The organism is Jatrophihabitans sp., from assembly GCF_036388195.1.
GTDB lineage: Bacteria > Actinomycetota > Actinomycetes > Mycobacteriales > Jatrophihabitantaceae > Jatrophihabitans_A.
In genome coordinates this window covers 1-48,676 of sequence record NZ_DASVSG010000065.1, presented here as the reverse complement: position 1 = coordinate 48,676, position 48,676 = coordinate 1, and the positions used below count along the sequence as shown (strand labels likewise).

At 72.4% G+C, this 48,676-nt stretch carries 29 protein-coding genes and 1 pseudogene; 9 read left to right on the top strand and 21 right to left on the bottom strand.

Features of this window, described 5'->3' with window-relative positions; genetic code table 11:
- Positions 1-372: pseudogene (locus VF612_RS06825) on the bottom strand (hypothetical protein); the annotation flags it as partial.
- A gap of 274 nt (positions 373-646) precedes the next feature.
- On the opposite strand from VF612_RS06825, the gene VF612_RS06820 reads away from it, so the two are divergent.
- Together VF612_RS06820 and VF612_RS06815 are read left to right on the top strand one after the other, a co-directional pair.
- On the top strand, positions 647-1,879 hold the full coding sequence (locus tag VF612_RS06820) for a hypothetical protein (protein WP_408659099.1): 1,233 nt from the start codon (positions 647-649) through the stop codon (positions 1,877-1,879).
- Positions 1,876-3,246 carry a hypothetical protein gene (locus tag VF612_RS06815; protein WP_408659098.1) on the top strand — a complete coding sequence of 457 codons (1,371 nt, stop codon included), beginning with the start codon at positions 1,876-1,878 and terminating at the stop codon, positions 3,244-3,246. The genes VF612_RS06820 and VF612_RS06815 overlap by 4 nt, the downstream gene beginning before the upstream one ends.
- A gap of 15 nt (positions 3,247-3,261) precedes the next feature.
- On the opposite strand, the gene VF612_RS06810 is transcribed toward VF612_RS06815, so the two are convergent.
- The 10 genes from VF612_RS06810 to VF612_RS06765 form a co-directional block, all read right to left on the bottom strand.
- Positions 3,262-6,531, bottom strand: a complete 3,270-nt coding sequence (locus tag VF612_RS06810) for an amino acid adenylation domain-containing protein (protein WP_408659097.1) — start codon at positions 6,529-6,531, stop codon at positions 3,262-3,264.
- A gap of 8 nt (positions 6,532-6,539) precedes the next feature.
- Positions 6,540-9,773 carry a non-ribosomal peptide synthetase gene (locus tag VF612_RS06805; RefSeq protein ID WP_408659096.1) on the bottom strand — a complete coding sequence of 1,078 codons (3,234 nt, stop codon included), beginning with the start codon at positions 9,771-9,773 and terminating at the stop codon, positions 6,540-6,542.
- 2 nt (positions 9,774-9,775) lie between these two features.
- The gene (locus VF612_RS06800) at positions 9,776-15,604 is read right to left on the bottom strand and encodes an amino acid adenylation domain-containing protein (protein WP_408659095.1); all 5,829 of its coding nucleotides are present in this window, start codon (positions 15,602-15,604) and stop codon (positions 9,776-9,778) included.
- A 57-nt stretch (positions 15,605-15,661) separates the two neighbouring features.
- Positions 15,662-15,886 (bottom strand): MbtH family protein, encoded by a 225-nt coding sequence (locus VF612_RS06795; protein WP_408659094.1) that lies wholly within the window; start codon positions 15,884-15,886, stop codon positions 15,662-15,664.
- A gap of 139 nt (positions 15,887-16,025) precedes the next feature.
- Positions 16,026-17,672 (bottom strand): class I adenylate-forming enzyme family protein, encoded by a 1,647-nt coding sequence (locus VF612_RS06790; RefSeq protein ID WP_408659093.1) that lies wholly within the window; start codon positions 17,670-17,672, stop codon positions 16,026-16,028.
- 4 nt (positions 17,673-17,676) lie between these two features.
- Complete coding sequence (locus VF612_RS06785) at positions 17,677-18,441, bottom strand: ABC transporter permease (protein ID WP_408659092.1); 765 nt, start codon at positions 18,439-18,441, stop codon at positions 17,677-17,679.
- A gap of 70 nt (positions 18,442-18,511) precedes the next feature.
- Positions 18,512-19,492, bottom strand: coding sequence for an ATP-binding cassette domain-containing protein (locus VF612_RS06780; RefSeq protein ID WP_408659091.1), 981 nt, complete (start codon positions 19,490-19,492; stop codon positions 18,512-18,514).
- Between the two features lie 187 nt (positions 19,493-19,679).
- Positions 19,680-20,558, bottom strand: coding sequence for an alpha/beta fold hydrolase (locus VF612_RS06775; protein WP_408659090.1), 879 nt, complete (start codon positions 20,556-20,558; stop codon positions 19,680-19,682).
- 76 nt (positions 20,559-20,634) lie between these two features.
- Positions 20,635-21,327 carry a polysaccharide deacetylase family protein gene (locus tag VF612_RS06770; protein ID WP_408659089.1) on the bottom strand — a complete coding sequence of 231 codons (693 nt, stop codon included), beginning with the start codon at positions 21,325-21,327 and terminating at the stop codon, positions 20,635-20,637.
- A gap of 24 nt (positions 21,328-21,351) precedes the next feature.
- Positions 21,352-22,503 (bottom strand): glycosyltransferase, encoded by a 1,152-nt coding sequence (locus tag VF612_RS06765; RefSeq protein ID WP_408659088.1) that lies wholly within the window; start codon positions 22,501-22,503, stop codon positions 21,352-21,354.
- A gap of 17 nt (positions 22,504-22,520) precedes the next feature.
- Between VF612_RS06765 and VF612_RS06760 the strand changes: the two genes are divergently transcribed.
- The 3 genes from VF612_RS06760 to VF612_RS06750 are packed head-to-tail and all read left to right on the top strand — an operon-like array spanning position 22,521 to position 24,674.
- Positions 22,521-23,474, top strand: coding sequence for a 3-oxoacyl-[acyl-carrier-protein] synthase III C-terminal domain-containing protein (locus VF612_RS06760; protein WP_408659087.1), 954 nt, complete (start codon positions 22,521-22,523; stop codon positions 23,472-23,474).
- Between the two features lie 36 nt (positions 23,475-23,510).
- Positions 23,511-23,792 carry a phosphopantetheine-binding protein gene (locus VF612_RS06755; protein WP_408659086.1) on the top strand — a complete coding sequence of 94 codons (282 nt, stop codon included), beginning with the start codon at positions 23,511-23,513 and terminating at the stop codon, positions 23,790-23,792.
- A 6-nt stretch (positions 23,793-23,798) separates the two neighbouring features.
- Positions 23,799-24,674 carry a 2-hydroxy-acid oxidase gene (locus VF612_RS06750; RefSeq protein ID WP_408659085.1) on the top strand — a complete coding sequence of 292 codons (876 nt, stop codon included), beginning with the start codon at positions 23,799-23,801 and terminating at the stop codon, positions 24,672-24,674.
- A gap of 79 nt (positions 24,675-24,753) precedes the next feature.
- On the opposite strand, the gene VF612_RS06745 is transcribed toward VF612_RS06750, so the two are convergent.
- Positions 24,754-25,776 (bottom strand): methyltransferase, encoded by a 1,023-nt coding sequence (locus VF612_RS06745; protein WP_408659084.1) that lies wholly within the window; start codon positions 25,774-25,776, stop codon positions 24,754-24,756.
- A gap of 171 nt (positions 25,777-25,947) precedes the next feature.
- Between VF612_RS06745 and VF612_RS06740 the strand changes: the two genes are divergently transcribed.
- Complete coding sequence (locus tag VF612_RS06740) at positions 25,948-26,811, top strand: TauD/TfdA dioxygenase family protein (protein WP_408659083.1); 864 nt, start codon at positions 25,948-25,950, stop codon at positions 26,809-26,811.
- 217 nt (positions 26,812-27,028) lie between these two features.
- On the opposite strand, the gene VF612_RS06735 is transcribed toward VF612_RS06740, so the two are convergent.
- The 9 genes from VF612_RS06735 to VF612_RS06695 form a co-directional block, all read right to left on the bottom strand.
- Positions 27,029-28,204 (bottom strand): cytochrome P450, encoded by a 1,176-nt coding sequence (locus VF612_RS06735; RefSeq protein ID WP_408659082.1) that lies wholly within the window; start codon positions 28,202-28,204, stop codon positions 27,029-27,031.
- Between the two features lie 106 nt (positions 28,205-28,310).
- Entirely contained in the window at positions 28,311-29,687 is a 1,377-nt protein-coding gene (locus tag VF612_RS06730; RefSeq protein ID WP_408659081.1) for a condensation domain-containing protein, read from the bottom strand.
- Positions 29,688-29,746: 59 nt separating this feature from the next.
- Positions 29,747-31,138 carry a condensation domain-containing protein gene (locus VF612_RS06725; protein ID WP_408659080.1) on the bottom strand — a complete coding sequence of 464 codons (1,392 nt, stop codon included), beginning with the start codon at positions 31,136-31,138 and terminating at the stop codon, positions 29,747-29,749.
- A gap of 68 nt (positions 31,139-31,206) precedes the next feature.
- Positions 31,207-32,178, bottom strand: coding sequence for an alpha-ketoacid dehydrogenase subunit beta (locus VF612_RS06720; protein ID WP_408659079.1), 972 nt, complete (start codon positions 32,176-32,178; stop codon positions 31,207-31,209).
- The gene (locus tag VF612_RS06715; RefSeq protein WP_408659078.1) at positions 32,178-33,143 is read right to left on the bottom strand and encodes a thiamine pyrophosphate-dependent dehydrogenase E1 component subunit alpha; all 966 of its coding nucleotides are present in this window, start codon (positions 33,141-33,143) and stop codon (positions 32,178-32,180) included. The genes VF612_RS06720 and VF612_RS06715 overlap by 1 nt, the downstream gene beginning before the upstream one ends.
- Positions 33,143-34,396, bottom strand: coding sequence for a beta-ketoacyl-[acyl-carrier-protein] synthase family protein (locus VF612_RS06710; protein ID WP_408659100.1), 1,254 nt, complete (start codon positions 34,394-34,396; stop codon positions 33,143-33,145). The genes VF612_RS06715 and VF612_RS06710 overlap by 1 nt, the downstream gene beginning before the upstream one ends.
- Before the next feature lie 75 nt (positions 34,397-34,471).
- The gene (locus VF612_RS06705) at positions 34,472-34,732 is read right to left on the bottom strand and encodes an acyl carrier protein (protein WP_408659077.1); all 261 of its coding nucleotides are present in this window, start codon (positions 34,730-34,732) and stop codon (positions 34,472-34,474) included.
- Between the two features lie 144 nt (positions 34,733-34,876).
- Entirely contained in the window at positions 34,877-35,803 is a 927-nt protein-coding gene (locus VF612_RS06700) for a glycosyltransferase (protein ID WP_408659076.1), read from the bottom strand.
- The gene (locus VF612_RS06695; RefSeq protein ID WP_408659075.1) at positions 35,800-36,729 is read right to left on the bottom strand and encodes a sulfotransferase family protein; all 930 of its coding nucleotides are present in this window, start codon (positions 36,727-36,729) and stop codon (positions 35,800-35,802) included. Before VF612_RS06695 ends, VF612_RS06700 begins: the two co-directional genes overlap by 4 nt.
- 555 nt (positions 36,730-37,284) lie before the next feature.
- Here VF612_RS06695 and VF612_RS06690 point away from each other — a divergent pair.
- The 3 genes from VF612_RS06690 to VF612_RS06680 all read left to right on the top strand — a co-directional run.
- Positions 37,285-37,521, top strand: coding sequence for an MbtH family protein (locus tag VF612_RS06690; RefSeq protein WP_408659074.1), 237 nt, complete (start codon positions 37,285-37,287; stop codon positions 37,519-37,521).
- Positions 37,508-46,627, top strand: coding sequence for an amino acid adenylation domain-containing protein (locus VF612_RS06685; RefSeq protein WP_408659073.1), 9,120 nt, complete (start codon positions 37,508-37,510; stop codon positions 46,625-46,627). The genes VF612_RS06690 and VF612_RS06685 overlap by 14 nt, the downstream gene beginning before the upstream one ends.
- Positions 46,624-48,676: condensation domain-containing protein (locus tag VF612_RS06680; RefSeq protein WP_408659072.1), on the top strand; the 2,053-nt coding region annotated here is incomplete at its 3' end. The genes VF612_RS06685 and VF612_RS06680, both read left to right, overlap by 4 nt.

The window sequence follows — 48,676 nt, the reverse complement described above, 5'->3', positions numbered from 1 at the left end:
CCCGAGTGCTTCCATCAAGGCGAAGTTGGTCGAGTAGCCGGAAGTGAAAGTAGCCGCTGTGCCGGCGCCGAAGTGGTACGCGCCCAGAGCGGCTTCCAGATCGTAGGTCTGCTGGGTCTGGATCACCGCCTCGCTTCCCGGGATCGCACAGTCGTGCGAGGCCAGGCTGTCGGCCAGGATCGCCTTGACAGCGGGCTCGGAACCGAGCGCCAGGTAGTCCAGGCCTGCGAGGTCGAGCGCCTCGCCGTGGCTCAGCGCGAGCGTGCCGCCGCTGAACGGCCCGGTGCTGCGGTGCCGCGGAGTGAAGATCGGGATCTCTGCCGCTGCCGCCAGGAACGCTGCGCCCTCAGCCTTGAGGGTGTCGAGTGCCATTAGCGCACATTACCAGATTCATTCTATTTATGCTTCAATACGGCATAAGTGACTAACAACTTTTCGCGCCTCTCTATCTGGAAGGGTTGCCGTGTCAACCTCGCTGAACGCTCCACTGGCAACCTCGCTGACTGAGGCGATGCGCGGCAACGGAATGGCGAATCTGCTGGATACCTCGTTCGCTGACCTGGTGCCGATGGACGAGGTACGCGCCGATGCCGCCGACTTCGAACGGGGGTTGGTCCGGTCAGGAGTCCTGTACGACACCCGGGCCATGCCGTTCGACCCGCGTCCGCTGCTGATCGGCTCGTCGACCTACGACGTTATCGTCGACCGCTTCGAGCGGCTGTTCCCGCTGCTCGAACGCTCGATCGATCTGTACCTGGCCGAGGCGGAGGTGCGCCGGTTCTTCAACCTGGCGCCCCGCCACGACGAGCTCATACGGATCGAAGCCGCCTCAGGACACCAGATCGGGGTCTGCCGCTACGACTTCACGGTGAGCGCATCAGGTATCCCGCAGATCTATGAGTTGAACACCCACTGCCCCTCGTCAGCGACCACTGCCGTATATTTCGGGGAGTTGGCGGCTGGCAGCCGGGTCCAGGCACGCCTGGATGCCCTCGGATTGCGCCGCCGGGCGCTCCCCCTGGAGCGTCGGAATTCCTTTGCCACTGCGGTGCGTGCCGCGGCGGCGGCCGCCGGGCACCCGGTGTCCGGCGTGGGTGTCCTGAACAGCCGTTACCTCACTATGACCAATGAGCTCGACAATATCGTCAAACAGTTCCGGGAGATCGGCCTGCCGGTCGCTCGTGGCTATGTCGAGGATCTGAGCTACCGCAACGGCCAGCTGGTGCTCGCAGGCCTGCCGGTAGACCTCACCTACAACAAGTTCGACGATTCGTCAGGACCGGATGCGTTCGAGTGCGCCTTCAGCCGGACCACGGCGGAAGTGGATGCCTACCTTCAGGCATACCGGGACGGTGCGGTGCACGCGATCAACAGCTTCGGGGCCATGTACCTGACCGAGCAAAAGAGCGCGCTCGCCTTTCTGCACAGCGACCTGTTCGCCCAGCACAGCACCGAGGCCGAACGGGCGCTGGTCGCCGAGATCGTGCCGTACACGGTGGTGATCCGCCGGGCCGACGCCAGGATGCTCGATCAGCTGGCCACCCAGCGGGAGCGGTTCGTACTGAAGAAATCACTGAGTACTCGAGGCCGAGACATGATGATCGGCCGGTCGGTGACGGACCAGGACTGGCACCGGGCGCTGGCAGAGGCGCGAGCTGCCGAAGCAAGTGAGGACTGGGTGGCGCAACGGCTGGCGCCAGGCCTGGAGTCGACGCTGAACCCGATCGACGGTGGCGATCCGGTACCGGTGTTCACCAATCTGGCCTGCTTTCTGTTCGCCGGCCAGGCCGTGGGCCTGTTCATCCGAACCTCCGTGGAGGAAACCACCAATATTGGCCGGCTCGGCTTCATGCAGCCGCCGACAGTCCTCGCCGAATGACCTTCGCCGATCCCGAGATCCGCCCACTGCCGACCCGGGCAGGTGGTGGACCTGCTGAGGTTCTGCAGCAATTCCGCCGCCTCCAGGCCAAACTCGCTTGGGCCGATCAGACTCCGGCAACCCTGTTCGCCCCGGTCTACACGCCGTGGGCGTCTGCCGAGCGGTTCGCCGAGGCGATGCGGCAGCTCTACCTGGCACACGTGCGCCTGCTCAGGGCGCTGCACGACCGGGGCCCGCTGACCCCGGCCGGCCGCAGGTATGCCGAGATCGCCGAAATGGTGCGACAGTACTACCTGGACTGGCCGGTGCTAGTTGACGAGCCGCAGCGTGGCGGCCCGGACGATGCGGAGCCGCTGCGGTTCCTGTTCGGCCGACCCGATGTGGTGCTGACCGACGACGGGCCGAAAGTGGTCGAGACGAATTTCGACACCTACGCGGCCGGGCAGGAACGTCCCGACGACATGTGGGACATCGCCAGCGAGCTGTTCGAGGTCGAGCAGGAGTACCGGGATTTCGGCCGGCCGTTGCAGGGCATGACCGATTACTTCCTGGAGCTCGCCGGTGAGCAGCCGAGCGACTTTCACTGGATCATGCCTGACACCCCCGCGACCCGCCGGGAGCTTGCGCCGCTGATCGACTACCTGAATCGCGGGCCGGCCACCGCACGGCACCTGCTGCACTTCGCCGGTGACACCGGGTTCGGCAACGACCCGGCCGAAGCTACCGGTCGGATCGGGTACCTGCACCGCTCCTGCTCGATCTTCACCGTCAACAGGGACCGCGAGCGGTTCGCCGCCATGTTGGCGGAGCTCGCTCCGCTGACCCCCACGTGCACCGTGCCGCTCGGCTTCTCGGTCCTGGCCTCCAAGCTATTCCTGGCATGGTTGAGTGATCCAGCCGCCCGGCCGGCCGGCCTCACCATCACCGAGCAAGACGCGATCGACGCCCTGCTGCCCTGGACCCGGATACTCGGGCTGCTCGCAGAACCGACCGTTAACCGGGTTATCTGCTTGAAAGATAAGTACATTCTCAAGAAGGCCGATTCACACCAAGGGGCGGACGTCCATTTCGGGTGCAACATCGACCCCGAGACGTGGCGGTCTCTCGTCATGGCATGCCGAGCCGACCACGTGCCGTGGATCGTGCAAGAGCGCGTCCATCCCACCCAATTCTCGCTGCCTGAGTACACCGATGACGGGGTGCGGACCCGGCAGGTCGGCCTGTCGTGCTGCCCCTACCTGATGGGTGGTCGGCTGCGGGGGCTGGAGACCTGGATCACGCCGGCCACGCCGGTGCTCTCGATGCTCACCCGCATGCAGTTCGTGCCGCACTTCATCCAGGGTGCTCGGCCATCGAGCGGGGGCTAGCAGAACGTCCGGCGGCTAGGAGTCCGCTTCGCCCGGACCTGCCCGGCGGCGGTTGCGCTGGGCCAGCGCCGCTCGCAACAACTGGTCCAGCTCGTCGTCGCTGAGCGCGTCCAGCTCGGACTCCTGCGCCGAGTCCGCCCGGCCGAAGTCCGGATCGGCGGCCACGATCTCGGCCAGCTCGCCGATGGTCGGATGGGCGAAGATCTGGTGCACCGGCAGGTTCACCCCGTAGCTGTCGGCGACCCGGGCGACGAACCTGGTCGCGGTCAGCGAATGCCCGCCCAGGGCGAACAGGTTGTCGGTCATGCCGATCACCGTGGGGGTGGCCAGCAGCTCGGCCCAGATCCGGGCCAGGGTCTCCTCGACCGGATTGCGCGGCGGGACCCGGTCAGCCGCCGGCCGCAGCTCCCACTCCGGAGCCGGCAGCGCGGCCCGGTCGACCTTGGCGTTCGGGGTCAACGGCAGCGCCGGCAGCGCCACGATCAACGCCGGCGCCATGTAGTCCGGCAGCGCGGCCCGCAGGTGCGCCCGGAACAGCTCGAGCAGGTCCGCCTCGGGATCGGCGGCGGCGCTGCCCCGGCGCGGCACGATGTAGGCCACCAGCACCGGCTCGTCCCCCCGGGCCGCCGCCACCACCGCCGCCTGCCGGACGTCGCGGTGGGACCGCAGCACGGCCTCGATCTCCCCGCACTCGATCCGGAAGCCCCGGATCTTCACCTGGTGGTCGGTGCGTCCGATCAGCTCCAGGCCACCGTCCTCCCGCCACCGTCCCAGGTCGCCGGTGCGGTACATCCGCGCGCCGGGCTCCTCGCTCCACGGGTCCGGCCGGAACGACCGGGCGGTCAGCCGGGGCCGTTCGTGGTACCCGCGCGCCACCCCCCGCCCGGCCAGGTATACCTCGCCGACCACGCCGACCGGCACCGGCGCGAGCCGGTCGTCCAGCAGGTACACCCGGGTGTGCTCGATCGGCTCGCCGACCACGACCGGGCCGGGCCCCTCGGCCACGACGCCGGCGGCTGACCACACGGTCGTCTCGGTCGGGCCGTAGACGTTCCACAGCACCGCCTGCGGGGCTCGAAGCTGGTCGGCCAGGTCCCGGGGCAGCGCCTCCCCGCCGCACAGCCGCAGCCGCAGCGACTCGGGCACCCCACCGGCGGCCAGCAGCAGCCGCCAGGTCTGCGGGGTGGCCTGCATCGCGGTGGCGCCGCTGCCGGCGATGAGCGCGCGCAGCCGGTCGGGCTCGCGGGTCTGCTCCCCGGTCGCGATCACCAGGTCCGCCCCGCAGATCGGCGGCAACAGCAGCTCCAGCAGGGCGATGTCGAACGACAGCGTGGTGACCGCCACGAACCGGTCGCCCGGGCCCAGGTCCAGCGAGCGCCGGAACGACGCCAGCAGGTTCGCCACCGCCCGGTGCTCGATGCCGATGCCCTTGGGCTGGCCGGTGGAGCCGGAGGTGAAGATCAGATAGGCCAGCGCGTCCGGTGGCAGTGGCCTGGCCGGCAGCGGCTGCGCGGCGGCGACCGCCTCGTTCTCGACGTCCAGCACCTCGACGCCGTCCGCGATCGAGCCCGCCAGCTCGCGGTGGGCGCCGTCGGAGACGATGATCCGCACCCCGGCGCCGCCGGCCATCGCGGCCAGCCGGCCCCGGGGGAAGTCCGGGTCCAGCGGCACGTACGCGCCACCGGCCCACCACACCCCGAGCAGCGCGGTCAGCATCGGCACGCCGCGTCCGAGGCACAGCCCGACCGGCGTCTCGGGGCCCACGCCACGCTCGGCGAGCACCCGGGCCAGCCGCGCGGCCCCCTCGCACACCTCGGCCATCGGAGTCGAGCCGGCCGCATCGATCACCTGCGAGGTGGCGGCCTGCAGCAGCGCCCGGACGTCGATCGGCTGCTCCGCCGCGGGCGGCTCGGGCAGGCTGCGCCGGTTGCGGTCGGCGACCAGCTGCCGGCTCTGGGCCGGGGTCAGCATCGGCAGGTCCAGCACCGGCGTCTGCGGATCAGCGGCGGCGTGCTCCAGCAGCAGGGCCAGGCAGCCCAGGAACCGCTCTGCCCACGGCGCGTCGAACAGGTCGGCGTTGTACTCCAGCGCCAGCGTGGCGTGCTGCCCGTCCGAGGTGTCGGCGTACAGGGTCAGGTCGAGCTTCGCCGTTCCGGTGAACAGCGCCCGGCTGCTGGCCTTGACCCCGGGCAGGTCCAGCGTCGGCGGGGTCAGCGACTGGTAGATGAACAGCACCTGCATCAGCGGCGCGTGCGCCAGCGAGCGCTCCGGGGCGAACTCCTCGACAAGCTTCTCGAACGGCAACTCCTGGTGGGACAGCGCCTCCACGGTGGTGTCGCGGACCCGGCCGACCAGCTCGGCGAAGGTCGGGTCCCCGGCCAGCGACGTCCGCAGCGCGACGGTGTTGGTGAACAGGCCGATGATGGGGTCCAGCTCCCCATGGGTGCGCCCGCTCACCGGAGTGCCGACCAGCAGTTCGCTCTGCCGGGCGTAGCGCGACAGCGCCGCCACGAACCCGGTCAGGAAGACCATGAACATGGTGGCGTTGCAGCCGGCCGCGAGCTCCGCCAGCCGGCTGGTGGTCGCGTCACCCAGCGAGACGGTGGCGACCCCGCCCCGGGAGGACTGGTGCGCCGGCCGGGAACGGTCGGTGGGCAGCGTGAGGATGGTCGGCGCCCCGCGCAGCTGCTCGCGCCAGTACCGCAGCTGGCGGTCCAGCTCCTCCCCGCGCAGCCGGTCCTGCTGCCAGACGGCGTAGTCGCCGTACTCCATCCACAACCGCGGCAGCGACACCGGCGCCCCGGTCGTCTCAGCCCGGTACATCGCCGACAGCTCGCCGATCAGGATCTGCAGCGAGAGGCCGTCGCTGATGATGTGGTGCATCACCAGGCTGAGCAGCCAGCGGTCCCCGCCGGCGTCGATCAGGGCCGCCCGCAGCAGCGGTCCGCGCGCCAGATCGAAGGGTCGGACGGCACGTTCGGCCGCGACCTCGCCCGCCAGCCGGCGAGCGTCGGCGTCGGACGGGGTGGCCGGCAGGCTGATGCGTTCGATCGGCACCGTGCCGGAGTCGGCGACGACCTGCTCGGGGGCGCCGTCGATGGCGACGATGCTGGTCCGCAGCACCGAGTGCCGGGCGACCAGCGCATCCATCGCGCGCTGGAACGCCTCGACGTCCAGTGGCCCCTCCAGCCACATCGCGTACGGCATGTGGAACGTCGGCTCACCCGGCGTCAGCTGCTCCAGGAACCACAGCCGCCGTTGGGAGAACGACACCGGAAAGCGCATCGCCGGTCCTACCTCCGCTCGTCCGGGATCAGCGTCCGCAGCAGGTCCTCGGTCTCGGCGTCGGTGAGCTCGACCACCGGCCGCCGCCCGCTCGGCTGGGTCCGGGCCGCCTCGACCGCCGCCGCCAGGCCCGCCACCGTCGGATCGGTGAACAGCACCCGGACCGGCAGCTCGACGCCGTAGTCGATCCGGACCTGGGTCATCAGCCGGGTCGCGGTCAGCGAGTGCCCGCCGAGGGAGAAGAAGTTGTCCAGCACGCCGACCGGGGCCGGCAGCCCGAGCAGCTCGGCGAAGAGCGCGGCGAGCTCGGACTCCAACGGCGTCCGGGGCGCGACCGTCACCTCGGCGGCAGCGGTGGCCCATTCGGGTTCGGGCAGCGCGCGATGGTCGATCTTGCCGCTGCCGGTCAGGGGCAGCCGGTCCAGCACCACGAACGCCGCCGGCACCATGTACTCCGGCAGCACCGTCCGCAGCCGCTCGCGCAGGTCCCCGGGCGGCTCGGCCGAGCCGGCGCGGGTCACCAGGTAGCCGACCAGCCGGACGTCGTGGCCGACGCCGCGGACCGACACCACCGCTTCGGCGATGTCGGGCTGGGCCCGCAGCACCGCCTCGATCTCGCCGCTCTCCACCCGGTAGCCGCGGATCTTCAGCTGCCGGTCGGCCCGGCCGGCGAGCTCGATCCGGCCCGAGGGCCGCCACCGTCCGACGTCGCCGGTGCGGTACAGCCGGGCGCCGGGACGGCCGCTGAACTCATCCGGCAGGAACCGGCCGGCGGTCATCCCCGGCAGGCCGAAGTAGCCCTCGCCGACTCCGGCACCGCCGATGTAGACCTCGCCCAGCACCCCGGGCGGGACCGGCCGCAGCCGCTCGTCCAGCACGTACAGCCGGGTGCCGCCGATGACCGAGCCGATCTCGATCGGGGCCGGCGACGGCTCGACGGCCGCGCCGCCGGAATAGATGGTGGTCTCGGTCGGGCCGTACAGGTTCCACAGGTGCGTGCTGCCGTCGTTTCCGGCAGCGTCGCCGCCGATCGCGTCGGCCAGGTCCCGCGACAGCGGCTCGCCCGCCGTCATCCGCAGCCGCACCCCGGCCGGGACGCCACCGGAGTCGACCAGCATCCGCCAGCCGGCCGGCGTGGACTGCATCGCGGTGGCGCCGGACTCGACCAGCAGGCTGCGCAGCAGCGCCGCGTCCAGGGTGTGCTCGGCGTCGGCGATCACCACGCAGCCGCCGGCCAGCACCGGCGCCAGCAGCTCGACCTGGGCGATGTCGAAGGCGAACGTCGAGACCGCGACGAACCGGTCGGCCGGCCCGAGCGCCAGCATCGGCCGCAGGGCGTCGAGCACCGCGGCCATCCCGCCCTGGGTGACGGTGACCGCCTTGGGACGGCCGGTCGATCCGGAGGTGAACATCGTGTACGCGCCGGCGGCCGGCGTCGACTCGGGCGCGCTTGTCAGGTCCAGCGGGGCTCCCAGCCCAGTCAGGTCGACGACGGGGATCCCTTCCGAACCCGGCGGCGGAACCGGCGCGTCGTCGGCGCCGCTGTCCACCACGATCGCCCGGACGCCGGCGTCGGCGAGCATGGCGGCCAGCCGCTGGTCGGGATAGATCGGATCCAGCGGCACGTAGCAGGCGCCGACCGACCAGACGCCCAGGATCGCCGGCAGCAGCCGGACGCCTCGGCGCAGCAGGATGGCCACCCGGTCGGAGGCGCCGATGCCGTGCTCGCCCAGGGCGGCGGCGATCCGCAGCGCCCGGTCCCGGAGCTGGTCGCCGGTCAGCGTGCCGTCGCTGCCCCGGGCCAGCACCGATTCGCCGGCGCTCGCCTGCCACAGCCGGGCGACCGCGGTCGCATCCGGATCGGCCACCGGGCCGCCGTCCGGCCAGATCCGGGTGACCAGCTGATAGGCCTGCGGCGACATGATCTCGGTGTCGGCGACGGGCTGGTCGGGGTTGTCGGCGAAGGCGCGCAGCACGCGTCCGAAGCCGTCGGCCACCAGCCGGCCGGTGTCGGCGTCGAACAGGTCGCGGTTGTAGTTCAGCCGCACCCGCGACCCGTCGGAGGCGCCGGTCACGGTCAGCTCGATCTCGAACTTCGCGGTGCCGTTCTCCACCAGCTCCGGCTGCCAGCGCAGGCCGCCGCGGTCCGGGACCGCCCAGGACTCCTCCATCGCGAACATCACCTGCGCCAGCGGCAGCCGCGCCGGGTCGCGTTCGGGCCGCAGCAGCTCCACGATCCGGGCGAAGGGCAGGTCCTGGTGTGCCAGCGCCCGGGCGGTCGCCGCGTGCACCGACCGCGCCAGCTCACCGAGGCTCGCGGCGGGATCCACCGAGATCCGGATCGGCACGGTGTTCATGAACAGCCCGATCACCGACTCGGTCTCCGGCCGGGTGCGGGCGGCCATCGGCACTGCCACCAGCAGGTCGTTCTCGCCGGTGAGCCGGGCCAGCACGGTGGCGTAGCCGGCCAGCAGGACGGCGAACACGGTGGTCTGGCTGCGGGCGGCGACCTGGCGCAGCTCGGCGGCCAGGGACTCGTCGAGCACGGTGTCCACGCCGCCGGCCACGAAGGTCTGGGCCGCCGGGTAGGGCCGGTCGGTGGGCAACGGCAGGCTGCCCGGGGCGCCGGCCAGCTCCGCCCGCCAGAACCGCTCCGCCGCGGCGTACTCGCCGCCCTCGAAGTGCTCGAGCTGCCAGAGCGCGTAGTCGGCGTACTGGATCTCGGGCTCCTCCACGGCCGGCCCGCCGCCGTCGCGGATCGACTGGTAGTCGGCCGACAGCTCCTCGAACAGGATCCGGAACGACCAGCCGTCGGCGACGATGTGGTGCATCACCACCGCCAGCACGTGCCGGTCCGCCGACAGCCGCACCAGCCGTACCCGCAGCAGCGGGCCGACTCCCGGCCGGATCGGGGTCCGGGCCAGCTCGCCGATCAGCGCCCGGGCGGCCTGCTCCCGCTCTCCGGACGGCAGCTGCTCGACGGAGCTGACCTCGAGCGGCTCGAGCGCCGGATCGTCGGAGATCACCTGCACCGGCATGCCCGCCTCGTCGCGGAAGGCAGTGCGCAGCACCTCGTGCCGCGCCACGGTGGCCTGCCACGCGCCCTGCAGCGCGTCGAGGTCCAGCGGGCCGTCCAGCCACAGCGCCCAGGCGATGTTGTAGGTGGGCTCGTCCGGGTCCAGCTGGGCCAGCAGCCACATCCGGCGCTGCCCGAAGGACGCCGGGAACTCGTAGACCGCCATGCTCAGCCTCTCTGCTTCTGGGTCGGCGACTTCTGGGTCGGCGACTTCTGGTCGGCGACCACCACGCGCAGCTCCGCGCTGTAGCGCCGGCCCTGCGCGTCGGCCAGCCAGGCCTGGTCCGGGGTGGGCAGCATCTCCACGACCGTAAGGGTGGCCTCGGGGCCGGCGTCGCGGCGGGACCGGCGCAGCGCGCGCGAGATCAGGTCGATCGAGGCCAGGCTGGTGAGGTCGGCATAGACCGGCTTGCGCTCGCCGGTGGTCCGCAGGAACACGTGCCGGGGCAGGCCATGACCGGTTGCCCAGGCGCGGGCCTGGGCGTAGCGCACCTGTTCATTGGCGGTGTCGGCGAACGGCGGCTCGGTCGCCGGGAAAGTCCAGCTCTCGCGGCCGATCACCAGGTCGTCGATGGCGATCCGGGGCGAGTGCGCGCCGCGGGGCACCGGATGGAACGTCTGCACCAGCACCGCGGTGAGCAGGTCGCCGACCACCTCCAGCAGGCCCAGCTCGATCGAGCCGTCCCGGCGGCGGACCCGCAGCCCGGACGGCGAGTCGATCACCTCGCAGTCGCCGAGGGTCAGGATGGCACGCGGGTCGTAGCCGCACGAGTCGTGCGCGAAGACCAGCCGCAGATCGCCCTCGGAGGCCAGGATGTTGGACAGCCGGGAGCTGACCCCGCCCTCCTCGGCGGTCTCGGCGATGAACACCGCCCTGCCGCCCAGGTCGTGGCGCATCGCCGCCCGGATGGCGTCGGGGTCGGAGTGGAACTCCAGCCAGGTGGCATAGCGGGTGGTGACGATGCTCGGGTGGATCTCGCCGAGCACCCAGCTGAACCGGCCGCCCGCGGCCGCGTCCGGGCCGGCGATCATCAGGTCGGGACTGTGGTGGACGGCCATCGGCCAGACCCGGGGCTGGGGCGGGAACGCAGCCGCCACCGCCGCGCGCAGGTCCGCCGAGTGCCGCTGGACCCGGCGCTGGCCCGCAGACTCGTCAACCGGTAACTGCAGGATCGTCGCCCAGCGCTGTTGCAACCCGCGCACCGCCGGCTCGATCAGCTGCAACGGCTGCTCGAACAGCGCGTCGTTGGCCAGCAGCCAGAAGTCGGCGAACCCCACGGAGGCGGTACCCAGGGCGGCCGACCGCTCGTGGAAGATCTCGGAGAACCTACGGGCGTACAGGGCGCCACAGACCGCGGTGAACCACCGGGCGCTGTCGAGCACCAGCCCCAGCGCGTCCCGCGCCCCGTCGAGGACGTCCGCGCCGAACCGGACGGTGTCGGCGCGCAGGCACTCCTCGTAGACCAGGGTCCGCCCGGCGTACAGGGCGCCGGCCCGGCGGGTCGGCGCGACCTTGGCGAACCGGGTGAAGGTGGTCTCCAACTCGGCCATCGCGGTCACCACCCGTTCCGGGTCGCCGGCGGCCGCGGCGAGGGCGTCCCGGCTGGCGGTCAGCGCATCCAGCGCGGCCTCGGCCGGGGCCCGGACGCTCGGGTCGGTCACCCGGGCCAGCACCGCGCGCATCGAGCGCTCGGGCCGGATGTCCTGCGGCGCCACGTCGACCTGCCAGACCACCCGGTGGCTCTCGGCCAGCCGGGCCAGCACCGTGAACACGTCGGCGACCTCGTCGAGCCCGGCCGCGGGGTCGGCGAGCACCACGTCCGCGACCTCGTTCGCGGTACGGATCCCGTCGCAGGCGTGCAGCACCGCCGCCTCGGCCGGGGACAGCGGCACCGGCGGCGCCAGCGGCAGCCGCAGCAGGCTGCCCTCGACCGCCAGGAAGGGCATCCGGCGCGGCACCAGCCAGGGCCGCAGCGCCTCGGCGTGCTCGGCCATGATGGCGCGGACGGACCAGCCCTCCAGGTAGGTGATCCGCTCGCGCACCAGGCCGGCCGAGGGATCGTGCTCGATCCTGATCCCGGCGCCGTCGTCGAACTCGGACAGGCCCACCGGCCCGAAGAACCCGATGGTGTCGTTCTTGGCGCAGTAGCGCTGCAGGTAGCTGGCCACCAGCGCCTCGTGCTGCCGGTGCTTGGTATTGCGGATGGCGGGCTCCGGACCGCGCCGGACCAGCGCGTCGATGCCGGTCGACAGGGCGTGCCGGTTCTGCCAGGCCACCGCCTCGCGCAGCGCGGGCAGGCTGGCCGCCTCGTGCAGCGCGATCCCGAGCCGCCGGACGGCCGCGGAGAACTCGGCGGTGTAGGCCGCCTCCGCCCGCTCCAGCTCGGCGGCGTCGGTCTGGGCCCCGGTCCTGGCTGCTATGGCGGCGTCGGCCGCGTCGGCGAGCGCCGGGTCACCCAGCGCGCTCAGCAGGTCGAGCGGAAAGCCCGCCGCACGCAGGCACAGGTTGCGCCACAGCGCCCAGTCCTCGGTCATCGGCACCAGATGCGGCGCCAGCCCGGCGGGGCGGCCGGCGTCGGACGGCGGCGCCTCACGCCGGAACGCGCTCCGGTCCCGGCGGGCGATTCCGCTGGTCGCGGGGGCAGCGGCCGGTGGCGCGGGGGCCGTGGTCGCAGTCGCCGTGGTCGCAGTGGTCGTGGTCGCAGTGCCCGCCCCGTTCGAGGCATCCACCGGGCCGGCAGCTGCCTCGTCCCGCACCCGGAATTCGGCCCGGGACCGCCGGCCGATGGCGCCCGGCGCAGCCGCCGGCCGGACGGCGGCCACGGCGTCCCCGGCAGGCCGGTCCGGAGCGTCGCCGCCGACGGCCACCTCCCGGACGGCGGCATCGATGGCGGTGGCGCACGCCGACAGCGACGGCGCTGCGTAGAAGGAGCCCATCGGCAGCTCCGCGCCGAACACCTCCCTGATCCGGAACATCAGCCGGGCCGCGGACAGCGAATTGCCGCCGAGGGCGAAGAAGTTGTCGTCGCGGCCGATGTCCTGGACCTCCAGCAGCAGCTGCCAGACCTCGGCCAGCCGACGCTCGGTCTCGCTCCGGGCCGGGCTCGCCGGCCTGCCCGACTCCCGTTCCGGCGCGGGCAGCGCCGCCCGGTCGACCTTGCCGTTGGCATTCAGCGGAAAGCGTTCGAGCACCGCGAAGCCGGCCGGCACCAGGTACTCCGGCAGCCGGTAGGCCAGGAAGTCCCGCAGCAGCGCCGGTCGCAGGGTGCTGGGGTCCACGCCGTCGGCCGGGGTCACGTACCCGGCCAGGTGCCGCCCGGCGCCGTCGCCCCGGGTGACCACGACCGCCTCGCGGACCCCGGGGAAGGAGCGCAGCACCGCCTCGACCTCGCCGGGCTCCACCCGGAAGCCGCGCACCTTGACCTGGTCATCGACCCGCCCGAGGAACTCCAGCACCCCGTCGGCACGCCAGCGCGCGAGGTCGCCGGTGCGGTACAGCCGGGCGCCGTGCCCGTCCGGGTCAGGTACGAAGGCACGTGCGGTCGCCGCGGCGTTCCCCCGGTAGCCACGAGCCAGGCCGTCGCCGCCGGTGTACAGCTCGCCGACCACCCCGATCGGCGTCGGGCGCAGGTTCTCGTCCAGGATCTGCACTGCTGTGTGCTGGATCGGCCGGCCGATCGGCACCGTCGCGCCCACCTGCGCCGGGTCGGTCATCACGTGGCAGGTGGTGAAGGTGGTGTTCTCCGTCGGGCCATAGCCGTTGACCAGTGGCTTGCCGTTCCGCACGCCGAGCGCGAGGCGGACCGCGTCGGGATTGAGGACGTCGCCGCCGGCCAGCAGCTGGCCGATGCCGGCCAGCGCGCCGGCGTCGAGCTCGACCAGCTGGTGGAACAGCCCGGCCGTGAGCCAGGCGACGCTCACGTCGGACGTCCGCAGCAGCGAGGCGATCTCGGGCAGGCCGAGCGGCGGGGGTGGCGCGACCACGAGCGTGGCGCCGGTCAGCAGCGCGCCCCAGATCTCCAGGGTGGACGCGTCGAAGGCCACCGGTGCCAGCTGCAGCACCCGCTGGCCAGGGCCGAGGGTGGCGAACGTGGGCCCGCTGACCAGCCGGACCACGGCCCGGTGCGGCACCGCGACGCCCTTGGGCACGCCGGTCGATCCGGAGGTGAAGCTCAGATAGGCCAGGCTCTCCGGATGCGCGAGGTCCGCGGGCAGCGGGTCACCCTTCCCGGACGCCAGCTCGGCCAGCTGGACGACCTCCACACCCTCGACCTCCGGCAGCGGGGCCTGGCCGGCGACCACCACCAGCCGGGCGCCGGCCAGCATGGTGGCCACCCGGGCCGACGGGCTGCTCGGATCGATCGGCAGGTAGGCGCCGCCGGCCTTGAGCACGCCCAGCAGGGTGGCGATCAGGTCGGCGCTCCGCGGCAGCGCCACCGCGACCGGGGTGTCCAGGCTCACCCCGCGGTCCCGCAGCCCCCAGGCGAGCTCGGTGCTGCGCCGGTCCAGCTCGGCATAGGTCCAGGAGCCCTCCGGCGCCTCCAGCGCCGGCGCGTCCGGCCGGCTGGCAACCTGGGCGGCGAACAACCCGGGCACCGTGGCAGCGCGGGGGTAGTCGGCGTCGGTGTGGTTCCACCGCGCCAGCTGCTCGGCCTCGGCATCGGCCACGGCGCCGGCGGCCAGCGCCAGGTCGGCCAGCGGCCGCGACGGCGCGGTGGCGAACTCGATCAGGGTGGACCGCAGCTGGGCCAGCATCCGCTCGGCGGAGCCGTCGGCGAAGCGCTCGCCGTCCCAGACCATCCCGAGGTGCAGCTCGGGCTCGGAGTAGCCGCAGATGGTCAGCGGATAGGACGGCAGCCGGTCCACCCGGGCAGCCACCGGCCCGGCCGGCCCGGTGTCCAGCCCGGTCTGCAGCCGGCACCGGTCGAACATCATCAGGTTGTCGACCAGCGCGGTGTCCACCGCCAGCCCGGCCCAGCTCAGGATCGAGGCCATCGGGGTGCGCTGGTGCTCCCGGATCGCGGTGATGTCGGAGTCCACCGCGGCCAGCAGCTCGGCCACCGACCACCGGGGGTCGATGCGCACCCGCAGCGGCACCGTGTTGATCATCAGCCCCATCACCTGGTCGGCATCCGGGATGCTGGCGTGCCGGCAGGACCGGGTCACCGCCAGCACGATGTCCTCGACACCGCCGTACCGGGCGCGCAGCAACGCCCACGCCGCGGTGAGCATGCAGCTGGAGCTCAGGCCGAGCTGCCGGCCGGTCTCGGCGATGCGGTCGGACTCGGCGCGCGAGAGCACCGTCTCCAGCTTTCTCGGCTCGGCCGGGGCATTCGGGCGGACGCCGAGGTAGCCGGGCAGCGCGCGCGGCAGCACGGCGTCGGCAAGGTAGGAGGTCCAGAACTGCTCCGCGCCGGGCTGGTCAGCCATCTGCCACCACCTGACGAACTCCGAGAACGGCGGGCGCGGCGGCGGCGCCGCGGCCTGCCCGGCCAACCCCGCGGCGTAGGCCCGGGACAGCTCCTCGACCAGCAGTCGCATCGATCGCCCGTCGAGCAGCGCGTGATGAAAGGTGATCACGGCGCGGTGCGCGACAACCTGGCCGGCCACCGGCCGGCACAGGATGCTCAACCGGATCAGCGGCGGCCGGGCCGGGTCGAAGGGCTCGCGCCGGTCCGCGCGCAGGAAGGCCTCGAACTCCGGATCTGCGCCGGTGACCGGTGCGGCCGGCAGCTGGGGCCAGCGGATGTCGACCGGGCCGGCCGGGTCGACGACCTGGATAAGCCCGTGCTCGTCGTGCAGCGCGAAGCCGGTGCGCAGCACGGGGTTGCGCCGGACCACCTCCCGCCAGGCGGCTTCGAAGGGCTCGGCCCGCAGCGGCTCGGCCCAGTCCAGGGTGATCTGCAGGACGTCCACGCCGTCGCCGGGCTGGCGCAGGGTGCTCAGCAGCATCCCGTGCTGGGCAGGCAGCGCCGGGTACCACTCTGGTGACTGCATCGTGACGGCCGCATTCGAACCCGCCGCAGTCATACCGCTAATACCGTCGCGAACAAGTCAGCTCGTGCCGGTGCGCTCGTGGTCACGAATCCAGTTACGCAGCGACAACGGGCGCATATCGGTCCAGTGCTCGTCGATGTGGGCCAGGCAGTCGTCCTCGCTGCCGGTGAAGCCGTCGCGGGTCCAGCCGTCCGGGACTTCGCGGTGCGCAGGCCAGATCGAGTACTGCTCCTCAGAATTGATCACGACCGCATACACCCGGGCGCTGTCCGTATCAGCCATCAGTCCACTCCGGCACGGCATAGAGCGGCTGCGCCGCGAATTACAGGAGGTGTCGACGCCGAGCGGTCCGGCGCGCCGAGCGAGAATGTCACGGCCGGCGTGTGGGCGCAAGGCCGAAGCCGGGGCCGAGGCCGGGTCATCAGCCCGCGCCGGTGCCGGCCAGCAACTGCTGGCGCATCAGGAACTTGCGGACCTTGCCGGTCGGTCCCATCACCACCCCGTCGTCGGGGATCGTCATCACCCGCTGCAGCGTCCGGGCCACCGGCTCGCCGAGCGCGGCGCGGACCTGGGGCTCGCGCTCCAGCGCCGGATCGGCATGCTCGGCGAGCACCAGCAGCACCTGGGTGACGACGCTGCCGTCGTCCTCGCGCGCGGCGATCACGCTGCAGTCGCGGACGTCGGCGCAGTGCTTGAGGATGCGCTCCTCCGACAGCGCGGTGTAGAGCCAGTCGCCGTCGGTCAGCTCGAGCGCGTCGCTGGCGCGGTCGACGTGGTAGTAGTAGCCCTCGGCGTCGCGGTAGAGCAGGTCACCGGTCAGGTAGTAGCCGTTCAGCCTGGTGCGGAAGGTGTTGACCGAGTCGTTCCAGTACCCCAGCGCCAGGGTCGGGGACTTGAGGCCGAGGTGGCCGACCTGGCCGTCCGGGACCTCGGCGCCGGTCTCGACGTCCAGCAGTGCCACCTCGGCGAACGGATAGGGCTTGCCGACGCACCGGTCGTAGCGGTCGCTGCCCAGCCGGTGGGTCATGTAGAACGCGGCGTGGCCCATCTCGGTCGAGCCGAGGGTGTCGATGAACTTCGAGCCGGGGACGGTGACCACGCCCTCGCCGCGGCGGAAGATCTGGTGGCTGCCGGCGGCCACCAGCCGGCGGATGTGCGACTCGTGCGCGCAGTCGCCGGTGGAGGACCAGTTGCGCACCGAGCTGAGGTCCCGGGCGCCCAGGTCGTAGCGGGCCAGCTCCGACCAGGTCACGGCGAAGCCGAACACCCCGGTCGGGCGCCAGCGCTCGATGGCGTCGAGGACCGCCTCGCCGCTGCGCTGGAACTGCCCGCCCTGCGCGCTCAGGCACAGCAGCTGGTAGCTGTTGCACAGCGCCTGGTTCATGGTGATGATGCCGGCGGTGTGCGCGGCCGGCAGCGCCGACAGCTCCCGCACCTCGCCGTACGGGCGCGCCTCGGTGAGCCGGACCGCCCGCACCGCGGCGAACAGCCCGTGGTGGGAGTGCACGATCGCGGCCGGGGTGCGGGTGGTGCCGGAGGAGTGCGTGATCGCGATCGGGTCCTGCGCGTGGTGCCGGTAGTGCGGCGGCGCCAGCCGCGGGTCGCCGGTGCCGGTCTCGCTGGCATCGCCGAGGATGGGCACGCCCAGGTCGTGCTCGCGCAGCGCCGCGTGGTCGGCGTCGGTGACCACCCCGACGCCCCGGAGCCGGCGGATGAATTCGGCCGCGACCTCGATCGGCATGCTGCCGTTGAGCAGCGCCGGGATCGCGCCCAGCCAGGTCAGGGCGAAGTAGTTCAGGAACACGTCGGCCGCCGAGGTCACGTAGACCGCGACCGGATCCCGCCGGCCGATCCCGCGCCGGCTGAACCAGTGCGCCCGGGCGGCGGCCCGCTCGGTGAGCATGGCCAGCGACAGCGGCGTCCACGCTGCGATGCCGTCGACGTCGCGGTCGAAGCTCACCCGGGGCAGGTCCGGATCGGCCCCGTGCTCGGCCAGCCGGAGCAGCACGTTGCCCGCCCCGACCTGCTCGTCCTGGGTCAGGATCGCCCGGAGGTTCGTCGGATCCACCGGCTCAGGCGATCTTGCGGTTGAACAGCTTCGAGGACAGCACCACGCTGATCGCGGCCAGCGCGGTGATGATCAGCGCGCCCTGCCAGACCACGTCGTCGCCGGGGTGCCCGGTGAACAGCGCCCGGATGCCGTCGGTGGCCCAGGCGAAGGGATTGCCCAGGGCGACGATCTGGATCCACAGCGGGGCCAGCGAGAGCGGGATCAGCACACCTGCCAGCAGCGAGATCGGCTGGCTCGTGGTCTGCACCATCATGCCGAGGGTGTTCTGATCCCGCACCATCAGCGCGAGGTCGTAGGAGATCGAGGTGGCCATCAGGGCCATCATCGCCAGCATTCCGTAGGCGGCCAGCAAGGCCAGCGGCTGCACCCGCAGGCCCAACGGAATCGCCGCGAGGGTGATGATGACGCCCTGGGAGAGGATCAGCGTCACGTGCATCAGCGCCCGGCCGAGCAGCAGCCCGATCCGGCTGATCGGGGTGACCCGGCACCGCTCGATGATGCCGGCGCGGATCGCCTGGAGCAGGCCGTAGCCGGCGAACAGGCCACCGAACAGGCCCATCGCCACCAGCAGGCCGGGCACGTAGATCCGGTACGCGGCGGCGTAGCTGTCGGCTCCCTGACCTGCCAGGGTGGTCTTGAGGAACGGGGCGAACAGCACCAGGTAACTGATCGGCTGCGCCAGGCTGAACAGGATCATGGTCTTGCTGCGCAGCAGCAGGCTGGACTCCTGCTGGTAGATCAGCCAGGTGTCACGGAGAAGTTTCACTGCCGCCCTCTTTCAGCTCTCTCATCAGTCGATTCCGCGCGGTGCTGGGTGATCCCCGGCGCAAGCCCGGTCATTCCTCGAGCGAGCGGCCGGTCTTGGCCAGGAACACATCGTCCAGGCTGGGCCGGCGCGCCTCGACGGAGCCGGGGTCGATGCCGTTGTCCAGCAAGGTGCGCATCAGGTGCGGGATCGCGGTCGCGCTGCTGTCGACGTACATCCGGATCGTCCCGTCGATCACCTCGGTGCTGCTGACGTAGGGCTCCTCACCCAGCAGTTTCTCCGCCTCCATCACGAGGTTCGGGTCCACCACCCCGGCCGTGTCGGCAGCGGCCATGTCGAGCACGACCACATCGCCGGAGATCTCCCGCTTGAGCGCCGTCGGGGTTCCCTCGGCCACGATCAGGCCGCCGTCGATGATCGAGATGCGGTCGCACAGCGCGTCGGCCTCGTCCAGGTAGTGCGTGGTCAGGAAGATCGTCATGCCCTCGTCGCGCAGCCGGCGCACCTCCTGCCACATCCGGGCGCGGCTCGGTGGGTCGAGCCCGGCGGTCGGCTCGTCCAGGAACATCACCTTGGGCGAGTGGATGACGCCGAGCGCGATGTCGAGCCGCCGCCGCTGGCCGCCGGAGTAGGTCTTGATCTCGCGGTCGGCGAAGTCGCCGAGCTGGAAGGCCTTGACGGCCGCCTCGCACAGGGTCAGCGCGGTGGACTTCGGCAGGCCGTGCATCCGCGCCTGGAGCACCAGTTCGCGCCGGGCGTTGGACTGCTCGTAGGTGCCGCTGGCCTGGCCGACGTAGCCGATGTTGTTGCGCACCTTGGCCGGGTCCCGCAGCAGGTCGGCGCCGGCGATGCGGGCCTCGCCGCCGTCGGGACGCAGCAGCGTGGACAGCATCCGCAGGGTGGTCGACTTGCCCGCGCCGTTGGGGCCGAGGAAGCCGAAGATCTCGCCGCGCTCGACGGCGAAGTCGACGCCGCGCACCGCCTCGACGGTGGTCGCCTTGCGGCCGTGTCCGCGCTGGTACGTCTTGCGCAGGCCAGTGGCCTCGATCATCGAGCCTCCTCGTGCTTCGACGGGCCGACGACCGGGTCGGGCACCAGGCGAGGTTACCCCAGTGCAGTCACCGGACAAGGGCAGTTGCCAGAACGAAACCAGCGGGGTGGGCATCGCAGCGAGGAGCGGAGCGAAGTGACAAACCAGCCGCAAGCGCACATCCGGTCGAGCGCGGCGAGGGTGTGCGCTAGCCAGCCGGCACGGCGGAGCGGGCCAGCCGCTCGGTCACCGCAGGCCCGATCACCGAGAGCGGCTGCGGCAACAGCAGGTACCGGTGCAGGCAGTCCACCTCGACCACCTCGATCGGTCGCTTGATGAAGGGCTGCCAGTCCGCCAGCTTCTGCTCCAACGGACGTGCCATCCGGGTCGCGGAGAAGAACAGCACCGGGCAGTCGACCTGGTCCATCCGGTAGCCCCGCGCCACTGCGACGTTGTTGCGGATCACCCGCAGCAGCGCGCGGGTGCGCCACTCGTCCCACTCGTCGAGGCCCAGGCCCGGCCGGCGCCGGACGAGTTCGAGCAGCTTCTCCTCGGGGTCGGGCTCGTCGGCGACCAGCGCCGGGTCGTAGCCGAACTCGTCGAGCACGAAGTTGTACAGCAGCCACGCGTTGCGGTCGTGGGAGGTCAGCGAGTCCGGGATGGTCGGGGACGCGTCCAGGATCGCCAGCAGGCCGACCTCGGCGCCGCGCCGCTCCAGTTCCTCGGCGACGGCGAAGGCGATATTGCCCCCCAGCGACCAGCCGAGCAGGTGATAGGGCCCGTCGGGCTGGGTCATCCGGATCTGGTCGGCGTAATCACGGGCCATCTCGCCCATGCTGGCCGGCAGCGGCTCGGGCCGGCGGAGGCCCCGCGGCTGCAGGCCATAGACCGGGTGCTGTTCGCCGACGTGCGGCAGCAGCGCGCGGTAGCACCAGCTCAGGCCGACGATCGGGTGGGCGCAGAACAGCGGCAAGCCGGTGCCGCCGACCCGCAGCGGCAGCACCAGGTCCAGGACACCGCCGGCCGCCCGCACCGTGGCGCGTTTCTGCCGCGCCCACTGGAAATCCTCGGCGGACGGCGCGATCACGCCCGACACACTAACACCGCGGCGCTGGCCGGCAGGGCGCGAACTACCCACCCGTCGCCCGGCCATGACAGGACCGTCAGTCAGCCACCGGCACCGGGTCGGGCAGGCCCACCAGCGAGAACCCGGCGGCCCGTAACCGCTGCAGCAGCAGCGCGGTGATGTCGACGGCCCGCAGATCCAGATCAGCCTCGGTGAGGCCGTCGGCGGAGAATTCGCTGTACGGGGCGAAGTCGTGCAGCAGGACGATCCCACCACCGGACCGCTGCAGGGCCCCGACGATGGCATCGACACAGTCGGCGATCGTCGGGGGCGGCTGCTCGGGATCGCCGGTGTTCCGGCGGTAGGTGATGTTCCAGTCCCGGCCGTGGGCGTGCCAGCCGACCGGGCCGGCATAGCCGGGCACCGGTATGTCGGCCATCCCGTAGGGCGGCCGGTACCAGATATTGGCGCCCAGATAGCCCTGCCCCAGGTGGTGCTCGACGCGGCGCCGGCAGCTGTCCAGCTGGTCCTGAGCCAGCTGGACGGAGCTGAACGGCCGGTGGTCCTCGCCGTGCAGCCCGATGGTGTGCCCGCACTCGGCATAGGCGCGCAGCACCGGGCCGTAGCGCTCGATGCTCTCGCCCAGCACGAAGAAGGTCGCGGGCACGCCCTCGTCGCGCAGCAGCCGCGCGAGCCCGGCGGACGCGGGCCCGGGACCGTCGTCGAAGGTGAGCGCGACGCAGCCCGGTGCGATCGCCGGCGTGCCGGACAGCAGGGTGGGCTCGTCCATCAACGGCAGCGTAGCGCGCTTGGGTCAGCCGCCGGCCGCCAACGCCGCGAGCTCGGCCACCGCGGCGGCGCCGCCACCGGCCGCGGTGAAGGACTCGGCGACCCGGCGCGCGGCGGCCCGGTATGCCGGCTCGGTGAGCACCGCGGTCACCGCGCTGGTGAGGTCGGCGGCGCTCGCCGAGGAGAACGAGACGGCGATGCCGGCGCCGGCCCCGGCCACCTGCGCCGCCACCGCCGGCTGATCGTGGCGGATCGGCGCCACCACCAGCGGCACGCCCTGAGCCAGCGCCTCGGTGACGGTGCCCATCCCGCCGTGGCAGACCACCGCATCGAGCTCGGGAAGCAGTTCCAGCATCGGCACCCGGGTGGCGGTCAGCAACCAGTCGGGCGGATCGGGCACCGCCCCGGCGGGCGCGACGAGCACCGGCTGCACCTGGGCGGCCAGCGGAGCGAGCGCTGCGAGCATCCGCGCGTAGAAGTCGCGGGCCAGGTGTTCGGCCAGGGTGCCCACCGTGATCAGCACGTGCCGGCGGCCGGAATCCCAGTCCTGCCAGGCAAAGGCGGGATCGTTCGGGCGCTTCCCCAGCACCGGGCCGACCAGCCTGCACTGCGGCGGCAACGGTGCCGTCCCGACCAGCGCCGAGCTGGTCAGGGCGAGCACCAGGTACGGCGAGAACCGCAGGTCGATCGCCGGGTCCACCGGCAGGCCGGCCTTCGCCCAGATCCGGGCCAGCTGCTCGGCGACCCATTCCTGGTGGCCGGGCAGTTCCCAGCTGGGCGGGGTCAGCTCCATCGCGCCGGTGCACAGGCTGGCCCACCGCACCCCGCGCCGGTGCGCTGCCAGCCCGGCGGCCACCGCGTACTGGTCCACCACGACGACATCGGGCCGGTACTCGGCCACCGCGGCGTCGGCCGGGTCGAGGATGAACCGGTTCAACGGGATCAGGTAGCCGGTCCAGAGCGTCCGGGCGGCCTCCAGCCCGCGGCCGGTGTCCTGGCGGTAATAGCGTTTGCCCGTCGGGTAGATCTCGGCATTCGGGCCCACCAGCGGCCGCAGATCGGTCTCGGCCCCGCACCAGGCGACGTGATGACCGCTCGCGGCCAGCGCCTGGCCGAGCGCCAGCGCGGCATTGAGGTGACCGGTGAGCGGAAGCGGCACGATGAGGAAGCGAGCCACGCCGGTATCCTGCCACGGTGACCGCCCTGGACGCCGTCGCGGCCTACCAGCCGGCCGCCCGGCTCACCGTCGAAGACGTCGCCGAGACGCTCGGGCTGACCGAGATGGAGGTCAAGCTGTTCCGGCGGTTCCACGGCCTGGGCGCGGTCTGCGTGGACCCCTCGATCTCGCTGACCGATCTGCTGCTGGGCGCGGCCGCCGCGCTGGAGCCGTTGCGCGGGCAGGAACATCGGGTCCGCTACGTGCTCTGGGCCCGGGCGTTCCCGACGGTGGCGCCCCATCCGCTCAACCCGCTGGCCGAGGTCTGCCGCCTGCTCGGCCTGGAGCACGCGCTGGCCTTCGCGGTCACCCAGCAGTCCTGCGCCAGCTCGTTGCTCGCGATCGACCTGGCGGGCCGGCTGCTGGCCGCCGACGCTGCGGCCGGTACTGCCGACCCCGATGCCGCCGAACCACTCGCGCTGGTGCTCACCGGGGAGAAGGCGTTCACCCGCGATGCCCAGCTGCTGCCCGGGATGTCGCTGTTCAGCGAGGGATCCTCGGCCTGTCTGGTCAGCGCCACCGGCGCCCGGGACCGGCTGCTGGCCTACGCCTGCTCGCAGCGCGGCGAGTTCGACACGGCGGGCGGGGTGTCGGCCGAGGAGTTCCAGCGGCAGTACCGGCCGCTGCTGGCGGAGGTGATCCACCAGGCGTTGGCCGAGGCGGGCCTGACGCTGGCCGACCTGCGGCTGATCCTGCCGCACAACGTCAACCTGGTCACCTGGCAGCGGATGTGCCGGTTGCTGGGTTTTCCAGTGGACAAAGTGCTGTTGGACAACATCGCCGGCAACGGGCACGTATTCTGCGCGGACGCATTCCTCAACTACCAGACCGCCTGCCAGCGAGGGATGCTGCAGACCGGTGATCGTTATCTGGTCGCGTCGGTGGGCGCCGGCCATGGCGCCACTTTCGCCGCCATGGTGTTCGAACACTGACTACAGTTCGGGCACCGAGTACCTAGGAGAGGCAACATGGCATTACCCGAGACCGGCGTGGACCCTGAGGTCCGGCAGCGGGTGGTCCAGGCCACCACCGACACGCTGGCCGTGCTGCTCGAACGCGACGAGCCGGTGACCGAGGGCATGCGCCTGATGGACGAGCTCATGGTCAGCTCGCTGCTCGGGCTGGAGCTGCTGCTGCGGCTGGAGGAACAGCTCGACATCCAGATCGACGTCGAGCTGATGGACCAGGACCAGATCCACACCGTCGGAGACCTGGCGACGTTCGTCGCCGGCCACCACCGCCCGGCCTAGACCCGGGTGTCCGTTCCCGGCGCGCCGGCGGTTGGCCCGCTGGGCCCGCGGCTGGTCCGGGCCGAGCGCCGGACGTTCGCCGGGCCGGCCGGTTTCCTCGCCGATGCCGGCAACCGCGCCGCGGTCGGCGCCTACCTCTCCGACCTGGTCCGGGCCTATCCGGCCGAGGGCGAGGAGGCTTTGCCGGTGCCGGTATCGCCGGAGCAGGGGCAGTCCTACGGCGAGATGGCCGAGGCGCTGATCGGCGCGCTGGTGCCCGCCGATCAGCCGGTGGGCCTGCTGGTGCTGGCGTACTCGGTCCATGACCTGCAGCCCGGCCGGGCCACCGCGACCTATCTGAGCCACGTCTGCCCGGGCGCTCCGATGTCCTTCGCGATCTCCGACCAGGGCTCGGCGGCGGCCTTCAGCGCCCTGCGCATCGTCCGGGACTATCCCGCTGCCGGCGGGGGCGGCCGGTCGCTGGTGATCGTGCTGGAGCAGGCCGCGCTGCCCTACGGCGACGGCACGGGGCTGCCGGCGCAGCACCGCGGGGTCGCCCTGCTGTTCGAGGGCGGCCTGAACGACCCGGCGCAGCGGACGGCGCGGCTGGCGGGTCTCGTCCAGCGCCCGAATCTGGCAGCCTCCGTGGTCGCCAGGCAGGCGAAGGCAGACCTCGCCGAGCTGGCAGGCGGCCATCCTGAGGGGCGGCTGGTGGTGAGCCGGGCGCTGGCCGCCGTGTGGCCCGGCCATCCCGGCGACGCGGTCGGGCCCCCGGACCAGCCCACCACCGGACTCTGGTGGCAGGTGCTGGACGAGCTGGACGCCGGAACCGGCCTGCTGGTGGCCGCCGACTACGACCCGGAGCTGGGCTGCCTCTGCCTGGCCGCGTTCGAACTCAGCTGACCCGTCGGCGAACCGGGCAGCTCGACCGTCCCAGCCGCGGACAGCGCTCAACCGCGGGCAGAGCTCAACCGCAAGCGGATCAGGCCGCTCCGAACTCCAGCAGCGTGAGCCCGCCCGTCCCGGAATAGGTCTTGCGCAGCGCCAGATCGGCTTCGGCGGCCAGCGCGACGAAATCGTCCACGCCACGTTCCCGGCCGCCGACCGACACCAGCATGGTCAGGTCATAGGGCGACAGGTGCGGCACCCACGGCTCGGTCGGCAGCACCTCGACGACCAGCACCCGGCCGGTGCTCCCGGCCGCCTCGGCGCAGCGGCGCAGGATCGCGGCAGCGTGCCGGTCGCTCCAGTCGGTCAGCGCGCGGGACACCACGTAGACGTCCGCGCCGGACGGCAGCGGGCTGAAGAAGTCGCCCACCACGCCCTCGGCCCGGTCGGCCACACCCCGGTCGGCGAACCTGCCCGCCGCCGTCGCCACCGGCTCCGCCCGGTCGATCAGGGTGCCGCGCAGGTGCGGATGGGCTGCCAGCAGCTCGGCCAGCAACCCGCCCGAGCCGCCGCCCACGTCGGTGACGGAGCCGACCTCGTGCCAGGGGTAGAGCGCGGCCACCTCGGGCGCGGTGAACAGCTGCTGGCTCAGCATCAGCTCGTCGAAGTAGGCCCGCATCGCCGGCCGGGCGTCCAGGTCGGCCCAGTAGTCGCGGCCGTGCACGGTGGCGTAGCTCGGCTCGCCGGTCCGGATGGCGTGCGGCAGGCCGATCAGGGCCAGGTCGGTGCGGGTGCCGAGGCTGTCCATGTCGAGGTACGCGCCCCGGCCGCCACCGCTGCGGTCACACAGCAGCTCGCCGACGTCGGTCAGCGCGAACACCTCCGGCGAGACCTCGTCGAAGACGCCCTTGTGGACCAGGTAGCGCAGCAGCCGGGCGAGCGCGCCTGGATCGGCCTCGCAGACCTTGGCCAGCTCGTCGAGCTGGCGCACGCCGGCCGCGATCTGGTCCGGAATGCGCAGGGTGACCGCGGTACGCACCGCGAACGGCGTCGCCAGATCCACCAGCTGGTCGAGGCGGACGTGCGCGTTCTTACTGTTCGGGTCGTCAACCGCCATGGAAACTAAAGCCTTTCAGGTTCGCCTAAGCCCCAACGGCGGTAGCCGGGCACCGGCGGATTCTGTCAAGGCGCCTGCGAGGCAGTCAAGGCGCTGGTGGCCGGCTGCCGGACCTGAAAGGATGCGCTGGGCGCAGACACCACTGCCGCGCCGCGTCGGGAAGGAAGCAACGTGACCACATCGATCGAGCCTGAGGTCCGGCTGGTGACCGGAGCGCTGGGCGCCGAGATCTTCGGCGTCGACCTCAACACGCTGACCGACGAGGGCTTCGACCGCATCCGCCGGCTGCTGCTGGACCACCAGGTGGTCTTCCTCAAGGGGCAGACGGACCTGACCCCCGAGGCACACATCGCGCTGGGCCGGCGCTTCGGCGAGGTCGAGCTGCACCCGTACCTGCCCCGGCTCGAGGGCTATCCCGAGATCGTGATCATCGACTCCGAGGACGGCGGCCGGGTCGACGTCTGGCACACCGACATGACCTTCCACCAGAGCCCGCCGCAGTTCTCCCTGCTGCAGCTGCTGCAGGTTCCGGCGACCGGCGGCGACACCATGTTCACCAACCAGTACCTGGTGTACGAGGAGCTGTCCGCGCCGCTGCGCGACTTCCTGGACGGGCTGACCGCGATCCACGTGATCCGGATCGGCAACGAGTTCACCAGCCGGGCCGAGCACCCGGTGGTGCGGGTGCATCCGGAGACCGGCCGCCGCTCGCTCTATGTCAACCGGCTGTTCACCTCGCACATCCCGCAGCTGACCCGCAACGAGAGCGACGCGATCCTGGAGTACCTGTTCCGGTTCTCCGAGGGCCCGCAGTTCACCTGCCGCTACCGCTGGCAGCCCGGTGACATGGCGATCTGGGACAACCGGGTCACCCAGCACTACGCGGTCAACGACTACCGCGACATCCGCATCGGCCAGCGGGTCACCGTGCTGGGCGATCACCCGACCGGCGACGAGCCGCGGTGGCCGCACTACCAGGCCGCGGCCGGGCAGCGTTACTGGCCGGATCGGGTCAACGCGGTCGACAACTACTGAGCTGCCCCCTGGGGCGCTCCCCTAGGTAACCCTGCTACGTGGATGATGGATCACGTAGCCGAGCCATCGCGGTGGACTCGGAAGTGGGCCTCGGGACTTCCTGCCGGACGACAGGGCCCGAGGCCTCGCGCTTGTGAGTGCTAGTTCACGGCGATCGTGTTCGGGTCGGCCGAACGAGCTCTCAGCCGGAAGCTGTACTCCGTGGTTCTACCAGGGTCTACCAGGTGACCGGGAACGAGGCGATGCCGCAGTTGATCCGGTCGTGTCGCCAGGGCAGCTCGTCCAGCGGGATCGCCGGCGCCAGGTTCGGCAGCCGCCGTAGCAGGGTGGCCAGCGACAGCTCGATCTGCATCTTGCCCAGGGCGGCGCCCAGGCAGTAGTGCGGGCCGAAGCCGAAGGTCAGGTGCGGTGAGCCCGGCACCCGCTCGATGTCGAAGACATTGGGGTCGGGGTAGATCCGCCCGTCGCGGTTGCCGAACCACGGCAGGGCCATCACCGAGTCGCCGGCCCGGATGGTCTCGCCGCCGAGCTCGATGTCACCGGCCATCACCACCACCCGGAACATCGCGCTCACCGTGGTGTAGCGCAGGATCTCATCGGTCGCCGAGGCCGCCAGCTTCTCGGGCTCGGCCCGCAGCTTGTCCAACTGCTCCGGATGCTGGAACAGCGCGCGCAGCCCGGTGCTGGTGGAGTTGATCTCGATGCCGCCGACCAGCACCCCCACGGCCAGCTCGACCAGCTCCTCATCGGTCAGCGCGCTGGACTGCTGCTCGCCGAGCCAGATCGAGAGCAGGTCGTCGGCCGGCGCCGCGCGCTTGGCCACCAGCTGCTCGCCCAGGTAGTCCCGCAGCGCCTGCTGGGAGTCCACCGCCTGGGCCAGGCCGTAGGAGACCACCGAGTTGATGCCTTCCAGCCAGCCGTAGAATCGGTGGTGGTCCGAGGCCGGGATGCCGAGCACGTCGCACACGACCAGCATCGGCAGCGGCGCCACCAGCCCGCTGACCAGGTCCGCGGGCTTGCCGCCGGCGATCATCGCGTCGACCAGCTGGTCCACCAGCCGCTGCACCCGCGGCCGGTAGGAGTCCATCCGCCGGGCGGTGAACGCCCGGCTGGCCACCCGGCGCACGCAGGCGTGCGGCGCGCCGTCCATCACCAGCGAGCGCGGGGCGTCGGCGCCAGGCGCCGCGGTCTCACCCGAGATCAGCCGGGAGAAGCGCGGATCGGCCAGCACCGTGCAGCAGTCCTCATAGCCGAGCACCAGCCAGCACGGCCGGCCGTCGGGCAGGATCACCCGGGTGACCGAGTCCGTCTCGACCATCTGCAGGAGTTCTTCGTCGAGGTCGCCGGTGAAGGGCTGGAACGGGTACTGCCGCAGCTCGGAGGCGACGGTCATCGTCTATGTACCTACTTAAGGCTTGTCGTGACGGGGTTCTGAGGTGGGATCGGGGTAAGCCTGCGGTACGGCGCAGTCACCCGTCAATATGCTGGGATTGGCGGGCTCATCCGCACCCGGCCGGCGCATCCGGGTCGAAGGCCGCCTCGATGGCCACCTGCTCCACACCGTGGGCGAAGTTCTCGATCTGCTCCTCGGTGAAGCAGCCCATGTCGAAGATCAGCTGCAGGTGGACGGTGTCTCCGTGGTCCTCGACGGTGATGAAGGCCTGCTCGTGCAGGTGGTCCAGGGTGCCGTCCCAGGAGAACCAGGTCTCGGGCAGCTTCTGGATGATCTGGTCCATGGTGACCTCGGCGGTGCGCGCCTGCTCGTCGACCATCCGCCGGGTGGTCATCCGCCGGTCGTTGATCCGGCAGCTCACCTGCGCCTGGTAACCGCGCTCGGCGTCCAGCCGGGCCATCAGCTCGGTGAGCCGCTCCGGGTCGTAGTAGGCGTGCATGCCGCCGGCCAGCAGGGCCCGCCGGCCCCGTGCCACCACCTCGTCCACGGTGGCGCCGGCGAGGTCGACGGTGACGAGGGAGTTCTGGGCGATCGGAGCGATGACCTCGGCCAGCCCCGGCCGGAACCGGTTGCTGGAGATGACCTTGGCGGTCAGCGTGCTGTGGCCCACGGCTCGCCCGAGCGCGGTCGCCATGATGGCGAAGAGCACCCGCGAGGTGTCCATCCCGGTCCGGCGGGCGATGGACAGCACCGCCAGGTGGGCGGCGGGCGAGCTGAAGCGGGAATGCCAGAAGCGCTTGCCCTGCCGGCCGTCGACATGGATCGTCTCACCGAAGGTCCGGGGCGGGATGTCGCGCAGGTTCGACTCCCAGTAGTGCAGGGACCGGTCGTTGGCCTTGAGCGCCTGCGGCGTCCGCTCCCGCTCGACGAGGTCCAGCAGGTGCATGCCGCCGCCGACCAGCTCGCCGGTGGTGAACTCCGACATCAGCAGGGTGATCGCCGTGCCGTCGATGACCAGGTGGTTGTAGCAGGGCACCTGGTAGATCGCCTCGCCGTCGTACCGAACCACCCCGAACCGGATGGGCAGGTCGCGGTAGTGGTCGAAGGGTGTCATCAACCAGTCCAGCCAGAGCTGGTCGATGTACTTGCCGACTTCGTCAGGGTCGTCGTCGGCGCCGAAGTCCATCACCTCGACGGCGATCTCGCCGGAGCCCACCACCACCTGGCTGTCCTTGCCTTGGGCGTCGGTGTCCAGCCGGACCCGCAGCGCCGGGTGCCGGCTGACCAGGCTGTTCAGCCGCGCTGCCAGGCTCTCGACGGTGGCGCCTTCGGCCACCGCCTGGGCGCCGCTGGCGTTGAGGGAGAACCCGGTCTCCCGGATGTCCTGCAGCACCGCCTTCTGCCCCCAGGTCAGCGGCGCCGCGCCCGCAACCGTCGAGGAGAACGGCAGGGCGACTCGGCTCTCGACTGGCTGCACGGACATGGACGTATCAGAGCAAGGCACTGGCAGAACGTCAAACCCGCCGGTGGCGGGCAGCCGGCTCAGCCGCAGCCGGCCGGCGCGTCCGGGTTGAAGGCCGCCTCGATGGCCACCTGCTCCACGCCGTAGACGAAGTCCTCGACCTGCTTCTCGGTGAAGCAGGCCATGTCGAAGATCAGTTGCAGATGGAAGGTGCTGCGGTAGTCCTCGATCGTGACGAACGCCTGGTCGTGACAGCTGTCCAGCGTGCCGTCCCAGGAGAAGAAGGTCTCGCCCAGCCGGGCCTCGATGTCGGCCGGGGTGACCCGGGTCGCGCGCGCCTCCTCCGCGGCCCAGCGCTGGGTCGCCCGCCGCCGGTCGTTCATCCGCAGGGTCACCTCGGCGGGGTAGCCCCGCTCGGCGTCCAGCCGGGCGATCAGCTCGTTGAGGTGGTCCGGGTCGTAGTAGGCGTGCATGCCGCTGGCCAGCAGCGCCTGCCGGCCCCGGGCCATCACCTCGTCCACCGTGGCATTGGTGAGATCGACCGAGACGATGGCGTTCTGGGCGAGCGGAGCGATGATCTCGGAGAAGCCGGGCCGGTACCGGTTGCTGAGAATGACCTTGGCCCGCAACCGGTCATGGCCCATGGCGCGCCCCAGGGCGGTGGCCAGCACCCCGAACATCACCCGGGAGACGTCCCCGCCGGAGCGCTGCGCGATCGCCAGCACCGCCTGGTAGGCGGCCGGCGAGGCGAACCGGCCGTGCCAGTAACGGCTGCCCAGCCGGCCCTCGGGATGCACCGGCTCGCCGAAGGTGCGGGGCGGGATGTCGCGCAGCTGCGACTCCCAGAAGCGCATCGCCCGCCGGCTGACCCGCTGGGCCGCCTCGGTGTGCTCGTACTCGGCGAGCTCCAGGATGTTCATCGGTGTGGTGCTGCCCGCCCCGGCGGGCGGGTCGCCCACCCCCAGCTCGGGCATCAGGTACGTCATCGAGGTGGCGTCGATGACCAGGTGGTTGAACGACAGCACCTGGTACCTCGCCACGCCGCGGTGCCGGACGACCCCCATCCGGACCGGCCAGTCCCGGTAGTGGTCGATGGGCGCGATCAGCCACTCCTGCCAGAGCCGCTCGGTGTACTGGGCGACCTCGACCGGGTCGTCGGAGTCGGCGAAGTCGAGCACCTCGAGGGCAGCCTCGCCGGAGTCGGCCACCCGTTGGCGGATGACGCCCTGCGGATCGGTCACGAGCCGCACCCGCAGCGCCGGCTGCTGGCTGATCAGCGCGCCCAGCCGGGCCGCCAGGGACTCCACCGTGGTGCCCGGGGCAAGGTTCTGGGCGCCGCTGGCGTTGAGCGCCCAGCCGGTCTCGCGCTGGTCCTGCAGGAGCGCCTTCTCTCCCCAGGTCAGCGGGCCCTCGCCTGACACCGTTCCGGCGAACGGTATGGGGATGCGGCTTTCGGCCGGCTGCAGCGACATGGACGTATCAGAGCAAGTCCCCCGCAGCGCGTCAATCTCCCGCGCGCATCGCAGCCGGTCCGCTGGCCTCAGGAGTGCTTGAGGACCGCTTCGATCGCGGTGCGCAGTTGCTCGCGGCTGGGTTGCACCGCCAGGTCCAGGCCGCGGGCGAACGGCAGCACCGCGCCGTCCGGCCGGGTGATCCGCTTGGGCGGAGCCACCAGCCGCATCTGTTCGGCCGCGGTGGCCAGGATCTCGCCGCCGATGCCGCAGGTCCGGTTCGAGTCGTCGATCACCACCAGGCGGCCGGTGCGCTCCAGCGACGCGGCCAGCCCCGCCCAGTCGAACGGGTACAGGGTGCGGGGATCGAACACCTCCACCGAGATCGAGTCGGCCAGCTCCTCGGCGAGCGCGATCGCATCGTGTACGAGATGGCCGATCGCGACCACTGTCACGTCGGTTCCCGGACGGTGTATCCGGGCCTGGCCGAGCGGGATCGGCGCCAGCGAGTCGAAGTCGACGTCCGCGCTGTGGCTGACCGCCCCGGCGGGCGCGAACAGGATCACCGGATCGTCGTCGCGGATGGCGCTGACCAGCAGGCCGTACGCGTCCGAGGGCGTCGCCGGCACCACCGTCTTGATCCCGACGTGGGCGAACAGGCTGTAGGGATGGTCGGAATGCTGCCCGGCCCAGCCCGGCCGCGAGCCCGAGCTCGGCAGCACGTAGGTGACCGGCACCGTGAGCTGGCCGCCGGTCATCAGCGAGAACTTGTGCGCCTGGTTGGCGATCTGCTCGAACACCAGGTAGAGCAGCGACGGGATCTGGAACTCGATCACCGGCCGGGCGCCGGCCATCGCGGCGCCGGTGGCCACGCTGGTGAATCCCTGCTCGGAGATCGGCATGTCGATCACCCGCTCCGGGCCGAAGCGCTTGAGCAGGCCGGTGGTGACGTTGCTGACCGCCACCCCGATGTCCTCGCCGAACACGCACACCGACGGATCGCGTTCCATCTCGTCGGCCAGCGCCCGGTTGAGCCCGCGCAGGAAGGACAGGATCGGCATCAGCTGGCCCCGGCCCGGCCGCGCAGCCCGTCGGCGTAGAGGTAGTCCAGCGCCGCGGCCGGATCGGGGTCGGGGCTGTCGGCCACGAACCGCTCGGCCTCTTCCAGCACCGACTCGATCTCGGCGTCGATCCGATCGCGGACCTGCTCCGGCACCCGGGCGCCCTGGATCTCCAGCGGATCGCGGGCCGACCCGGTGGCGACCTCCTCGGCCGTCCGGTACCGCGGCCGGGCCTTGTGCTCCCAGGTGTGGTGGGCGTCGAAGCGGTAGGTCAGGCACTCCAGGAACGTCGGCCCATCGCCGGCCCGGGCCCGGCTGACCGCCGTCTCCGCCGCGGCCAGCACCAGCTCCGGATCCTGCCCGTCGACGGTCTCGGCCGGGATGCCGAACGCCTCGGCGCGGCCGGGAATGGAGCCGGCCGTGGACTGGCTCACCCGCATCGAGGTCGCGAAGCCGTTGTTCTCGCAGACGAACAGCACCGGCGCCTGCCACAGCGAGGCGAGGTTGAGCGCTTCGAGCAGCACGCCCTGGTTCACCGCTCCGTCGCCGAAGAAGGTGACCGCGACCCGGTCGGAGCCGGTCCGGCGCTGCCACCAGGCCGCGCCGGTGGCGATCGCGGCCGCCGCGCCGACGATCGCGTTCGCCCCGTAGACGCCGACCCCGACGTCGGCGGCGTGCATCGACCCGCCCCGGCCGCGGTTCAGCCCGGTCTCCCGTCCGGCCAGCTCGGCCAGCATCCGCACCGGATCTGCGCCCTTGGCCAGCACGTGGCCGTGCCCGCGGTGGGTGCTGGTGATGATGTCGTCGGCCCGCAGCGCGGCGCACACCCCGGCGGCGATCGCCTCCTGGCCGATGTAGGGATGGATGCCGCCGGGAATGACACCGCTGCGGACCAGCTCGATGGCGTGCTGCTCGAACCGGCGGATCAACCGGACCGTCCGGTACAGCTCGGCCGCGTCGGCCATCAGGCGGTGCTTTTCTCGGCGCCCGGGTCCGGCCCCGGGTTGCCCAGCACCAGGCTGACGTTGTGGCCGCCGAAGCCGAAGGAGTTGGACAGCACCGCCTGCACCTGGGCGGGCCGGGCCGCCTTGCGGATGTGGTCGACCTCGGTGTCCGGATCGGGGTCTTCCAGGTTGTGGGTCGGCGGCAACAACCCGCGCTGCATCGCCAGGATGCCGATCGCGGCCTCGATCACGCCCGAGGCGCCGAGCATGTGCCCGGTCACGCCCTTGGTCGAGCTCACCGGCGGCGTGTCCGGGCCGCCGTACACCGTCCGGATCGCCAGCAGCTCGGCGGCGTCGCCGGCCTTGGTGCTGGTGCCGTGGGCGTTGAGGTAGCCGATATCGCCCGGCGCCAGGCCGGCATCGCGCAGCGCCTGGCTCATGCACCGGGCCGCGGCGGATCCGTCGGGCCGCGGGGTGGTCGGGTGGTAGGCATCGTTGGTCGCGGCCCAGCCCAGCACGTCGGCGTAGCGGCGGGCGCCCCGCGCGCGGGCGTGCTCGGGACGTTCGAGCACCAGGATGCCGGCGCCCTCGCCGAGCACCAGGCCGTTGCGGCGGCGGTCGAAGGGACGGCTGGCGTCTGTCGGCTCGGCCCAGCCATGGGCCAGCGCGCGGGCGTTGCCGAACGCCGCGGCGAAGGTCGGAAACAGCGGCGCCTCGCTGCAGCCGGCGAGCACCACATCGGCCTCGTCCGCGCGCAGGATGCGCAGCGCCTCACCGACCGATTGGGCGCCGGCCGCGCACGCGGTGCCGACCGAGGAGGTGTAGCCCTGGATGCCGAACTTGATCGCGATCCGGGCCGCGGCCATGTTCGGCAGCACGCCGGGCATCAGGTACGGGCTGACGCCCAGCCTGCCCTTGCGCCCGTACTGCAGGACCTGCTCCTCCAGCAGCCCGAGGCCGCCCACGCCGGAGACGACGATCGCGATCCGGTCGGGGGCGACGTTGCGGCCCACCTCGAGGCCGGCATCGGCCAGCGCGTCCTCGGCAGCGCGCAGCGCCATCACGATGGCGCGGTCGACGAACCGTGCCTCGGTGGCCGGCAGCACGCTGGTCGCCTCGATCTCCGGGCTGAACGCCACCACGTCGACCAGGCCGTGCAGCGGATGGTCCTCACCCGGCCGGACGGCGCCCGAGCGGCCCTCACAGGCCGCGTCGAACACCTCGGCCGCCGACGTGCCGACCGGGCTCACCAGCCCGATCCCGGTCACCGCCATGCTTCTGGCCACCCAGAATTCCCTTCTGCCCGGGAGCCGGTCACGGCCCAGCAGGAAACGGCCCGACGGCTGCGGCTAGGACGCGGAGCTGGCCTGCGTCCGGTCGGCGACCAGCTCGGCGAACTCGCCGACCGTCATGCCCGCCAGCATCTCGGCCTCGTCATCGTTGAACCGGACGCCGTACTGGTCCTCGACCCGCACCGCGAGCTCCGCCAGGGCCAATGACTGCAGGTCCGCGCCGGCCGGGCCCAGCACCGTGTCGTCGTCGATTCCGTCGGTGCTGTAATTCATCTCCTTCAGCGACTGCAGGAGAAACTGGCGAATCTCATCTTTCATGACCGGCGGTTCCTTTCGGGGTGGATCGTCCGGGTCGCGCGACGCTCAGGGCCGGAATCGTCGGATGGTGGCAGGGAGCAGGGCACCGCCAGCATATCGGCCGGACGCGGCCCGGCAGGTGACTGCGCAAATACCCGTCCACGGTCACGGGCCCGGCGTCACTGCCTGCTCGCGCAGGTAGTCCTCGCAGCGTGGCAGGCGGCGGGCGGTCGCGACGTCGTTGAAGGTCAGGAAGTTCAGCGCGCCGCCGAGCATCGGCAGCATCCGGATGATCGGCGTGCCGTGCTTCTGCGCGACGTAGCGGTGCACGTCCCGCGCCCCGGCCATGCTGACGGACAGGCTCGACCCGTGCGGGTAGTGGATGGAGCTGGCCGCCCGGTTGAGCACGAACCGGACGCCGTCCAGGTGCAGCCGGTACGCCAGCTCCAGGTCCTCGCCGCCCCAGCTGCGGATCTGCTCGTCGAACCCGCCGACCGCCCGCAGCCGCTCGGTCGGCGCCGACACGTTGCAGGTCCAGTAGACGATCCACGGCGCGGGCAGCGCGGCGAAGTCGTCGGCGTACTTGAGGTAGAAGGGCTCGCGGACGTCGATCCACCGTCCGGTGTCGTGCATCCGTTCGATGCTGGCGTCCGGGTCGGTGAAGTCCAGCGTGCGGATCATCTCCGCCGCCTCGGGGCCCTCGGACCCGAAGCCGTAGACGTAGCCGACGACCGCGACCGGGCCGTCGGCCCGCTCATGGCTGGCCAGGTGCGCCTGCAGGCACCCGGAATGCAGCAGCACCCCCGAGTCCACCATCACGCACACCCCGCCGCGGGCATGGGTGATGCCGACATTGCGCGCCTGAGCCACCCGCCACCCCTCATCGGGCTGGAAGAAGTACCGCAAGGCCAGCCGGTCGCGGTAGCTCCCAGCCAGCTCAGCGGTGTGGTCACTGGAGCCGTCATCGACCACCAGCACCTCGAAATCCGCTGCGGGCAGATCCTGCCGGACCAGCGAATCCAGCGTCCGCGCCAGCAAATCGGCCCGGTTGTAGGTGGGAATGATGACGCTGCACGCCGGGACGGTGGTCATCCGCGACTCCCCGCGTCGCTGCTGAGGTCCTGATCGCTGCTGAGGTTCTGATCGCTGCCGACGTCGCCGCTGCCAAGGTTCTGACCGCTGCCAAGGTCCTGACCGCTGCCCAGCTCGTGGTCGCCATCGAGGTCGTAGCCGCAGGCCGCGGCCACCGAGCGCACCTCGTCGCCGTCGAGCAGGCCGCGCAGCGAGGCCGGCAGGTCGGCCCAGTCCTTGAGGTCCCTGCGGGTCCGTCCGCCCAGGCCGATCGAATGGATCCGCCGGTCGAACACTCCCGGATCGAACAGGTCCGCGTCCAGGCCGCAGTGCTCGGCAATCCGGGACGACCAGCGCATCGGGTCTGCGATCAGGTCCTCGTAGCGCATCCGCAGCACCCACGGGGGCAGGTCAGCCGTTGCCGACCAGAAGCTGTCCGCGACCCGGATCCAGTCACCTACCGCCACCTCGGTGTCGCTGCGGGACCAGTTTGCCCGCTCCCATACCTCCAGGCTGCGCAGGATGTCGCGCGGGTCCCGGACGATGTGCACCACCCGGCAGCCGGGGAACAGCCGGTGCAGGGCGACCGCCTCGGGCAGGCCGTAGCGGACCTCCTTGAACCCCCAGATGGGCCGGCCCATGGCTGCGGCGGGCGCGGCGAACAGGGTCTTGGTGAAGGCACGCACCGCCTCGTCGATGTGGGCCGCCTCCGGAGTCATGTTGGCCATGAAGCTCTGGTGGCCCGAGCGCGCATAGCCCAGGCGGCCGAGCTGGCCGAGCTCCGCGGTCCAGCTCCCCAGCCGCTCGCCCACCGCGAGGATCTGCCGCAGCTGGCCGGCGTGCTCGCCCCAGATCAGCACCTCGGGATGGGACGACAGCAGCCGCTGCACGAGCGTGCTGCCGCACCGCTGGCCCGCCGCGAGCACCAGCAGCGGCACCCTCACCATGAGCCGGACGGGCGCTGGCACAGCCCGGCCCGGACGCCGGCGCTGGCGTCGCACGCCGGGACAGTGGCCACCAACATCTCCCTGGGTCGCTGAGGTGTGCGCCCTGCCCGAATCGAGCGCCGGGGCAGAGCGCGGGGCGAGTATGTCTGCAGATGCGACGGCAGACAAGTCCCCCCGATCAGCGGCTGGCGCCGACCAGCTGCACCAGTCGGACCGACAGGCGTTGAAGATCGAAATTCACGCCGACTGAATTGACACCGCGGCAGCGGGATTCCCCTCCACGGGCCCCGCGTCCTGCGGCGGCTCAAAGGGTACGAGCGAGACTATTGCCTCAGTCCTGATCGCGAATGCCCTTGCGCAGCCGCAGACATCTCCGCGAACGCGACCATCGGGGCAGGTTTCCCGCGAGAGCGATCTGGTGTCTGCGACTGCTATCTGGAGAGAAAAGGAGAACTCACTGGCCAGTTGAATTTCAGCCGATATGCTCGCGGCCATGGCTCTACCGTCCACCGGTGCATCGTGCGCCTTCTCCACCGCTCGCCGCCGGGTACGACGATGAGCAAACCCTTCGACGACCCCGACGCCCAGTACCTCGTCGTGGTCAACGGCGAAGCCCAGCACGCGCTCTGGCCGGCCTTCGCCGGCGTCCCAGCGGGCTGGACGATCGCGCTGCCGGCCAGCAGCCGCCAGGAGTGCCTGGACCACGTCGAGCGGCACTGGACGGATATGCGCCCCGCGAGCTTGATCGAGGCGATGGCGGAACAGGAGAGCATCGGCCTTGCCGGCAGCTGAGCAGTCCCGCGCCTTTCTCCAGCTGTTCTGCGCACAGGTCGCCGCCGGCCCGGACTCCGTCGCCGTCGAAGCAGGAACCGAGCAGCTGACCTACAGCCAGCTCAACGCCCAAGCCAACCAGCTGGCCCACCACCTGCGCGGCCTTGGCGTCCGGCCGGACGACCTGGTCGCGATCAGCCTGCCCCGCACCCCGCGGCTCATCGTGGCGGTGCTCGCCGTCCTCAAGGCCGGTGGCGGCTACCTGCCGCTGGACCCGGGCTACCCCACCGAACGGCTGCGCTACCTGCTGGCCGACAGCAAGCCGGGCCTGCTGCTCACCGACACCGTGACCGCCGACGCGCTGCGGCCGGCCCTGCCCGGCGACACCGGGGTGCTGCTCGTCGATGCCGAGGACTGGGCCGGGGCGCCGTCCGAGGACCCGCAGGCCGCCGGCCCGGACGGCGGGCAGCTGGCCTACTGCATCTACACCTCGGGCTCCACCGGCCAGCCCAAGGCGGTGCTGGTCGAGCACGGCCAGCTGGCCGCCATCGCCGGCGCCTGGGAGCAGCAGCTGGACCTGCGCCCGGGCCTGGCGCACCTGCAGATGGCCGGTTTCTCCTTCGACGTGTTCACCGCCGACCTGGTGCGGGCGCTCGGCTTCGGGGGCAGGCTGGTGCTCTGCCCGTCCGAGCTGCTGCTCGACGGCGCCGGCCTGCACGCGCTGATGCGCCGTGCCGGGATCGGCTTCGCCGACTTCGTGCCCGCCGTCCTGACCGGGCTGCTGGACCACTGGCAGGACTCCGGCATCCCGCTGCCGGCGCTGCGGACGGTGGTCTGCGGCTCCGACGTGTGGCCCGCGGCCAGCGCCGCACGGCTGCGGGCGCTGTGCGGGCCGCAGGTGCGGATCGTCCATGCCTACGGCGTCACCGAGGCCTGCATCGACAGCACCCACTACCTGCTGCCGGCCGAGCCGGTCGAGCAGGACCGGCTGCCGATCGGCCGCCCGCTGCCCGGGGTGCGGATCCACCTGCTGGACGAGGCCGGCCAGCCGGTGGCCGACGGGGCGTCCGGGGAGCTGTACATCGGCGGCGCCGGGGTGGCGCGCGGCTACCTCGGCCGTCCCGAGCTCACCGCCGAGCGGTTCCTGGCCAGCCCCTTCTCCCCGGGCGAGCGGCTGTACCGGACCGGCGATCTGGCCCGCTGGCTGCCCAGCGGCGACCTGGAGTTCCTCGGCCGCAACGACCACCAGGTCAAGGTGCGCGGCTTCCGGATCGAGCTCGGCGAGATCGAGGCGCGGCTGGCGGCCTGTCCCGGGGTCCGGGAGGCGGTGGTGGTCCCGAGGGAGGCGCCCGGCGGGGACCGGCAGCTGGTGGCCTACTACCTGACCGAAGCCGGCGCCGAAGCCGGGGAGCCGACTGCCGCCCAGCCGACTGCCGCCGAGCCGACTGCCGCCGCGGTGCGGAGTTGGCTGGCCCAGGCGCTGCCCGGGCACATGGTGCCGGCCGCCTGCGTGCGGCTGGCCGGGTGGCCGCTCACGCCCAACGGCAAGGTCGACCGGCAGGCGTTGCCCGCCCCCGACGCGCGGGACTACGTCCAGGGTGAGCAGGCCGAGCCGGTCGGGCCGCTGGAGACCGCGCTGGCCGCGATCTTCGCCGAGCTGCTCGGGGTCGAGCGGATCTGGCGCCACGACGACTTCTTCGCCCTGGGTGGGCATTCGCTGCTGGCGGCCCGAGCGGCGGCGAAGATCCAGGACGTGCTGGGCCGGGAGGCGCCGGCCACCGCGCTGTTCACCGCGCCCACCGTGGCGGCGCTGGCCGAGCGGCTGGCCGATACGCCGGCGAGCCCGGCGCTGCCCCCGATCCCGCCGGTCGACCGCACCGGCCCGCTGGCGCCGTCGTTCGCCCAGCAGCGGTTGTGGTTCCTGGCCCAGCTGGAGGGTGGCAGCGAGGCCTACCACGTGGTCGAGGCGTTCAGCCTGGACGGCCCGCTGGACCGGCCGGCGCTGGCAGGCGCCCTGGACGCGCTGGTGGCCCGGCACGAGGCGCTGCGCACCCGGCTGGTCAGCGACTCCGGCGTGCTGAGCCAGCAGATCGACCCGGCCGACGCCGGCTTCGGCCTGCAGATGGTGGACCTCACCGGCAGCGCCGACGCCGCGGCGGAGCTGGCCGCCATCCGGCAGCAGGAGGCGAGCGCGCCGTTCGACCTGGCCTGGGGCCCGCTGGCCCGCGGCCGGCTGGTGGCGCTCGCCCCGGACCGGCACGTCCTGCTGCTCACCCTGCACCACGTGATGTCCGACGGCTGGTCGATGGACGTGCTGGCCCGCGAGCTGGGCCTGCTCTATACCGCCCGCCAGCGCGGCGAGGCGGACCCGCTGCCGCCGTTGCAGGTGCAGTACGCCGACTACGCGGCCTGGCAGCGGGAGTGGCTCTCCGGCCCGGTGCTGGCCGCCCAGAGCGAGTACTGGACGCGGGCGCTCGCCGGCGCGCCCGCGCTGCTGGAGCTGCCCACCGACGCCCCCCGTCCCGCCGAGCAGGACTACCGCGGCGAGCAGCTGCCGGTCGAGCTCGACGCCGAGCTGACCGCCGCGCTGCAGGCGCTGAGCCGGCGGTGCGGCTGCACCCTGTTCATGACCGTGCTGGCCGGCTGGGCGCTGGTGCTCAGCCGGCTGTCCGGGCAGGACGAGGTGGTGATCGGCACACCCACCGCCAACCGCCGGCGGGCCGAGCTGGAAGGCCTGATCGGCTTCTTCGTCAACACCCTCGCGCTGCGGGTCGACGTGGCCGGCGACCCTACCGGCGCCGAGCTGCTGGACCGGGTGCGCGGGGTGACCCTGGCCGCGCTGGAGCATCAGGACCTGCCGTTCGAGCAGGTGGTGGAGCTGGTCAACCCGGCCCGCAGCCTGGCGCACGCCCCGGTGTTCGGAGTGCTGTTCGCCTGGCAGAACACCGAGAACGCCGCCCTGGAGCTGCCGGGCCTCGACGTCCAGGCGCTCGGCTCGCCCAGCACCGTGGCCAAGTACGACCTGACGCTGTCCCTGGGCGAGGCCGGCGACCGGATCGTCGGGACCCTGGAGTACGCCAGCGGGCTGTTCGGCGCGGAGACCGCCGGCCGGATCGCCGGGTACCTGCGCCAGGCGCTGGCGGAGCTGGCCCGCCAGCCCGCCGAGCCGGCCGGGACGCTGGCCCTGGTGGACGACGCCGAGCGCCGGCGGCTGGTGCACGACTGGAACGCCACCGACCGGACGGTGCAGCACACCATCGCCGAGCTGTTCGGCGCCCAGGTCGCCGCCGCCCCGGACGCTCCTGCCGTGGAGTCCGGCGGCCGGACGCTGACCTACGCCCAGCTCGACACCGCCGCCAACCAGCTGGCCCACCACCTGCGCAGCCGCGGTGTCGGGCCGGACGCGGTGGTCGCCGTGTGCCTGCCGCGCTGCCCCGAGCTGATCATCGCGCTGGCCGCAGTGCTCAAGGCCGGTGGGGCGTACCTGCCCCTGGATGCCAGCTACCCGGCGCAGCGGCTGGGCTTCGTGCTGGCCGACAGCCGGCCGTCGCTGCTGCTCACCGACAGCGGCACCCGGGCGGCGCTGGCCCCCGCGCTCGGCTCGCTGCCGGTGCTCTGCCTCGATGCCGACTCCGCGGCCTGGGCCGGCGCGCCGGTCGAGGACCCCGCGGTCGCCCGGCTGCCCGAGCAGCTGGCCTACGTCCTCTACACCTCCGGCTCGACCGGGCAGCCCAAGGGCGTCGCCCAGACCTGGCGCGCCGCCGACAACCTGGTGCAGTGGCAGCTGACCCGCGCCACGGCCGCCAGCCGGCCCGCCGCCCGGGTGCTGCAGTTCGCCTCGATCAGCTTCGACGTCTCCTTCCAGGAGGTGTGGAGCACGCTGTGCCAGGGGGCCACCCTGGTGCTGCTGCCCGACGGCAGCCACCAGGAGCTTGACCGGCTGGACCGCTTCCTCGCCGAGCACGATGTGCAGCGGGCGTTCCTGCCCGCCGCGGTGCTGCAGCAGGTGGCCGGCTTAGCCGACAGCGCCCTGCCCGGCCCGCCGTCCGGCTGCGAGATCGTCACCGCCGGCGAGGCGCTGCAGGTCAACGACCAGCTGCGGGCCTGGCTGCGCCGGCTCGGCGGCGAGCGGTTCTACAACCAGTACGGCCCGACCGAGACGCACGCTGCCAGCCAGGAGGTGCTGCGGGTCGCCGACGCCGACCGCTGGCCGGCGCTGCCCTCGATCGGGACGGCCGTGGACAACACCCGGCTCTACGTCCTGGACGCGCGGCTGCAGCCGGTTCCGGTCGGCGTGGTCGGCGAGCTCTACATCGCCGGCGCCTGCCTGGCCCGCGGCTACCTGGCGCGGCCGACGCTGACCGCCGAGCGGTTCGTCCCGGACCCGTTCGGGCCGGCGGGCTCGCGGATGTACCGGACCGGCGACCTGGTCCGGCGGCGGCCCGACGGCAGCCTGGACTACACCGGCCGCGCCGACCGGCAGGTGAAGGTGCGCGGTTTCCGGGTGGAGCTGGGCGAGGTGGAGAGCGCGCTGCTGTCGCTGCCCGGGGTGCGCGAGGCGGCCGTGTTGGTGCGCGAGGACTCGCCCGGTGACCGGCACCTGGTCGGCTACCTCGTCGGATCCAGCGCGGGCTCGACCAGCGTGGAGGCAGCCCGGGACCAGCTGGCGCAGCGGCTGCCGGGGCACCTGGTGCCGACCCGGTGGGTGCAGCTGGACCGGTTGCCGCTGACGGTGAACGGCAAGATCGACCGCCGGGCGCTGCCCGCGCCGGACCAGTCCGGCGACGCGGCCGGCTACCAGCCGCCGGCCACCGGGACCGAGGCCCGGCTGGCCGAGATCTGGGCCGAGGTGCTGCGCCTGGACCGGGTCGGCGCCCGGGACGACTTCTTCGCCCTGGGCGGGCACTCGCTGCTGGCGACCCGGCTGATCTCGGCCGTCAACCAGCGGATGTCGGCGCAGCTGAGCCTGCGCACGCTGTTCCAGAACCCGGTGCTGGCGGAGCTGGCCGCCGAGCTGGAGCGCGGCCAGAGCGACGCCGACGCCGCCCTGGTGCTGCCGCGGCTGCACCCGGACCCGGCCGGCCGCTACGAGCCGTTCCCGCTGACCGACATGCAGGAGGCGTACTGGGTCGGGCGCGAGTCCAGCATCGGCCTCGGCGGGGTGGGCGCGCACGGCTACGAGGAGATCCGGCTGCCGGAGTTCGACCCGGACCGGTTCAACCGGGCGCTGAACCGGCTGATCGACCGGCACGACATGCTGCGCGCGGTGTTCGCCGCCGACGGCACCCAGCGGGTGCTGGCCGAGGTGCCGGAGTACCGGATGCCCCGCCACGACCTGCGCGGCCTGGACCCCGCCGAGGCCGACCGTCGGCTGGGCGAGATCCGGGACCGGATGTCGCACCAGCTGCTGGACGCCGGCCGCTGGCCGCTGTTCGAGTTCGCGGTGACCCTGCTCGACGGCGAGACCCGGCTGCACCTGAGCACCGACGCCCTGATCCTCGACGCCGCGAGCACCGACCTGCTCGAACGCGAGCTGGCCCAGCTCTACAGCGACCCGGACGCCGAGCTGCCGCCGCTGGGGGTGACCTTCCGCGACTGCGTGCTCGCCGAGCAGTCGCTGCGGCAGGGCCCGCGCTACCAGCGCGCCCGGCGGTACTGGCAGCAGCGCGCCCAGACCCTCGCCGGGCCGCCGGACCTGCCGCTGGCCCGCCAGCCCGAGACCGTCGAGCGGCCGCGCTTCACCCGCTACCAGCAGGTGCTGCCGGCCGAGGAGTGGACGGCGCTGAAGGCGATCGCCGGACGGCACGGGGTGACCCCCTCGACGCTGCTGCTGACCGCGTTCGCTCAAGCGCTGGCGCTGTGGAGCCGGCAGCCGCGCTTCACCCTGAGCCTGCCGCTGTTCAACCGGCTGCCGCTGCACCCCGACATCAACTCGGTGCTCGGCGACTTCACCTCGCTGGTGCTGCTCGAGGTGGACGTGGCCGCCGGCGCCGGCTTCGCCGACCAGGCCCGCGCCATCCAGGACCGGCTGTGGCAGGACATGGACCACTCGGCGATGAGCGGGGTGCTGGTGGTGCGCGAGCTGTCCAAGGCGCGCGGCACCCAGCCCGGCGCGATGCCGGTGGTGTTCAACAGCACGGTCGGACAGTCCTCGGAGTTCGGCCAGTTCACCGAGGGCGACCTGGCCCGCGCCCTGGGCGGGGACACCGCGCACAGCATCACCCAGACCCCGCAGGTCTGGATCGACCACACGGTGTTCGAGGTGCAGGGCCGGCTGCAGTTCAACTGGGACAGCATCGACGAGCTGTTCGGCGAGGGCCTGGTCGGCCAGATGTTCGACGCCTACTGCTCGGTGCTGCGCCGGCTGGCCGATCCGGCCGCCTGGTCGGCCGACGTGGCTCAGCTGCTGCCGCAGGCCCGGCTGGAGCCGTCGGCTGCGCTGCCGGCGGCGCCCCTGCCGCTGCTGCACGAGCCGTTCCAGCGCCAGGCGCAGGCCACCCCGGACGCGATCGCGGTGCTGGCCCCGGACCGGCGGCTGAGCTACGCCGAGTTGGACCGGGCGGCCCGGCAGCTGGCCGGGCGGTTGCAGGCGGCCGGCGTACGGCCCGGCGAGCTGGTCGCGGTCAGCCTGGAACGCGGCTGGGAGCAGGTGGCTGCCACCCTGGCCGTCCTCTACGCCGGAGCGGCCTACCTGCCGATCGACCCGGCGCTGCCGGCCGAGCGGGTCGCCCACCTGCTAGAGCGGACCGAGGCCCGGCTGGTGCTGGTGCAGCCCCGCAGCCGGGCCGCGCTGCCGAGCGGGGTGGGCCGGCTGGTGGTCGACGAGGATTCCTGCGGCCTTCGATCGCCTGACGGCACGGCCGGCCCGCAGTGGCAGCCGGTGCCCCGGGCCGAGACGGACCTGGCCTACGTCATCTACACCTCGGGCTCCACCGGCGCTCCCAAGGGCGTCATGATCGACCACCGCGGCGCGATGAACACGCTGCTCGACATCAACTCCCGGTTCGCCGTCGGGCCGGCCGACCGGGTGCTGGCGCTGTCCTCGCTGAGCTTCGACCTGTCGGTGTTCGACATCTTCGGCGCCCTGGCCGCCGGCGCCGCGGTGGTGATCCTGGCGCCGGAGCTGGCCGGTGACCCGGCGCACTGGCTGGACCTGCTGGAACGGCACGGCGTCACCATCTGGAACTCGGTGCCGACGCTGCTGGGCATGCTCGTCGAGTACGCCGAGGGCGGCCGGACGCTGCCGCCGTCGCTGCGGCTGGCGATGCTGTCCGGTGACTGGATCCCGCTGGCGCTGCCGGGCCGGTTCCGCCGGCTGGCGCCGGGCGCGCGGGTGCACAGCCTGGGCGGCGCCACCGAGGCCTCGATCTGGTCGATCACCTACCCGATCGGCGAGCTGGACCCGGACTGGCGCAGCATCCCGTACGGCAAGCCGCTGGCCAACCAGCAGTTCCACGTCCTCGACGACGCCCTGCGGCCCCGGCCGCCCTGGGTGCCGGGCCAGCTCTACATCGGCGGCATCGGCCTGGCCCAGGGGTACTGGCGCGACGAGGCCCGCACCGCCGCGAGCTTCGTGTCCCACCCGGTCACCGGCGAGCGGCTCTACCGCACCGGCGACCTGGGCCGGCTGCTGCCCGACGGCAACATCGAGTTCCTCGGCCGCGAGGACGGCCAGGTCAAGGTGCACGGCTACCGCGTCGAGCTGGGCGAGATCGAGGCGGCGCTGGAGGCGCACCCGTCCGTCCAGGCCGCGGCGGTCCGGGTCTGGGGCGAAGCGCACGGCGACAAGCGGCTGGCCGGCTACGTGGTCGCCCGCCGCTCTGATGGCGAGACCGCCGAGGAGTTGCGCCAGCATCTGGCCCGCAAGCTGCCCGGCTACATGGTGCCGGCCACCATCACCTTCCTCGACGCGCTGCCGCTGTCGGCGAACGGCAAGGTCGACCGGAGCCGGCTGGCCGAACCCGGCCCGGCGCGTCCGGACGCGGCCGCGGAGCAGCAGCCGCGGACGCCGGCGGAGTCCCGGCTGGTGGCCATCGTCGAAGGGCTGCTCGACCAGCCGGGCATCCCGGCGGAGGCGAACCTGCTGCAGCTCGGCGCCACCTCCATCGACGTGGTCCGGATCGCCAACGCGCTGTCCAGCGAGCTCGGGTACCGGCCGCAGCTGGCACAGCTGATGCGCAAGCCGACCCTCGCCGAGCTGCTGGCGATGTACCGCCAGCACGGCCGCGAGCAGGAGATCGCCGCCGCGGCGATCGCCTCCCAGGCGAGCGCGGGCCGGTCGCAGGGCGCAGCAGCCGGCGTCGTCGAGGACCCGCTGGTCCGCCAGGAGTTCAAGGCCGCGGGCCTGGGCCGGCGCAGCTTCGACTCCGGCGTGCCGGCCGTGCCGCTGGCAGCCCCCGCCGATCCCGGCTTCGCGCGCCGCTACGCCGAGCTCCGGTCGGTGCGGCAGTTCGACGCCGAGCCGGTGCCGGCCCGGGCGCTGGCCGAGCTGCTGGCCTGGCTCTCCCAGCGCGAGCTGGACGGCCGTCCGAAGTACCTCTACGGCTCGGCCGGCAGCAGCTACCCGGTGCAGACCTACCTCTACGTCAAGCCGGATCGGGTGGCGGGCGTGCCCGGCGGGGCCTACTACTACGACCCGGGCGCGCACCAGCTGGTGGCGGTGGGGCCGGGCCGGACGCTGAGCCCGGATGCCTACGACTACTTCGTCAACCGGCCGGTGTTCGACGCCGCTGCGTTCGCGCTGTTCCTGGTCGCCGACCTGGCCGCCATCGAACCGCTCTACGGGTCCGAGAGCCTCGGCTTCTGCCAGATCGAGGCCGGCTCGATGGCTCAGCTGCTGACCATGGCCGCGTCCGGGCAGGGCCTGGGACTGTGCGGCATCGGCTCGGTGGAGCGGTCCGAGCTGGACCCGCTGCTGGAGCTCAGCCCGACCCACCAGCTGATCTACTCGATGGTGGGTGGCCTGCGGCCGGGCACGGGGACGGCAGCCCGGGACTCCCGGCTGACCAGCGCCGAGCTGACCGGCGCCGCACTGGCTGCCGCCCAGCGGGCTGACGCCCAGCTGACCAGCGCCCAGCTGACCAGCGCCGAGCTGGACGGCGTCGAGATGGAACAGATCGAGATATGAACGCCTACGAGCTGCTGGAGCTCTTCAACCGCCACGCCGTCGGGCTCGAGGTGTCCGACGGCAAGCTCCGGTGCACCGCGCCGAAGGGCTTCCTCACCCCGGACCGCCTCGCCGAGCTCAAGCGGCACAAGCAGCAGCTGATCGCCATCCTGAGCGGCGAAGGGCCGGCCGGCCGGATCGCCAAGCGGCCGGCCTCGGACAAGCCGCTGCCGCTGTCGCACTCCCAGCGCCAGCTCTGGTACCTCGACCAGCTGGCGCCCGGGAACCCGTTCTACAACAACCCGTCCGCGTTCGAGTTCACCGGCGCCCTGGACGTGGCCGCGCTGGGCCGCGCGGTGTCCGAGGTGGCCCGCCGGCACGAGTCGCTGCGCACCGTGTTCCCGCTGGTCGACGGCGAGCCCTGCCAGCTGGTCCGGCCGCCGGAGCCGGTGCCGATGCCGGTGATCGACCTGACCGGCCTGCCGGCTGCCGAGCGGCTGGCCCGGGCCGAGGAGATCGCCGAGGCCGACGCCCAGGCGCCGTTCGACCTGGCCGCCGGCCCGCTGCTGCGCACCAGCCTGCTCAAGCTCGCCGACGACCGGCACCGCTGGCTGGTCAACGTCCACCACATCGTCGCCGACGGCTGGTCGATCGGCATCCTGGTGCACGAGGTCGGCGAGCTGTACGGGGCGTACCTGCAGGGCCGGCCGTCGCCGCTGCCCGAGCTCGCCATCCAGTACCCGGACTACGCGCTGTGGCAACGGCAGCAAGAGCACGGCAGCGACCTGGAGTACTGGAGCTCCCAGCTCGCGGATGCGCCGACCCTGCTGGCGCTGCCCACCGACCGTCCCCGGCCGGCCGTGCAGCGCTTCCACGGCGACCGGCTGTCCGTCACCGCCGGCGCGGACGTCCTGCGGAGCCTCCACGCGGTCGGCCAGGCCGGCGACGCGACGCTGTTCATGACGCTGATGGCGAGCCTGTCGGTGCTGCTCTGGCGCTACAGCGGGCAGGACGACCTGTGCATCGGCACGCCGTTCGCCAACCGCAACGACAGCGACGTCGAGGACCTGATCGGGCACTTCATCAACACCGTGGTGATCCGCAATTCCCTCGACGGCGACCGGTCCTTCGCCGCGCTGCTGCGCCAGGTGCGCCACCGGGTGCTGGACGCCTTCGCCCACGCCGACCAGCCGTTCGAGCAGCTGGTCGAGGCGCTGCACCCGGAGCGGCACGCCAGCTACTCACCGCTCTTCCAGGTGATGCTGGTGCTGCAGAACATGCCGCTGGGCCAGCTGGAGCTGCCCGGGCTGGCGCTGCGGCCGCTGGAGTCCAGCACCGGCGCCGCCCGGTTCGACCTGTCGCTGGAGGTCACCGAGCGCCGGGGCGAGCTGGAGCTGAGCTTCGAGTACGACACCGACCTGTTCGACGCCTCGACCATCGCCCGGATGGCGGGCCACTTCGTCCGGCTGCTGGAGCAGGTCGGCTCGCATCCGGACCGGCCGGTGGCCGACCTGGAGCTGCTCGGCGCCGCCGAGCGGCAGCAGGAGATCTACGGCTGCAACGACACCGCCCAGCCGCTGGCCGGCCCGGCGAACCTGGTGGAGCGGTTCGAGGCCGAGGCCCGCAGCCGTCCAGGCCAGCTCGCGGTGGTCAGCGGCGCAGGGCAACCGGACTACGCAGCGCTTAGCTATGCGGAGCTCGACCGCCGGGCCGACCGGCTGGCGGCCGGGCTGATCCGCCGCGGCGTCCGGCCGGATCAGCTGGTGGGCCTGCACGCCGGGCGCTCGGTCGACCTGGCAGTCGGCATCCTGGGCATCCTCAAGGCCGGCGCCGGCTACCTGCCGCTGGACCCGGCGCTGCCCGCGGAGCGGTTGGCGTACCTGGTCGCCGACGCGGCGCCGGCGCTGGTCCTGACCACGCTGGGCGATGCGCCCGGGGCGGCCGGCTGGCTGGAGCTGGCGGCGGTCGAGGCCGAGGCGCCGTCCGATGCCGCTCCGAAGGTGACGGTGGCGCCGGCCAACCTGGCCTACGCGATCTACACCTCCGGCTCGACCGGCCGTCCCAAGGGCG

Excerpts from the sequence above, each read along its gene's own strand:
- VF612_RS06800 (WP_408659095.1), bottom strand. The coding sequence starts at position 15,604 with ATGCAGTCACCAGAGTGGTACCCGGCGCTGCCTGCCCAGCACGGGATG.
- VF612_RS06700 (WP_408659076.1), bottom strand. The coding sequence starts at position 35,803 with ATGACCACCGTCCCGGCGTGCAGCGTCATCATTCCCACCTACAACCGG.
- VF612_RS06805 (WP_408659096.1), bottom strand. The coding sequence starts at position 9,773 with ATGGCGGTCTACGAGTTCCCGGCGTCCTTCGGGCAGCGCCGGATGTGG.
- VF612_RS06815 (WP_408659098.1), top strand. The coding sequence starts at position 1,876 with ATGACCTTCGCCGATCCCGAGATCCGCCCACTGCCGACCCGGGCAGGT.
- VF612_RS06695 (WP_408659075.1), bottom strand. The coding sequence starts at position 36,729 with ATGGTGAGGGTGCCGCTGCTGGTGCTCGCGGCGGGCCAGCGGTGCGGC.
- VF612_RS06715 (WP_408659078.1), bottom strand. The coding sequence starts at position 33,143 with ATGGCCGACGCGGCCGAGCTGTACCGGACGGTCCGGTTGATCCGCCGG.
- VF612_RS06745 (WP_408659084.1), bottom strand. The coding sequence starts at position 25,776 with ATGGCGGTTGACGACCCGAACAGTAAGAACGCGCACGTCCGCCTCGAC.
- VF612_RS06725 (WP_408659080.1), bottom strand. The coding sequence starts at position 31,138 with ATGTCGCTGCAGCCGGCCGAAAGCCGCATCCCCATACCGTTCGCCGGA.
- VF612_RS06690 (WP_408659074.1), top strand. The coding sequence starts at position 37,285 with ATGAGCAAACCCTTCGACGACCCCGACGCCCAGTACCTCGTCGTGGTC.
- VF612_RS06720 (WP_408659079.1), bottom strand. The coding sequence starts at position 32,178 with ATGCCGATCCTGTCCTTCCTGCGCGGGCTCAACCGGGCGCTGGCCGAC.
- VF612_RS06810 (WP_408659097.1), bottom strand. The coding sequence starts at position 6,531 with ATGCGCTTTCCGGTGTCGTTCTCCCAACGGCGGCTGTGGTTCCTGGAG.
- VF612_RS06730 (WP_408659081.1), bottom strand. The coding sequence starts at position 29,687 with ATGTCCGTGCAGCCAGTCGAGAGCCGAGTCGCCCTGCCGTTCTCCTCG.
- VF612_RS06795 (WP_408659094.1), bottom strand. The coding sequence starts at position 15,886 with ATGGCTGATACGGACAGCGCCCGGGTGTATGCGGTCGTGATCAATTCT.
- VF612_RS06735 (WP_408659082.1), bottom strand. The coding sequence starts at position 28,204 with ATGACCGTCGCCTCCGAGCTGCGGCAGTACCCGTTCCAGCCCTTCACC.
- VF612_RS06780 (WP_408659091.1), bottom strand. The coding sequence starts at position 19,492 with ATGATCGAGGCCACTGGCCTGCGCAAGACGTACCAGCGCGGACACGGC.
- VF612_RS06770 (WP_408659089.1), bottom strand. The coding sequence starts at position 21,327 with ATGGACGAGCCCACCCTGCTGTCCGGCACGCCGGCGATCGCACCGGGC.
- VF612_RS06710 (WP_408659100.1), bottom strand. The coding sequence starts at position 34,396 with ATGGCGGTGACCGGGATCGGGCTGGTGAGCCCGGTCGGCACGTCGGCG.
- VF612_RS06820 (WP_408659099.1), top strand. The coding sequence starts at position 647 with ATGCCGTTCGACCCGCGTCCGCTGCTGATCGGCTCGTCGACCTACGAC.
- VF612_RS06705 (WP_408659077.1), bottom strand. The coding sequence starts at position 34,732 with ATGAAAGATGAGATTCGCCAGTTTCTCCTGCAGTCGCTGAAGGAGATG.
- VF612_RS06755 (WP_408659086.1), top strand. The coding sequence starts at position 23,511 with ATGGCATTACCCGAGACCGGCGTGGACCCTGAGGTCCGGCAGCGGGTG.